This is a genomic window from Pelosinus sp. sgz500959, assembly GCF_042610375.1.
GTDB lineage: Bacteria > Bacillota > Negativicutes > DSM-13327 > DSM-13327 > CTSoil-075.
This window is the reverse complement of sequence record NZ_JBGJZL010000004.1, coordinates 57,672-115,342: the sequence shown is the minus strand read 5'-3', so window position 1 is coordinate 115,342 and position 57,671 is coordinate 57,672. Positions and strand designations below refer to the sequence as shown.

At 38.5% G+C, this 57,671-nt stretch carries 56 protein-coding genes and 2 tRNA genes (2 of these 58 cut by a window edge); 6 read left to right on the top strand and 52 right to left on the bottom strand.

The genetic code is table 11. The annotated features are described in order from the left end of the window. The 6 genes from ACAN52_RS07585 to ACAN52_RS07560 form a co-directional block, all read right to left on the bottom strand. Positions 1-283: the 5' portion of a methylaspartate mutase subunit E gene (locus ACAN52_RS07585; protein ID WP_378953987.1), read on the bottom strand. 1,169 nt of this gene lie to the left of the window's left edge; 283 of the gene's 1,452 nt are visible here — the first part of the coding sequence; the start codon lies at positions 281-283; its stop codon lies beyond the left edge, outside the window. 5 nt (positions 284-288) lie between these two features. Next, positions 289-1,671 (bottom strand): methylaspartate mutase accessory protein GlmL, encoded by a 1,383-nt coding sequence (gene glmL, locus ACAN52_RS07580; protein ID WP_378953986.1) that lies wholly within the window; start codon positions 1,669-1,671, stop codon positions 289-291. 15 nt (positions 1,672-1,686) lie between these two features. Next, positions 1,687-2,109: a methylaspartate mutase subunit S gene (gene glmS, locus ACAN52_RS07575; RefSeq protein WP_378953984.1), complete on the bottom strand. Its 423-nt coding sequence runs from the start codon at positions 2,107-2,109 to the stop codon at positions 1,687-1,689. 53 nt (positions 2,110-2,162) lie between these two features. Continuing rightward, entirely contained in the window at positions 2,163-3,119 is a 957-nt protein-coding gene (locus ACAN52_RS07570) for a GntR family transcriptional regulator (protein ID WP_378953983.1), read from the bottom strand. Between the two features lie 368 nt (positions 3,120-3,487). Continuing rightward, positions 3,488-4,348: a response regulator gene (locus tag ACAN52_RS07565; RefSeq protein WP_378953982.1), complete on the bottom strand. Its 861-nt coding sequence runs from the start codon at positions 4,346-4,348 to the stop codon at positions 3,488-3,490. Positions 4,349-4,404: 56 nt separating this feature from the next. After that, the gene (locus ACAN52_RS07560; RefSeq protein ID WP_378953981.1) at positions 4,405-5,772 is read right to left on the bottom strand and encodes an ATP-binding protein; all 1,368 of its coding nucleotides are present in this window, start codon (positions 5,770-5,772) and stop codon (positions 4,405-4,407) included. A 273-nt stretch (positions 5,773-6,045) separates the two neighbouring features. Here ACAN52_RS07560 and ACAN52_RS07555 point away from each other — a divergent pair, with 273 nt between their 5' ends. Beyond that, positions 6,046-7,308, top strand: coding sequence for a dicarboxylate/amino acid:cation symporter (locus tag ACAN52_RS07555; RefSeq protein ID WP_378953980.1), 1,263 nt, complete (start codon positions 6,046-6,048; stop codon positions 7,306-7,308). A gap of 111 nt (positions 7,309-7,419) precedes the next feature. On the opposite strand, the gene ACAN52_RS07550 is transcribed toward ACAN52_RS07555, so the two are convergent. The 15 genes from ACAN52_RS07550 to ACAN52_RS07480 all read right to left on the bottom strand — a co-directional run bounded on the left by ACAN52_RS07550 (position 7,420) and on the right by ACAN52_RS07480 (position 22,763). Beyond that, positions 7,420-7,884, bottom strand: coding sequence for a YfcE family phosphodiesterase (locus ACAN52_RS07550; RefSeq protein WP_378953977.1), 465 nt, complete (start codon positions 7,882-7,884; stop codon positions 7,420-7,422). Continuing rightward, positions 7,881-8,477 (bottom strand): XTP/dITP diphosphatase, encoded by a 597-nt coding sequence (locus ACAN52_RS07545; RefSeq protein ID WP_378953975.1) that lies wholly within the window; start codon positions 8,475-8,477, stop codon positions 7,881-7,883. The genes ACAN52_RS07550 and ACAN52_RS07545 overlap by 4 nt, the downstream gene beginning before the upstream one ends. Beyond that, entirely contained in the window at positions 8,474-9,214 is a 741-nt protein-coding gene (gene rph, locus ACAN52_RS07540; RefSeq protein WP_378953974.1) for a ribonuclease PH, read from the bottom strand. Before rph ends, ACAN52_RS07545 begins: the two co-directional genes overlap by 4 nt. Before the next feature lie 37 nt (positions 9,215-9,251). Further along, positions 9,252-10,574 carry a histone deacetylase gene (locus tag ACAN52_RS07535; protein WP_378953973.1) on the bottom strand — a complete coding sequence of 441 codons (1,323 nt, stop codon included), beginning with the start codon at positions 10,572-10,574 and terminating at the stop codon, positions 9,252-9,254. Further along, a complete protein-coding gene (locus tag ACAN52_RS07530; RefSeq protein WP_378953972.1) occupies positions 10,571-12,229 on the bottom strand; it encodes a hydantoinase/oxoprolinase family protein in 1,659 nt (552 codons plus the stop codon). Before ACAN52_RS07530 ends, ACAN52_RS07535 begins: the two co-directional genes overlap by 4 nt. Positions 12,230-12,404: 175 nt before the next feature. Next, positions 12,405-13,070 (bottom strand): coenzyme F420-0:L-glutamate ligase, encoded by a 666-nt coding sequence (locus ACAN52_RS07525; protein ID WP_378953970.1) that lies wholly within the window; start codon positions 13,068-13,070, stop codon positions 12,405-12,407. Positions 13,071-13,081: 11 nt separating this feature from the next. Then, positions 13,082-13,630 carry a hypothetical protein gene (locus tag ACAN52_RS07520; protein ID WP_378953969.1) on the bottom strand — a complete coding sequence of 183 codons (549 nt, stop codon included), beginning with the start codon at positions 13,628-13,630 and terminating at the stop codon, positions 13,082-13,084. A 75-nt stretch (positions 13,631-13,705) separates the two neighbouring features. After that, positions 13,706-14,506: a glutamate racemase gene (murI, locus tag ACAN52_RS07515; protein WP_378953968.1), complete on the bottom strand. Its 801-nt coding sequence runs from the start codon at positions 14,504-14,506 to the stop codon at positions 13,706-13,708. A gap of 105 nt (positions 14,507-14,611) precedes the next feature. After that, entirely contained in the window at positions 14,612-15,022 is a 411-nt protein-coding gene (locus ACAN52_RS07510; RefSeq protein ID WP_378953966.1) for an acyl-CoA thioesterase, read from the bottom strand. 222 nt (positions 15,023-15,244) lie between these two features. Further along, complete coding sequence (locus tag ACAN52_RS07505; protein ID WP_378953964.1) at positions 15,245-16,192, bottom strand: AEC family transporter; 948 nt, start codon at positions 16,190-16,192, stop codon at positions 15,245-15,247. 224 nt (positions 16,193-16,416) lie between these two features. Further along, on the bottom strand, positions 16,417-17,034 hold the full coding sequence (locus ACAN52_RS07500) for a molecular chaperone (RefSeq protein ID WP_378953963.1): 618 nt from the start codon (positions 17,032-17,034) through the stop codon (positions 16,417-16,419). A gap of 39 nt (positions 17,035-17,073) precedes the next feature. Next, a complete protein-coding gene (gene nrfD / locus ACAN52_RS07495; protein ID WP_378953961.1) occupies positions 17,074-17,997 on the bottom strand; it encodes an NrfD/PsrC family molybdoenzyme membrane anchor subunit in 924 nt (307 codons plus the stop codon). An 11-nt stretch (positions 17,998-18,008) separates the two neighbouring features. Beyond that, positions 18,009-18,548 carry a 4Fe-4S dicluster domain-containing protein gene (locus tag ACAN52_RS07490; RefSeq protein ID WP_378953960.1) on the bottom strand — a complete coding sequence of 180 codons (540 nt, stop codon included), beginning with the start codon at positions 18,546-18,548 and terminating at the stop codon, positions 18,009-18,011. Continuing rightward, positions 18,541-20,742, bottom strand: coding sequence for a molybdopterin-dependent oxidoreductase (locus ACAN52_RS07485; protein WP_378953959.1), 2,202 nt, complete (start codon positions 20,740-20,742; stop codon positions 18,541-18,543). Before ACAN52_RS07485 ends, ACAN52_RS07490 begins: the two co-directional genes overlap by 8 nt. A gap of 332 nt (positions 20,743-21,074) precedes the next feature. Continuing rightward, positions 21,075-22,763, bottom strand: coding sequence for a methyl-accepting chemotaxis protein (locus tag ACAN52_RS07480; protein ID WP_378953958.1), 1,689 nt, complete (start codon positions 22,761-22,763; stop codon positions 21,075-21,077). Between the two features lie 235 nt (positions 22,764-22,998). On the opposite strand from ACAN52_RS07480, the gene ACAN52_RS07475 reads away from it, so the two are divergent. From ACAN52_RS07475 to ACAN52_RS07460, 4 genes are all read left to right on the top strand, one after another. After that, positions 22,999-23,943, top strand: a complete 945-nt coding sequence (locus ACAN52_RS07475; RefSeq protein WP_378953957.1) for a substrate-binding domain-containing protein — start codon at positions 22,999-23,001, stop codon at positions 23,941-23,943. Between the two features lie 341 nt (positions 23,944-24,284). Beyond that, positions 24,285-25,085 (top strand): molybdate ABC transporter substrate-binding protein, encoded by an 801-nt coding sequence (gene modA / locus ACAN52_RS07470; RefSeq protein ID WP_378953955.1) that lies wholly within the window; start codon positions 24,285-24,287, stop codon positions 25,083-25,085. A 33-nt stretch (positions 25,086-25,118) separates the two neighbouring features. Further along, complete coding sequence (modB, locus tag ACAN52_RS07465) at positions 25,119-25,784, top strand: molybdate ABC transporter permease subunit (RefSeq protein ID WP_378953953.1); 666 nt, start codon at positions 25,119-25,121, stop codon at positions 25,782-25,784. A 25-nt stretch (positions 25,785-25,809) separates the two neighbouring features. Continuing rightward, a complete protein-coding gene (locus ACAN52_RS07460) occupies positions 25,810-26,511 on the top strand; it encodes an ATP-binding cassette domain-containing protein (protein WP_378953952.1) in 702 nt (233 codons plus the stop codon). Positions 26,512-26,797: 286 nt separating this feature from the next. Here ACAN52_RS07460 and ACAN52_RS07455 read toward each other — a convergent pair whose 3' ends face one another. From ACAN52_RS07455 to ACAN52_RS07365, 19 genes are all read right to left on the bottom strand, one after another. Next, entirely contained in the window at positions 26,798-27,001 is a 204-nt protein-coding gene (locus ACAN52_RS07455; protein WP_378953951.1) for a molybdopterin-binding protein, read from the bottom strand. A gap of 80 nt (positions 27,002-27,081) precedes the next feature. After that, a complete protein-coding gene (locus ACAN52_RS07450) occupies positions 27,082-28,095 on the bottom strand; it encodes an ATP-binding cassette domain-containing protein (protein WP_378953950.1) in 1,014 nt (337 codons plus the stop codon). A gap of 50 nt (positions 28,096-28,145) precedes the next feature. Further along, entirely contained in the window at positions 28,146-28,832 is a 687-nt protein-coding gene (locus ACAN52_RS07445) for a GTP-binding protein (protein WP_378953949.1), read from the bottom strand. Next, the gene (locus tag ACAN52_RS07440) at positions 28,823-30,061 is read right to left on the bottom strand and encodes an ABC transporter substrate-binding protein (RefSeq protein WP_378953947.1); all 1,239 of its coding nucleotides are present in this window, start codon (positions 30,059-30,061) and stop codon (positions 28,823-28,825) included. Before ACAN52_RS07440 ends, ACAN52_RS07445 begins: the two co-directional genes overlap by 10 nt. A 251-nt stretch (positions 30,062-30,312) precedes the next feature. Then, the gene (locus ACAN52_RS07435) at positions 30,313-30,846 is read right to left on the bottom strand and encodes a pyridoxamine 5'-phosphate oxidase family protein (protein WP_378953946.1); all 534 of its coding nucleotides are present in this window, start codon (positions 30,844-30,846) and stop codon (positions 30,313-30,315) included. After that, a complete protein-coding gene (locus ACAN52_RS07430; RefSeq protein WP_378953945.1) occupies positions 30,846-31,559 on the bottom strand; it encodes a type 1 glutamine amidotransferase in 714 nt (237 codons plus the stop codon). Before ACAN52_RS07430 ends, ACAN52_RS07435 begins: the two co-directional genes overlap by 1 nt. Positions 31,560-31,601: 42 nt before the next feature. Then, positions 31,602-32,150: a gamma-glutamylcyclotransferase family protein gene (locus tag ACAN52_RS07425; RefSeq protein WP_378953944.1), complete on the bottom strand. Its 549-nt coding sequence runs from the start codon at positions 32,148-32,150 to the stop codon at positions 31,602-31,604. Positions 32,151-32,183: 33 nt separating this feature from the next. Next, positions 32,184-33,038, bottom strand: a complete 855-nt coding sequence (locus tag ACAN52_RS07420) for a homocitrate synthase (protein WP_378953942.1) — start codon at positions 33,036-33,038, stop codon at positions 32,184-32,186. Positions 33,039-33,062: 24 nt separating this feature from the next. Further along, complete coding sequence (locus ACAN52_RS07415; RefSeq protein WP_378954364.1) at positions 33,063-34,154, bottom strand: pyruvate carboxyltransferase; 1,092 nt, start codon at positions 34,152-34,154, stop codon at positions 33,063-33,065. A gap of 24 nt (positions 34,155-34,178) precedes the next feature. Continuing rightward, positions 34,179-35,135 (bottom strand): nitrogenase cofactor biosynthesis protein NifB, encoded by a 957-nt coding sequence (gene nifB / locus ACAN52_RS07410; RefSeq protein WP_378953941.1) that lies wholly within the window; start codon positions 35,133-35,135, stop codon positions 34,179-34,181. A 118-nt stretch (positions 35,136-35,253) separates the two neighbouring features. Next, entirely contained in the window at positions 35,254-36,642 is a 1,389-nt protein-coding gene (anfK, locus tag ACAN52_RS07405; protein WP_378953940.1) for a Fe-only nitrogenase subunit beta, read from the bottom strand. Between the two features lie 61 nt (positions 36,643-36,703). Continuing rightward, positions 36,704-37,054, bottom strand: coding sequence for a Fe-only nitrogenase subunit delta (gene anfG / locus ACAN52_RS07400; RefSeq protein WP_378953939.1), 351 nt, complete (start codon positions 37,052-37,054; stop codon positions 36,704-36,706). A gap of 13 nt (positions 37,055-37,067) precedes the next feature. Next, a complete protein-coding gene (gene anfD / locus ACAN52_RS07395; RefSeq protein ID WP_378953938.1) occupies positions 37,068-38,630 on the bottom strand; it encodes a nitrogenase iron-iron protein, alpha chain in 1,563 nt (520 codons plus the stop codon). 219 nt (positions 38,631-38,849) lie between these two features. Next, positions 38,850-39,257: a P-II family nitrogen regulator gene (locus ACAN52_RS07390; RefSeq protein WP_378954363.1), complete on the bottom strand. Its 408-nt coding sequence runs from the start codon at positions 39,255-39,257 to the stop codon at positions 38,850-38,852. Positions 39,258-39,270: 13 nt separating this feature from the next. Next, on the bottom strand, positions 39,271-39,597 hold the full coding sequence (locus ACAN52_RS07385) for a P-II family nitrogen regulator (RefSeq protein WP_378953936.1): 327 nt from the start codon (positions 39,595-39,597) through the stop codon (positions 39,271-39,273). Positions 39,598-39,633: 36 nt separating this feature from the next. Beyond that, positions 39,634-40,461: a nitrogenase iron protein gene (nifH, locus tag ACAN52_RS07380; protein WP_378953935.1), complete on the bottom strand. Its 828-nt coding sequence runs from the start codon at positions 40,459-40,461 to the stop codon at positions 39,634-39,636. A gap of 441 nt (positions 40,462-40,902) precedes the next feature. Further along, a complete protein-coding gene (locus ACAN52_RS07375) occupies positions 40,903-41,913 on the bottom strand; it encodes a hypothetical protein (protein WP_378953934.1) in 1,011 nt (336 codons plus the stop codon). 380 nt (positions 41,914-42,293) lie between these two features. After that, positions 42,294-42,368 (bottom strand) — tRNA-Arg (locus ACAN52_RS07370). A 73-nt stretch (positions 42,369-42,441) separates the two neighbouring features. Further along, the gene (locus tag ACAN52_RS07365) at positions 42,442-42,762 is read right to left on the bottom strand and encodes a hypothetical protein (protein ID WP_378953933.1); all 321 of its coding nucleotides are present in this window, start codon (positions 42,760-42,762) and stop codon (positions 42,442-42,444) included. A gap of 259 nt (positions 42,763-43,021) precedes the next feature. Between ACAN52_RS07365 and upp the strand changes: the two genes are divergently transcribed. Next, a complete protein-coding gene (upp, locus tag ACAN52_RS07360) occupies positions 43,022-43,648 on the top strand; it encodes a uracil phosphoribosyltransferase (RefSeq protein ID WP_378953932.1) in 627 nt (208 codons plus the stop codon). A gap of 271 nt (positions 43,649-43,919) precedes the next feature. Here upp and ACAN52_RS07355 read toward each other — a convergent pair whose 3' ends face one another. The 12 genes from ACAN52_RS07355 to ACAN52_RS07300 form a co-directional block, all read right to left on the bottom strand. After that, on the bottom strand, positions 43,920-44,561 hold the full coding sequence (locus ACAN52_RS07355; RefSeq protein WP_378953930.1) for a hypothetical protein: 642 nt from the start codon (positions 44,559-44,561) through the stop codon (positions 43,920-43,922). Positions 44,562-44,877: 316 nt separating this feature from the next. Then, positions 44,878-45,270, bottom strand: a complete 393-nt coding sequence (locus ACAN52_RS07350) for a hypothetical protein (RefSeq protein WP_378953929.1) — start codon at positions 45,268-45,270, stop codon at positions 44,878-44,880. A gap of 564 nt (positions 45,271-45,834) precedes the next feature. Beyond that, a complete protein-coding gene (locus tag ACAN52_RS07345; protein ID WP_378953928.1) occupies positions 45,835-46,041 on the bottom strand; it encodes a hypothetical protein in 207 nt (68 codons plus the stop codon). Positions 46,042-46,141: 100 nt separating this feature from the next. After that, positions 46,142-46,217 (bottom strand) — tRNA-Thr (locus ACAN52_RS07340). A gap of 154 nt (positions 46,218-46,371) precedes the next feature. Next, entirely contained in the window at positions 46,372-47,868 is a 1,497-nt protein-coding gene (locus ACAN52_RS07335) for a deoxyguanosinetriphosphate triphosphohydrolase family protein (protein ID WP_378953927.1), read from the bottom strand. A 198-nt stretch (positions 47,869-48,066) separates the two neighbouring features. Next, positions 48,067-49,386: an MFS transporter gene (locus ACAN52_RS07330; protein WP_378953926.1), complete on the bottom strand. Its 1,320-nt coding sequence runs from the start codon at positions 49,384-49,386 to the stop codon at positions 48,067-48,069. Between the two features lie 302 nt (positions 49,387-49,688). Continuing rightward, entirely contained in the window at positions 49,689-51,530 is a 1,842-nt protein-coding gene (locus ACAN52_RS07325; RefSeq protein WP_378953925.1) for a carbon starvation protein A, read from the bottom strand. Positions 51,531-51,714: 184 nt separating this feature from the next. Further along, positions 51,715-52,497, bottom strand: a complete 783-nt coding sequence (locus tag ACAN52_RS07320) for a FadR/GntR family transcriptional regulator (protein ID WP_378953924.1) — start codon at positions 52,495-52,497, stop codon at positions 51,715-51,717. A gap of 249 nt (positions 52,498-52,746) precedes the next feature. Further along, the gene (locus tag ACAN52_RS07315) at positions 52,747-54,375 is read right to left on the bottom strand and encodes an L-lactate permease (protein ID WP_378953923.1); all 1,629 of its coding nucleotides are present in this window, start codon (positions 54,373-54,375) and stop codon (positions 52,747-52,749) included. Positions 54,376-54,699: 324 nt separating this feature from the next. After that, positions 54,700-55,215, bottom strand: a complete 516-nt coding sequence (locus ACAN52_RS07310) for a transcription repressor NadR (protein WP_378953921.1) — start codon at positions 55,213-55,215, stop codon at positions 54,700-54,702. Continuing rightward, positions 55,215-56,225 (bottom strand): potassium channel family protein, encoded by a 1,011-nt coding sequence (locus ACAN52_RS07305; RefSeq protein WP_378953920.1) that lies wholly within the window; start codon positions 56,223-56,225, stop codon positions 55,215-55,217. Before ACAN52_RS07305 ends, ACAN52_RS07310 begins: the two co-directional genes overlap by 1 nt. Positions 56,226-56,282: 57 nt before the next feature. Then, positions 56,283-57,671: the 3' portion of an ATP-binding protein gene (locus ACAN52_RS07300; RefSeq protein WP_378953919.1), read on the bottom strand. It continues 339 nt past the right edge of the window; the window shows 1,389 of its 1,728 coding nt (coding positions 340-1,728); the start codon falls outside the window, past its right edge; its stop codon occupies positions 56,283-56,285.

Below are 57,671 nucleotides of genomic sequence, written 5' to 3'. Positions count from 1 at the left end.
TCGTACTTGGCAGAAGATCAGCTTCACCTTCTGAGTGAAGATAATTCAAAAGATTAATATGTTCATCAAGAAGCGCTACACCAGCACGAGGTTGTGTTAATGTCTCACCATTTTTCTTAGCTTTCACCAAACGTTTAGCAAAGTTCTTTTTCGTAGGAATGGTTTCATGATATTTGATAGCTTCTTCAAAATCTACTTCGGCACCTGTAGGCCATTGGGTTAGTATGTCTTTACGAATCGCATAAAACTCATCATGCGTCCACTTTTTATTTTTCAATTCCATTATTATTACCTCCGTACAATATATTTTTTCATCATTCGTATTGCTACATCAGGATATTCTTCACCTAATAAACCCATGGATGCCATGATATACTTTTCATCAATCCAAAATTCCGGTGATTCAGGTTTGAGCATCTGAGGTGTACTTTCATCATAAACAGTGCCTTTAAGAATTCCAGCTGGCTGCTGATGATTTACAATCACTCCGCCAGTACCAATTACTTTTTTAACCGCTGTTAAATCTTTGCCCTTTTGCACAAAAACTGTACCATTTAGAGTAAACACCGTTTCAAGTTGACCAACATGACGTTCTGTCGCTAAACGAGTACAAGCTCTGCCCATGGCAATTTCCACTTGGCTTTCAATCGTTGACTGAGGCAAATACTCAATATTTTCTTCAACTTTCTTCATATATGCTTCAACATCAGTTTCAGCAACCCCAGCATAATCAGCAATCATCTTAGCGCCAGCTGCTTTAAATAAAGCAGTTGCACTATATCGCATGCCAAGATCACCTTCCACAGTACGTTTGCCAAAAGGTTCAGGTAAACCTTTTAAGGCTACATTACTTTTACTCGGATCCCCTTTAGCAATCGAATATACATCTGTCGTGGCACCGCCAATATCGATGACCATCAAATCACCGAAACCTTTTTCATGATCAGTACCTTTTCCTAATAATTCCGCAGCTTTTAGCACTGCTGCTGGAGTTGGCATAACCATACGATCAACAAATTGGTTCGCTCGATTTAAACCTTTGGCTTCTACAATACGTCGTAAAAACACACCACGGATCGTCTCTCTAGCTGGCTCAATATTGAGTTCATTCAATCTCGGCATCACATTTTCAGTATGCACCACTTCGGTCATGGTTTCAGATAAGATCCTAACAACTTGGGGTGCTGCTGATTTATTACCAGCAACAATTACAGGTATATCTCGCCCTAGAGTCGTAAGCATTTTGGCATTGTGAAGGATTACTTCTTTATTACCACCATCCGTACCACCAGCAAGCAAGATAATTTCCGGATTAAGTGCGGCGATTTCTTCAATCTCATATTCACTTAATTCATTACCGTATACACCCATAATTTTCGCACCAGCACCCAGTGCAGCGCGTTTAGCCGCTTCTACCGTAAGTTCAAGTACAAGGCCGATTGCAACCATTTTCAGGCCCCCTGCCGCACTCGAACATCCAAGAACTTTAGTAAATTCCAACTTTCCAGTCGTAGCAAATAGTTCACTTAGAGCTTGATTCAGACCATCCATAATGTCAGTTTCTACGGTCGTAATGCCATGGGCAGTACCAAGTACTACTTCTGTTTCAACATCAACCGCCGTAATTTTGGTATAAGTACTACCAAAATCAATCAGTAAAACATTATTCATGTACAAGACTCCCTTTTATCCTTCAACACCCAAATCATTTTTCAAATCAATAATTACTTGGTCAGGCAAGATACCTGGCTCATAGACTCGATCATAACCCATTGCCAAAAATTTATTACGAACCTCTGTAAAATCAGTTTTACCAACAACTAAATTTCCACCGACATAGAGTAATATATCACCAAGTCCTACTTCACGGCAACGATCTTTTAAACCACGGCAGTCAATTTCTCCATGACCATAGAGTGATGCGACCAAAATAGCTTTTGCACCTGTTTCAATCGCTGCATTAATAAATTCTTCCTGTGGAACTAATACTCCCAAATTAATAACCTCAAAACCTGCCGATAGAAGTGCATAATTTAGAATTTTGTTACCAACTGCATGACAATCCGCACCAATAACCCCTAAGACTACTTTTACTTTATCTTTTTCCATCTGAATGACTCCTTTACATTTTAAATCTATATTTAGTAATTCATGATCAATTTTCACATCGCTTGGCTAACTAATTTCATCATGACTTGATTCAAGGAACCACGGTCAATCTCATAATAAAAAGTAATGACTTCTTTCTGAGCTGCAACTAATTGAGTCACTAATACTTCACGTTCTTCACTGACAACAAACACATCATAATCAGCAATCAATGAACTAATTTCTTTACGGTCATCAGACTGTATGAGCACAAAATTAAGATGGTTAATGGCAGCTTTTTCGAGTAAAATTTCAAGAGTTTCCTTAAATTCCTTGCTTCGAGCCACAATTGCCACTTTAGTATCTACTGGTAATCGCGCCAGCTTAATCACAGCTTCAAGATAAGGCACTGCAGCCACCGTGATAATTTTATTCCCACTTCCCATTAAATTGGTTACCACTGCTTGATGCTCAAATGTAGTAACAACAACATCACAAGCTTGCAATAATTCAATCTGAACCTTCCCAAAGACAAGATCTGATAAAATCACAGACTCAAAATGTACATTGGCAACTTGTCCGATTTGGCTAATAAAACGTTGAATATACTCTGCTGTACAATCAACAACAGCGACTCGCAATTCTTTAACAGCTTGCGCTTTTTCCTGAGCTCTTATACTTGCGATTGCGGCGAACTGATCCACTGTAAAACCAAGTTCCAACACTTTAGCCATGGCATCATCAATAATTTTCATTAATCGACCTCGCCGGCTGCCACCAATTTCACCCCCTATATCATCAGAAACAACTTTTACAAAAGTCCCCCGTCCCTGACGCGCCTCAAGCACATCTTCCAACAAAAGTTCTTTATAAGCTGCACTAACAGTATTGCGGCTAATGCCAAGTTCTGCGGATAATTCTCGCTCCGTGGGAATTTTCCCACCAGGTCGAAATGCTCCAGATTTTATTTTTTCCAAAATAAAATCTTTGACTTGCAAATAAATAGGAATACCAACACGCTGTACAATCATTTTCCATCTTCCTTAATTGGCTTAATCCATTAGTCCAATGTTTCTTATACGTATTATTATGTCATATCTTTTTATAAAATGCAACTGCTTTTTGTATACATTATTTAAACAAGATATAACTATTTTATTTTTCTCTTTTTTTAATAATTGATACTAAGCCTTGATTTTACTATGATTGACCCTTCTTCTAACCCCTCCTTAAATCCTTTATAAAGCTTTCAACATACGCAAAAAATTAGAACTATTCAAAAAACTACAAATTTTTCTCTTCGACAAATACCGTCAAAAAAAAGAATGTCTGCAGCTTCATCAGTTGCAGACATTCTTAGATAGAAAAGATAATTTGTCCATTTCTCACACTGTTATAGTTAATGCTCAGCGATAAATAAAAGTCCTTCAATAAACTTCTTCACATTAATTTTTCCTCGATATTGGCTTTTGCCTTGCATGTAATTCATTTCATGACGTACCTCTTTAAAATCAAATAAGGAGGTGCTATAAGACTGAAAAATTTCATTGTAATAATCTTCCAATCCCAAGTTGGCAAGATTCTGTAATCCTTTCGTGGTAGCACGCCGTACTCGTTGTTCAATTGCTTTCGCATCTTGCTCAAGACCTTCTGACATTTGTTGGTAAATATGGGATAATTGATAGGATTTCCCTTCAGATCCTTGTTTTAGAATCAATTGTACCATTCGATAGATATCTTTGACTCCAGCTTCTCCAATAATACCAAGGTCAGAAAAAGCTTTATAAATGCGCGTTTTTTGTATATTCTTCGGTCCTTCATCTACAACAGGGCGTACGTGAGAATATTGAGAGATTGTTTCATGCATGAGAGACATGATTTGTTTTAATCGCCGGCTTTCTTGCACTTTATTGATGACTGAAACAGTCTCTAAAATATTAATGGGCTTATGTATAAAAAACTCTATACCAGCTTCATAAGCTTTGGTAATCAGTTGTTCACTTGTAGCTTGTGAAACCATGATAAAAGAAGTATTCATCGCCGAAGCCGATACTTTTTCAATCAATTCCACACCATCTTGCCCTGGTAATAATAAGTCAACCAATGCAATATCAGGCTGGTATTCACGAATGATCATTTCTCCTTTTAGCCCATCGTCGCATTCATCAACGACCATCCCTAGGTTATTTTGTTCAATAATTTTTTGAAGAATTCTACGGATACCAGCATCATCATCGACGATCACAAAACGTGACGACATTCAACCACCTACTTTCTTATCTAAAATATGCTTTATCAACCTACCACGTCCAATTATCAATTGTCAATATTTTCACTCAACGCGTTCATATTCACCGGTGCGAGTATTATACCCGATTTGGGGAAAGTAATAAAAAACTTAGTACAAACCCCAGGCAAGGATTCAACCCTGATTGTGCCGCCTAACAACTCAATATAGATTCGAACATGGGCTAATCCTAACCCCGTCGAAATTTTACCAGTACGTGGCGAAAATTTAGTTGAATAACCTGGATTAAAAATTAGCTCAAATTCATTCTCATCAATACCTATCCCATTATCTTCAACACAAAAAAACACTTCCTCACTTGAACTTGTCTGGATTAAGCGAATGATTCCGTGATCCCCAATGGCTTCAATGGAATTCATAATTAAGTTATCTAAGATCGATACCAAGGTATAGTGTTTATCTGTCACAAAATCATCAGCTTGCTTATAACTAATGCTAATTTTTTTATCCATAACACTGAGGTAACGCATGGTATTTTGTTCAATAATAAACAATATCTCTGACAACTTTGTTTCTTGCGGTCGACTTGAAGGCCTTAGAATATTCTCCATTCCCGCGACCACTCTCGAATAATCTTTTTTAATTTCATGAATTTCTCTTGCAATCGCAAGCGCCTCATCTGCAGGCAGAGGAGACTCCGCAGGAACACTTCTTTCCTGAGAGTTCAATTGTTTATAAAGCCAATAGGCTTTTTCCATGACATTTTCAATATCTTGAGATGATTTTTCCAAGTAAAAAAGTTCACATTTTAATTTGGCTACCATAACTGTTTGTTCTATATAACGCTCCGCATGATCATTTGCCAAAATAAACGATTGATGTTGCTTTAAAGCATAATATCCAATCACCGACAAAATCGCTCGCACAATCGCTACAGCTACAATACTCGGAAAAATGAAGGCAAATTTAGCCGACAGCAACTCCGAACGGCAAAAAAGTTCAATTATATTACTTATAATATCCGTGACACTCAATAACAAAATTAAAGCCAATATATTATTTGTATTTTTTCGAATGGATAAAAGGGAAAATAATATACCAAAAGATATATAGTATGCTAATGAAGGCACATTAGACATTACCGTCGCAACATAATCATGACCATCAATAATAAAGTCTGTTAAAGTACGAAAAATTAAAATGAACACTCCGGTTATAATTGTACCTGTAAGAATCGGCAACCGTTCAAAATACAATAGAAAGATCGTCAGCAATACAATGGCTAATGTAAAACGAAAATAACTGCCAAATGGATAAACATATACAATACTAGTCAATGATACAAGCAGCACTGTATTAATCAGCGACTTATTTTCACTAAAGATTCTTTCCATATACCCAAGCCTGTGATTGGAAATACCTTTGAAGTAAGCCATCAAAACACCCCCTGCAGCACTTCACTCTACTCTACTATTTCGACACCGAATCGGAAAATCCCTACTTTCCTTACTTTGCAGATGGTTAACTCAAAAGCATGTCAGATTCAAGTCTATTAATTTTATATTCTGAAATCTAGAATAATGTTTAGTCGTTTTCTGTAGTTAGCTGTGATATGCAAACTATACTAATACCAAGCTGACAAAGCAAATGCTTTGATCAATATAGTATTTTCCCAAGTCACGCAAAAAAAATTAAAGGAGGATTCATTAATGGACAAAAAACAAAATGGTAAAAAAGGTATTGGTCTTTCAAGTCAAATTTTTATCGCTCTTATTCTAGGTGTTGTTTTCGGTTATATTTTCCCAACTTACGGACAAGCATTAAAACCTGTCGGCGATGCATTTATCCGTATGATCAAAATGATTGTTGTACCTCTAATTTTCAGTTCTTTAATTATGGGTATCGCTGGTACAGGTGACTTTAAAAAATTAGGTCGCTTAGGCGCAAAAGCGATTCTCTGGTTTGAAGTTGCAACTACACTCGCATTATTCGTCGGTTTGGCTGTTGCAAATACATTCCAACCTGGCGTAGGTGTAGCAATGGCAACAGGTACAGACACAGCTAGTGTTGCAGCAGCTGCAAAGAAAACGATTGATATGACTCAAATGATGGTCAATATTATCCCAACGAACGTTGTTGATGCAATGGGTCGCGGCGATATGTTACAAATCATCTTGTTCTCAACCTTCTTCGGAGTGGCAGCCGCTCACATGGGAGAAAAAGGTAAACCAGTTGTTACTCTTGCGATCAGCGTTGCTGAAATCATGTTCCAATTTACAAATTACGTAATGAAATTAGCACCGATTGGTGTATTTGCTCTGATTGCTTTCACTGTTGGTAAATTTGGTCTTGGCATGCTTATTCCATTAGCTAAGCTGATTGGTTCCCTATACTTTGCATTGGTCATTTTCATCATCCTACTATTAGGATGCGCTTCATTGATTATTCGTATGAACTTCTTCCATCTCTTAAGAGCTCTTAAAGAACCAGTTTTAATCGCTTTCTCAACTGCATCAAGCGAAGCAGCATTGCCAATTGCAATGGAAAAATTAGAACAATTTGGTGTTCCTAAGCACATTGTCACTTTTGTATTACCAACAGGTTATACTTTCAATCTTGATGGTTCCACATTATATAGTGCATTAGCGGTTATCTTTATTGCTCAAGTTTATAATATCGACTTCCCAATTTCAACTCAATTAGTTATGCTTGTAACACTCATGATGTCAACGAAGGGTATTGCAGCAGTACCTGGTGCTTCCCTTATCGTTATTGCTGGTACAGCTGCAGCTTTTGGTCTACCAGTCGAAGGTATTGGTATCATCTTAGGTGTTGACCGTATTCTCGATATGGCTCGTACAGCTTGTAACTTAATCGGTAACTGTGTAGCTGCTGTTGTTGTTGCTCGTTGGGAAAATGAATTACCTGATGAAGTTCTTGCAGTTGCTTACGCAAAAAATTACGATGATTAATTTATCCAACTAAGTTTTTTAAAATATGGGGCTTGATCTATGCAATGCGTAGATCAGGCCCCACATTTTTATGCCTATAACAACGGGTATACAAGTAAAGATCAATCCTAATTAAACACATTTAATCATCTGCGCCGTAACTTGGTTATCATGAATCTCTAACACTCCACAAGCAGCACGGTTACCATAACTACTACCTGGATTAAATAGCAATACATCTTCACACCAGCGGTTATCTACAATATGAGTATGTCCATAAATGACAATATCGACTGCATGATGTTTAGCCCATCGTACCAACTCGCGCGTACCTTGTTTAACACCATAACGATGACCATGGGTTAACCAAATTTTTAGTTTATCGACTTCTATAAATTCATCAATCTTAGCAGTCGTGTGACCATCACAATTACCGCGCGCTGCGTAAACTGGCACCTTGACCAAACTTCTTAAATAATCTGCATCCTGACTGCAATCGCCAGCATGCATCCACATATCAACATCTTTCACCTGATCTATGATTTGCCGAATCGTTACGAGATCACCATGAGTATCACTGATGACCCCTATTCTCATTTTAAATAACCTCCAAGTTGAATTGCCATATTTTCCAGAGCTCGTCCACGGTGACTGATGGCATTCTTTTCAGTTTTAGAGAGTTCTGCCATTGTTTTTTTGAGTTCAGGAACATAAAAGAGGCAATCATAACCAAATCCACCTAATCCTTGAGCTTCTGTAGTAATCATACCTGAACAAACACCATCCGTTGTTAAAACAGTCTCATCATGATCTACAAATGCTAACACACAACGAAACCTTGCTGTACGCCCCTTAGTCTCAACATCAAGCAGTTCAGCTAAAAGTTTTCGATTATTATCATCGTCACTTGCCGTTTCACCAGCAAAACGTGCTGAATAAATTCCAGGTGCTCCCTGCAAAGCATCAACTTCAAGACCAGAATCATCTGCCAAGCAAGCTTTACCTGTATATTGGGAATAATGACGAGCTTTCAATAAGGCATTTTCTAAAAAACTTGTTCCATCTTCCACAGCCTCAGGAATCGGGCCAAAATCACTCAATGACAATACTTTAATTGGTAGTTTTGAAAGGGCTAAAGCAATTTCAGCGACCTTCCCTTTATTTTGGGTCGCAATTACAATTTCTTTCATTCACGCCCCACCTTCCATGACAAAGGACCTAAAATATCCTTTTGATAATCAATGAGTTCACCAACAGCCTTTTCAGCAACTGCTAGCATTTGATTTAATTCATCACGGCTAAAAGGACGTTTTTCACCTGTACCTTGAACTTCTACGAACTGTCCGCTCCCCGTCATGACTACATTCATATCCACAATAGCGGCAGAATCTTCCTCATAACATAAATCTGCAATGACCCCATCTTTAATCACGCCAATACTCACGGCGGCTAAAAATTCTTTTACTGGGAAAGGTTTTTCAAGATTAGTATAAATACTATTTACAGCATCAACCAAGGCCACAAAAGAACCAGTAATGGCGGCTGTCCGCGTACCACCATCAGCTTGTATTACATCACAGTCAATCCAAATTGTTCGTTCCCCTAGTGCTTTTAAATCGACAACACTTCGTAAAGCGCGACCAATCAAACGTTGAATTTCATGGGTTCGTCCTGTTACTTTCCCTCTTGCTGACTCCCGAACATTACGAACTTGAGTGGAACGAGGCAATAGTGAATATTCAGCATTAATCCACCCAGAGCCTGATCCTTTCATAAAGTGAGGCACTTTTTCTTCAACTGTCGCAGCACAGATTACTTTGGTATTACCGACCTCAATCAGCACTGAACCTTCAGGATACTTCAAATAATTACGAGTAATCTTTACCGTACGCATCTCATCGGCCTGGCGACCATCTGTTCTTTTCATGTATATATCCTCCATCATTAGAGTCTCTTAATTTTTTTTACATACGCTCTAATACATCTTCATTTTTATTTTGTACAAGATAATATTGGTATTTACCTTGTTTTTTAGCTTTATAAACAGCATCAACTGCCATATTTCGACAATGAGAACAAGCTCCGCGAGAAATGACAGCTGCAAAAGCGGATTTATAACCAAAATTACCGCCATGCGCTTCAGTTCCAATCGTCAAATAACCAGCGCACTTAGGACACAATCGTACTTTTTCGATTTGCCGTTCATCAATCCCATGAGCATCATAATAAATATTACGCGTACGTTTCCAGAATTCACCAGCATTTGCTACTGCCTCGCGCCGCAGTTTCTCCCGCATGGACCACCGTTCTTGTCCTTCTGCAATGATTTTTTTTATTGCTTGTGTCACAGACGAAGGTTCTGATGGACATTGATCAATGTCTGGTTCGATCACCTTACGATAGTCTAGCCCAGCCATGGCTAAAATAATTCCGACATTCACATAAGGCAAAGCTCTCTCAATGGAATACCCACCTTCTAGTACGGCAATATCAGCTTTTAGCTTATCTGCTAATCGAGCATAACCTTGCGCTGTAATCGCCATGTTCGCTAAAGGATCACTATAATGATTATCCTGCCCCGCAGAATTAATAATAATTTCTGGCTTAAAATCTGCGAGTATCGGCATAATCAAATGATCAAGGACTTCATGAAGACCATGATCCGTCGTCCCTGGCGGTAAAGGAATATTAATCGTAGTCCCATGAGCCATGGGACTACCCATTTCATTGACAAAACCAGTACCTGGATACAAGGTCCGTCCATCTTGGTGGAAAGAAATAAATAAAGTATCAGCATCATGGTAAAAAATATCTTGCGTACCATCGCCATGATGAACATCGGTATCAACAATCGCTACTTTGCGTATCCCATAGGTTTTGCGTAAATATTCTACCATAATGGCTTCAATATTAATCGTACAAAACCCTCGCGTCCCATGAACAACCCGCATGGCATGATGTCCCGGAGGACGCACTAATGCAAAAGCTCTCGCAACTTCCCTCTTCATGACAGCATCGGCAGCAGCCATTGCCCCACCTGCTGATACCAAATGAGCCTCTGTAATCAAAGATCTCAGATCGGGCACACCAATATGCACTCGTTCTAGATCTTGGTACGTAGCGATTTTAGGTTTGTACTCTCGTATACTCGGCATATCGAATAAACCTTCTTCAATAATTTGGTCACGAGTATAAAGTAATCGCTCTTCCCGCTCAGGATGGGTCTTACTGATGGCCCAATCAAAAGCTGGAAAAAACACTAATCCTAACTTTTGAATGTCCATCATGATCCCTCCTTATTATTCACAATCACACCAGGTTTTATCTGCAAACGACAAGATAGGATTTTTCCCATTGTAGAAAACCCTTCAATCACATTAAATTCTTCAGAATAGATCATCTCGATTACACCAAGAGAAATACCTCTCAGCATAGCTAATTCCTCAAGATGCTTTTCCCCTAGCGCCTGAGCATCAACTAATGTAAAATTTCCTTTTGGCAGCTTACTTTTTATTCCTAGCTCAATCACTGTATAATACCCTGCGACTGTATCAGCTCGCAAATTAATCTCTACAGTCGACCTGGCTAATGCTGCCCCAATTGCATTGGCAACCATTCCTTGTTTAGGAAGTTTATAAGGTAGTCCCATTCGCTTTGCAACCAACGGTACAAGCCCAGCGGCCGCTCCCCCCACACCAACAATCTTTTCTGCGACGATGGAAGTCCCTTTGATCATATCTTCGACGCGATATACAGGTTGGCTAGCCTGCTGCGTAAACATATCCTCAATTCCCTGGCAAATTTGATCTACAACCCCACTTAATACTCGATCAGCCGTTTGCTGCAGAGTCTCTTCACTAGCTGCGACCAGCCTCATAGCCTGAGTCGCAAATTCATAATGACCAAAATCAATCAAACCAGCTACTACCATAGCATCTGTCACTGTAGGATAGTCTCCGCCAACTGCCATGGCTGAACCGCGGCGCATAGGTCCAATTTTTAAAACCCCTTCTTCTTGCCTTACGAAGCTATCGCCGCCAATTCCCACTGAATTCAGTCGAAAAGAGCGTAGTGCAGTCGCAAAACCAGCAACACATGCACCACCTTCTGCAAAGAGGGGTACCCCATTCTGCCACAAGGCAATGTCTGTAGTCGTACCACCAATGTCAAGAGATAAGGCTGGAACAGAAACAGGATTCATTGCCATAATCCCAAGTACGCTAGCGGCTGGTCCTGTAAAAATCGCCTCAACAGGATTATTTTTAGCAATCTCCAATGGCAAAGTACCACCATCTGCTTTTAAAATATAGATAGGCGCATGTATTTCCCTTGCCTTAAATGCCTGTTCCACCGCAGTGGCAAAGGCATTAAAATGTCGCCATACAGCAGCATTATAATAGGCCGAATTGGTGCGCCTGAGAAAATTTAGTGTGCCTGCAACCCCTGAACCGATTGTAATATGATCAGGATTCATCTCTTCTTTTACCCATTGCCTAGCAAGCTGCTCACAATCAGGATTACGTACAGAAAACTTTCCTGAAATCGCAAAGACTTTACACTCGTCAAACTGACGACATGCATTTACAACCTCATCGCGACGTGGCTTGGACACAATCCGCCCACGATGATCAACATATCCAGACAATACATACGGCTCAATTGGCAGTACGGATTGAATGTCCATTCCTGGTCCTGGCATAATAAATAGGCCGACAGGATCAACCTTCCCCTCAACCAATGCATTTGTAACAATGGTTGTTGATAAGGTAATCCGTGTAAACTGCCGATTCCCTACTTCTTTCACAATCTGATCGACTGCAACTAAAATCCCTTCTAGTAAGTTTCCATGAGTCGTCGGGGTCTTCACTGTATTGATCACTTTACCTGCTAGAACCGCCACACCGTCCGTAAAAGTTCCTCCTACATCAAGTCCCAATAACACATTATCCCCTCTTTTCTCAAAAATGAATCAGCACCGCCTTTTGCACCATTAAGCTGAGGATAGTCACCTACATGACAATATATTTTGCTAAAAATGTAAACAAAGAGGATAGCATTTTAGCCTATCCCCTTTAACAACGCATGACTCCATAAATAGGTAGTTTCTATATCATTAATTACGCTTCTTTGGCCACTCTTTCGGCTTTTGCATAATTTTTAATAATAACAATCGGCGTACGTTGAGAAGCATTCCCAAAAGGATTATCAATTAAAATACGAGCCAACTGCTTCGGATCAAGTCCTTCAGAAACACCAAGCACCGCTGCTCGTTTAAGATCATTCACATCTGCGACTGCTGCCCCATAACAACCTAACCGTTTTTTGATCTCTTCTGCTACGGCTTTAGGATCATGGGGGCCATAAACTAAACATTTATCAAAAGGTGGCATCGTACCGGTTACATCATCAACTAAGGCAGCCTGCGTTCCAGCCAATTTATAAAACACTCCACTTTTACCAATCACTTTGGCAAACATTCCAATGATCAAGGCAAATAAAACTCGCCACTTTCCTTCAGCATCCATAGCCGATTGCATACCATATACACTGGATAAACTACCTTCTTGAGGAATAAAACGACATAAGATCCTTGCCAAAAAACAAACTTTTAAGTCTTCTGGTCTTGTAATGCGTCCTTGGGTAATGGCAACTACACTTTCAGCCACAGATACCACATCATCAGGACCAACATCCTGCTTTGCATATTTCTCGATCATATCCACAATATTATCTTTATCTGTTAAAATACGCGTACGTACTGGTCTTAATTCAAGTTCTACCATGATCTTTCCTCCTATTCTGCAGTACCTTTTGCCTGAAGGGCTTCCCTTATTTCATCACATGTCATAACAAGCCGTTTTTTATGGATATACCAAGGAGTACGCGCAACGATTTGATACACAATATCAATGGCCATATCAACCGTGAGTTCAATCATTTCGCCAAGAGCTTGCTCAATACTTCCTTCTTTCGCCATAAATTGGACAGTAATGACAACGGTACCACCAGTCCCTGGGGTAAAAATAATAGCTTCAAAATAATTATCAGTACGTGGAGCTGTCGTCAGTTCCAACCTTGAACTCACTGCGACGCCTGCATACTGCTCATCTGGCAATAAATGTCGAGGATAAGCATCCATAATCGTCCCGCCTTGTGACCCTTTATTAATAAAAGGTACTTTACACGAAAATGTAGCTGTTTTATCCGTTAACTCTTCAAGGATAAAAGGCGTTCGCTCACCAACCAAAAAATCAAATTCAGCATCTCCTTGCCGAGCAATAAATAACCACACGGCGATGACCACTATAATAACTAAGAATACTAACATCATTAAGAAATCCACACCAAGGCCTCCATCTCTAAGAAAATTACTTTTTTTATTAGTATACCAAATTTTTCCCAATAGATCTACATAACTTTATTTTTGTAAGTTAACTAGCTCAAAATCCACTTGCCTTGTATCAAGCATATAACCAGCCATTTTTTTCGCCTGTTCCACATCTGCAGAAAAACATAATCGTACTTTCCCTTGTCCCTTAGTCGATAAACAATTTTGCTCCTGCAAAATACGATAGGCATCCATAGCAGTCTCTCGGGCGGGATTCACTAGAACAATATCTCTTCCCACGATTTTTTCAATCACTGAACTGACAAATGGATAATGAGTACAACCTAAAATAATAGACTCAACGCCAGCTTGCTTCATAGGCAATAAATACTCTGCAACTGCACTTTCGATTTGACTTCCTTCAATTTGTTCATTCTCAATGAGTGGTACAAGCTTGGGGCAAGCCTGTGAATAAACACTGACTTCTTTATCTTTCTCTAAAGCTACTTTTGCATGTTTCCCACTAGCGATCGTCGCCTGTGTCGCAATAACGCCGAAATTCTTTCCTGGGCTCACACTTAACGCCAAATCAACACCAGCATTCACACCAACCAATGGAAAAGGATAATGCTGCCTTGCCATGTCAATCCCCAGCGCCGTCATCGTATTACAAGCAACAACTGCCATCTTCACTTGTTTCTCAGCAAAAAATTGTAAAATTTGATGCATAAATTCAAGAATTTGCTCAGCAGGTCTTGGACCATAAGGCATTCGGGCTGTATCACCAAAATAAATATACTCTTCTCCAGGCATGAGTTCGATCAATTCCTTTACAACTGTCAAACCACCAATTCCCGAATCAAAAACACCAATCGGTGCATTATTACTCATTTCTTGCACCTCCTAAAATATACTGAATCTATCTAAGCTCAATTAAATACTCTAACTAGCAATGATCTAAAATAATATCTGTACTATTATTTATTATCTACATTTCTATTTTTTTCTTTCATAGCTCGCCTTTAGTTTATCATAATATTTTTCTGACAAACGGATGATCTTACCATTTTCACCTGTAAAAACATTCTGAGTTGAACCAGTAGCCAAGAGCACTTCATCTTCTTTGCGAATCACTCGATATGTAAAGACCATTTTAACAGGCGATACTTCGTCTAACGTTGTTTCAATCAAAATAATATCATCAAATTTGGCTGACGCGCGGTACTGACAATCAACATGAGTAATGGGAAAAACAATTCCTTCTGCCATGAGCTCAGTCAAAAGAATACCTGCCTGGCGCAAATACTCAACACGCGCCATTTCAAACCAACGAAAATAATTAGAATGATGTACAACACCCATCATATCAGTCTCAACAAAGCGAACTTTTTCTTGTACTGTAATCATACGACTAGCCTCACTTATCAATAAATTGCCATTAAACGTTCTTCACCCTTGGAAAGACAAAGGCAAACGCCCACCGACAGGTCACTCTGTCGTAGGGCGCCAAAAAAACATTCATTTATAAAAACTCTTTATTTATTGTACTTTTCTTTAAGGCTTTTGTCAAAAAATTGTTTCAAAAAAAATACATCGACTCAACTGCGAACTGATTGAATCAATCTGCTGTTAACTCCCTAGACCAATAAACAATATAGGATATACAACGAGTAAAAACACGATCGTTGTTAAGATAAATGCTGCTACAGATATGTGTATATTAAGACTATAAATTCGTGACGTAATCACAGCATTAACGGCCGTCGGCATACACGATAAAACCAAAATCGTATTGAGCATTCTCTGATCATGAATCACAAGCCGAGCTCCTCCATAAATCAGTAACGGTGTTAAAATAAATTTAACAACAGTAAGATCCTTTATATCACGATAATGCTCTTTTAATTTTCCAAAATCAATAGAATAGCCCACTGGTATCAACGCCGTCCACGCTCCAAAGTGGATCAATACCTGAGTCAAACCGTCAAGACTTTGGGGCCGTGGTACTCCCATCTGCTTTAGTACTACACCAAAAAGAATACCAATGATCGCCAATTGATTACGGCTAAAAAGAATGGACCTAACAGATACATCTTTGATTTTTTCGCCCTTTTGTGACCGATTATAGTAATATTGAGCTAAAGGATAACAAAACATAAACATCAAAATGTATTGAAATAAGACGACAAGTTGCTGATAAGCATAACCTGTTTCACCATATAACAGAAACACACAAAGGCCGCCGATGGTTCCTAAATTTGATAAAATTGCCGACATTACGTAACTTCCTCGATCAAGATCACTTGTATATTTATACTCTGCCACGAAATAAGCAATCAAGCCAGGAATCACCCCCATAGCCAGTCCCATCACCGGCAGCCAAATTAAATGATAGTCAAGGGGTAATACCCAAAAACTTAAAAAGGACAGGGCTGGATAAATGACAAGAATATTATTCAAAATCATTTTGTTAAAAACTGGCTCTTTGACTATATTCTGAAAGCGGCATAAATAACCGACCATTAGTGGGGCTAATAAATCAACTGCAAATAATAGAAGTTTTAATTTCATATCCATACTTTAAGAACAATTCACCCTCTCGACAATTATCGATTTTTTATTATAAAATAGCCATTCTCCATGTAAATGGTTTTTCCTTTTTTATAAACATATAACTTTTAACAACTACCAGATACGTAGGTTTTTAAATAAAGTAAAAAGTGAATCAGGAAGAGCTAGTCGCCATTCGGCTACTAGTCTCTTCCTGATTCACTACAATCGATGAATTGATAAGTATTTTTTTATGATCTTAAATTTTTATCCAATTCATATTTCAAAAATTCCGCAGTAACCTGGATTACTTGGCGATAAAACAGGGGAATATCTTGTTTAACCGCATCCTGATATAATTCATCCACCCAATTGAGATGCTCATTCATAAAAACTTTCTGTAACTCTATACTTTCATTCTCTAACAAAAATGCGAAAAACTCCAATTCTAAACATAGATGGTCAGGCATACTGCTATATTCTTGGGGAATACTCAATTGATACTGATCATACAGAGCTTGCATATGCAGAGCAAAATCACTCATTAAATGGCCCTTTTCCTTAGCGAAAGGTACTTCTGCAGTCTCATCCAATGTCCATTGGCGATAGATTGACTCGATGGGCAATACTCTTTTTACTGCTGGATAGAGAAAACTAAGACGATAGTCATTTCTAAGTCCGTTAATATCCTTAGCTAAATTGGGCCATAGTTGATAATTCTCACTATCAATCGGATACTGTAATGCTTCAAATGCGCTTTGGAGAAAATCTACGATGTCTTGCTGTTCTTCTCCAAACTCCTCTTGGGGTTCTTTTAGAGCCTCAGATAATATCTGATAGATATTGATCCGATAATCTTGTGTATTCAATTCAAAACCTCCTTCAAAAGAGTTTTGCTACTAGAGTCATTATAACAACTTCACATATACGCCAGCTGCTAAGATGAGATAACGCAAAATAAAACCACCTGTCAGTACAAAAGTTTCAGCAGCGACTAACATCCTAATTCCACTATACTGACCTTCTGTGGATGCACAGCCACTACCACTAGACGCTAGTGCCATGGAAGCAGCCATTTTATTTGTATACACTAGCTCATATATCTCAATAGCAATAGGTAGCCCTAATCCAAGTCCCATCAATCCTAACCAAAACATCGGCGCTAGTGAGCCGTTCATCAACTTAGCGACAGACTGTGCACCTGCAAGTTCTATTTTTCCAGCAGTATTTAAAAGTACAAAAATAAGGATAACTTCCATCATCAGTAAACCTAGATGTACCTTTTTGATACTTTCCAACTTTTCTACTTGGGTTTTTTCTATATAAATCCCAAGCAGCACGGCAGCAGCACAACCTGTAGACATACCAGAAACAGTAAAAAGCAACGGTAATATCGGGCTATTCCAAAAAGGGATTGCCTTTGACACGCCCAGTAATAAACCAGTATATACAGTAAGGGCAATAGCAAATAGTGAACCGATCACGCGCAACCACCCTGGTTGTGGCTTATTTTTCCAAGCTTTCCACCCTGCTAAAAGAGTAATCACCTGAAAACTAGTGATAATTAAGGTACCAACTGACATCATTGAATGTGGAAAATTCGCAACAACATAAAACAATCTAAGAGGATTATGTAATCCTGCCTCAGCATCAAGTACCAAGAAAACAGAACTAATCGCCACGAGTGGAACACAGAGCATAAGTCCATAACGCCGAATAATCTCCAGTCCCCGGTTGTTCCAAAAAGTCTCAATACAGGTTGCTGTCAAATAAGCACCACCAGCAATACCTGCCAGAAATAAGTAAATAGCGACAAGTGTACCCCATACCATATCATTTCACCTCACAGCACATAATAAATTTTTGGCTTCGTTTCCAGATCAGGTCGTAGCGATACTGCTTTACGCTTGATAATTTCCAGGGAAATCATACTTTTGGGATTATCAAGGTCACCAAAAATCCGCGCGTTAGTCAGGCAAGTCCCTACACAGGCTGGTTTACCGCCATTCTCAACTAATTCAATACAAAACCGACATTTTTCAACGATTCCTTTTTTCCCATCCACAGTATTGGCTTGATAAGGACAAACAGCAATACAATACTTACAACCAATACACTTCTTTTCTTCTACCAATACGACACCATCAGCTCTTGTAGAGCGTGCCTTAGTCGGACATACGGTCGCGCAAGGAGCATTTTCACAATGCTGGCATTGTATCGGCACCATCTTCCAGTTTACATCGGGATAAGTACCTTCTTCCTGTTCTTCATAACGAATAAAAGTATTTTCTGGTGCCAGCCCATTTTGCATTTGACAAGCTACTGTACAAGCATAACAACCAACACATTTTTTTGTATCAATCAACATTCCATACCTAGGCATTTTTACCCTCCTTGCGAACCCGCACGACAGCTTCTGCCATCATACAATGTCCAGAAATTGGCTCCAGACGAAAAGGAGCAAAATCATTCATACTCAGACCAAAACCGACTGAAGTTTTGAGGCCTTTTGCAATATTACCAAAACCCATTGGTATAAATACAGCTTCTGGGTGTATCCGTTCTGTTACTTTCACGTCCACTGTACCTTTATATAGTTCTGATTCCACAACGACTTGATCACCATCTTTAATTCCTAGCGCCTTTGCTTTGCTAGCATTCATCCATAAACGTTCCAAATGATACTGTTTGGCAATTTGCATTTGATAGGGATTATTGGCAGTAGCCGAGTGAGAAATAATAGCTTGTTTACCATGAATCAAATAAAATTGATCTTTTGTTGGCTGCACCAGTGGCGGTTGCCATGTTGGAGCTCCAGGAAACCCAGCCGCAGTAAATTCTTTTGAATAAAACTCAACTTTTTTCGAACCTGTCTTTAATGGAGTAAACCCTTCTTTCCATTCTTCGTTTAACATAACAATATTCTTTTCTTTTAACTGATTCCAGCTGAGCCCAAGGGGAGATAACATGGCATCATTTAACTCTTCTAATGTAAAATTAAAATATTGACCCACACCAGCGTGTTGGGCAATACGAGTTACCATCTCATTGAAGGGTCTTGTTTCAGAGTGTATTATATCAATCGTTTTGGAACGTACCGCAATGCAAGGTTTTTTACCACTTAATGAACCTACTACTTCATCTCGCTCCAGAAAACTAGTTTCAGGTAATACATAGTCAGCAATTTCTGCCGTTTCTGACATCTGAATGTCTACAACCACAAGCATTTCTAATTTACTTAACCCCTCACTCATAAACTTAGGATCGGGGAAATTGCGCACCATATTATGTCTATATACAATACCAGCTTTCATTAACCCTTCATGGGCTCTTTGCGCCATTAACTGAGGAATACCATCTTTCGGCAATGATAATGGAAATTTTCCTTTAACTCCCGAACCATCAGCACGCTCAACTTTCGGTTTGGGTGGATTGGGATATTTTAGAGGATCGAAATTTCCAAATTTAGCATTCACTCCAAAATATAAGCCACCAGCCTTACCTAAATTACCTAACAAACCATTAATACACGCTGCAGCTCTAGCCGTTTGGCTACTATTTTGATAGCTACAGCCATATGCACCTTTCCACGAAGGTTCAAGTAAAGATTGAGGTTTGGCAGCTGCGAGTTCCCTCGCTAATCTTTCAATCGTCGACGCAGATATACCTGTGATTTCTTCTGCCCACGCTGGCGTGTTATTTTCAATTGCTAATTTAAATTCTTCAAAGCCTACACTGTGATTTGTTACAAAATCAACATCATATAAACTTTCTTTAATTAGTACATGCCCTATTGCTAATAACATAGCCAAATCTGTGCCAGGTCTAATGGGTACCCACTCACTGGCTAATGGCATTGTCTGATTGTGACGAGGATCGATCATGACAATCTTTGCCTTTTTGCTTGCGATGGACGCTAAGGACCCTAAGGATGAAGGACGAATACCTTCCGCATAATTTCTTCCTAAAAATACAACATATTTGGCATTACCAATATCTGCACTTGGTACGCCACCCATGGTATAGGTATAACCTACATCTCGTCCAGAACGACAGGACGTCCCATGTGTCATCACATTTGGCGATCCCAAGGCATGCATTAACCGAGCCCCATAAAACTCACTCGTCGGACGAGGATTGTGTGCGAAAAAAATGTTTCCTGGTCCTGATATATCAGCAATCTTTCGTAATTTGGTACCAATTTCATCATATGCCTGATCCCAACTAATTGCCTCAAACTGACCATCCTTTATTTTCTTCAATGGGCGGGTTAAACGATCAGGACTATAGGGCCAAGCAATGCTAGCATGTCCGCGACCACATAGTTTTCCTTTGTTATAGGCATGATCAGGATGCCCCTCTACTTTCCATACGCGACCATTTTTTAAATATACAAACATCCCACATTCATTCGAGCAGGAACCACACAAGTTAGTTTTCACAATAATTGGTGATGATTCCGCAGCTTGTAGCCAATTGGAAAACCCAAAAAGTTCCCATCCTGATACCGTTGCTCCAGCGACTGCTACTGTTTTTAAAAATGTCCTTCTAGAGAACTTAGTCTCCCAACTCATCATGTCACTCCCATTCATTTACTTTAATCATTTAAAAATTACTAGTGCCAATAAAAATATACACTGATTGATTATACCTACATCTGTTGGTGTGCACAACTGCATCTTATGATAAACTCCTCCCTCCATATAGTAAGATCATCTTATTCTCATAAAGAAAACTTGACTTTAGTCAAGCCCCAGCGCAGATCAAAGTCTTAGTTCTCCTTACTTGTAATCAAGAAAGGGCTATACTTTCTGATTACGTAAAGAAAGAGTTTGCGTCTGCAAACTCTCTTACTTCATTATACGAAGGTTAATTTTAATTGTGGACGTCTCTCCTATCCATTGATATCTTACAAATGAAATTTTGATATAACAACCTGCAAATCGCTAGCCATATGAGACAATGCTTGACTCGATGAAGCAATCTCTTCCATAGAAGCTGATTGTTCTTCAGCAGCTGCCGAAATAGTTTGCGTATCAGCGGCAGTTTCAGAAGCCACGGTCTTGACACCATTCACTGAACGAACGACCTCATCACTCGATGCAGAAAGTTCCTCAGCAGCCGTACTGATTTCTTGAATCTCACGATTTAATTCTTGTACCATCGTCACGATGAAATTAAAACGTTCACCAGTAGCAGCGATCACTTCCGTACCATGAGCGACTTCCGCAGTACCCTGATTCATAGTTGCGACTGCAATATTGGTTTCTGATTGAATATCACGAATAATTGTACTAATCTTTTGGGCTGCTTCATGGGACTGTTCTGCGAGTTTTCGCACCTCATCTGCAACTACTGCAAAGCCCCGTCCTTGTTCACCAGCTCGCGCCGCCTCGATGGCAGCGTTGAGTGCCAGCAAGTTAGTTTGACCAGCAATACCACTAATTACATCTACGATTTGACCGATTTGTTGTGATCTTTCCCCCAGTTTTTCAACGACTTGCGCTGATTGAGTCACCGAATTTTGGATAGCTTGCATTTGATTTGTCGCTTGCACTACAGCTTCACTGCCTCCAGCAGCAGCACGAGCCGTTTCACCGGATTTTTCAGAAACTTTATTAGAATTAGCAGCAATGTGGTTGATTGACATTGTCATTTCCTGAACAATTGATACCGTCTGCTCTACGGCATCCACTTGATGAGATGTACCAGTTGCCACGTTAGTCACGCTTTCAGCGACTTGACCTGCGGCTTGTGCTGATTGTTCAGAACTAGCCGTTAATTCTTCACTGGCCGCAGCTACTTGTTCAGAAGATTTGGCGACTTGGGATACTAGATTTCTCAAGTTTTCAGTCATTATGCTAAATGCTTGCACAAGATCCCCAATTTCATCTTTCCCTTGGTAGTCAATGGTATCTACTGTTAGATCTCCATAGGCGATATTTTTTGCAGAATTGGCAACTGCACTAAGAGGTCGTGAGATCCGGCGTGCCAAGTAAAAAGAAGCTACACAAGCCACAATAAAAATTATGATATCCCAAATCCCAAGAGAATTTTGCATATTATCGGTAGCATCAACATTTTCTTTAATGCGTAAATCCATGCGTTCACTCAAAAATTTTACAGTATCATTCATATTTTTTTCAGCAGCTTGGATTTTACCTCCTGCTGCAGCTACTGATTTCAAGGCTTCTTGTTCTCCGTGAGTATTGCGGGAGGCAATTCCTTGATCAGACACCTTATGATACTCACTCAAAGAAGCCTTAAGATCAGCTACTTGTTGCTTACCTTCTGGCGTAGTCAATTTCTTTTCTAAACTATCCATTGTTTTACTCATCTTTTGCCGAGAGGCATCATAAGCCTGAGTGTATTTAGGATCAGCTGTTAAAATATAACCACGGACTAGAGCTGCTTGGTTATTCAACTCAATATTAACATCCTTTACTTCTATGACTAAGGGTACACTACGCTTAATCACGCCATCATAACCAGCTTGAATGTTATCAATTTGATAGTATGTATATACATTAAGTCCTGTAAAAGCAATAACCACCATCATACATATCAATAGAATCTGTTTCCCGATTGTTACACGCATTTTTCTTACCACCTTATATCTTTCATTAATTTATCAGGAAACAATTTTCATTTTCCGTTCCCCGTATATTCCACATTTTTTGATAAACTTCCTGCCACTTTATAACGACTACAAAAATATAACTATTTTAAAAATTGCATATAATAACGATATAAACACTGATTGTCCGTTGTGATTTTTTTTAAAATAAGATATGCTGTAAGCAATACTATGAAGTAACTATGAGGTGAAACACTTGTCTGATACTGTATCGTATACCCCAGAAGAAGTAGCTCGAATACTAAAAATTTCACGTTTCACAGTGTATGAATTTATCAAACGCGGCGAATTAACCGCCTATCACATCGGACGAAAATTGCGCATTGAGGCAACTGATTTAGAGATTTTTATGAAAAATGCAAAAGGAGCTAACCAAATACCCCCTCAACCAACCCAACACATTGAACAACTGATGAGTCCATCTCTTCCCAGTCAAGATGGCTTGATCATTTACGGACAAGATGCTACTCTTGATGTATTAACACGACATTTAGAAAAAAAAATGCCTCATGTTCGATTTCTCCGTTCCTATAATGGCAGCATGGATGGTTTGATTGCTTTATACCGTGGTACAGCCAATTTGATTACAACTCACCTTTGGGACGGAGACACTGGAGAATATAACACCCCTTATGTCCGCCACCTCCTGCCAGGTCAGAGGGCACTCATTATCAATCTAGTCTACCGCCAAGAAGGATTTTATGTTGCTCCTGGTAATCCAAAGAATATAAAAGATTGGCCCGATTTACTTCGATCTGATATTCGCTTCATCAATAGAGAGCGTGGTTCTGGTGCTAGGGTACTTCTCGATGAAAAGTTTCGTAAGCTTAATCTTGATCCTCGCGGCATTCCAAACTACAATCAGGAAGAAACCAGTCACCTCGCTATCGCCAGTTCAGTTGCTCGCGGCGAGGCCGATGTAGGACTCGGTATTGAAAAGGCAGCGATGCAAGTACAAAATATAGAATTTATTCCTCTACAAAAAGAACGCTATGATTTAGTCATGTTACGACATGATCTGGAAAAACCTCACTTTCAAGCCTTATTATCCATACTTCGTTCTCCTGCATTTCGCAATGAAATAGCAGGCATGGGCGGTTATGATGTATCGCGAATGGGTGATATTATGGCAGAGCTCTAATCTTAGATTGATACTGAAAAACATTGTCGATAAAACAAACTTATTTAAACTGAACAAAAACGAACTCGCTTTCTCCTTTGCTGTTGATTTAATTCTTATTTTCTTACTGAATTAAGTTTTTATATTGACTCTAGTTTAGTTTTGTAGTATTTTTAGTATAGTAGGAATACTTAATTTCGCAAAAAAAGCTTTCAATGTATTTTTAAAATGAAACCATGATACAAAGGCGTGTCAACTAATCTAGTTCTATCGAGCTACGTTTAGTTGATTTTTTTTCGAAAGTGGTACTTTTTCTATTCCTATGAAGAAACGAAAATCAAACACTAGGGGGAAAACAATATATGAAAACACGTTTATTATCTCTTTTGATGGCAGTTTTTTTAATCACCTCACTTCTCGCCGGGTGTAGCAGTGAAAAGCAAACTGCTCCAGCTGCACCAGTACAAAAAATTGAAATGAATATCTCAGCGGCTGTCAGTCTCAAGGATGCACTAGAAGAAATTCAAAAAAATTATGAGGCTAAAAATCCTACTATAAAATTAATCTATAATCTCGGCGCCTCAGGTGCTCTCCAAAAACAAATTGAACAAGGTGCTCCTGCTGATATTTTTATGTCGGCCGCTCCAAAACAAATGAATGATTTAGAAGCCAAAAATCTTGTCAATAAGGCAACTCGTAAAAACTTAGTTGAAAATAAGCTGGTTATTATTGTACCCAAGTCATCGACTATTGCTCTTACAAAATATGAAGATTTAACTAAAGATGAAGTACAAAAAATAAGCATTGGCGAAACAGCCTCCGTACCAGCAGGGCAATATGCGCAGGAAGTTCTAAAGAAATTGGAAATCTGGGATAAAGTCAAGGATAAAGCAGTTCTGGCAAAAGATGTCCGCACTGTATTAACCTATGTCGAAACAGGTAATGTGGAAGCTGGTATTGTTTATAAAACGGATGCTGCGTCTAGTGATAAAGTAAAAATTACAGCGACTGCACCAGAAGGTTCTCACCAACCAATTGTCTATCCAGTTGCAGTCTTGTCAGGAACCAAACAACAAAAAGCTGCCGAAGATTTTCTTGCCTATCTCAGTACTCCTGAATGTAAAGTCATCTTTGAAAAATATGGCTTTACTATGAGCAAATAATAGAATGATAATAAGATGGTGCAGGTGAAACTTATGGTCGAATGGCAACCCGTTATTCTCTCAATTAAGGTTGCGTCTATTTCAGTAGTATTTGTATTTATTCTTGGGATACTATCGGCCTATGTCATGAGAACGATTGATATTCCAGGAAAAGCAGCCCTCGAATCCTTCTTTACTCTGCCTTTAGTTCTACCACCTGTCGTCATCGGGTTTTTACTGTTAGTTTTAATTGGTAAACAAGGCCCTGTCGGCATCTTACTACAAAAATATTTTGACATGCAAATTATTTTTACTCAATCAGCTGCTGTGCTGGCTGGTACTGTTGTCTCCTTTCCTCTCATGTATCAAAGTACCAAAGCAGCTTTCGAAAGCATTGATAAAACATTGGAAGATGCCGCTCGCACTCTTGGTGCTAGCGAATGGCGAGTCTTCTGGACAGTGACGATCCCCTTATCCTGGCCAGGTCTCGTCTCCGGTTTAGTATTATCCTTTGCCAGGACCTTAGGGGAGTTTGGCGCTACCATTATGATTGCCGGTAACATCCCTGGCAAGACACAAACGATTCCATTAGCAATTTATTTTGCAACAGAGTCAAACGACTTAGTAACAGCAGGTATGTATGTCATCATTATCAGTGTCATTACCTTTTCCATTATTTTCGGCCTGAATCATTGGAAAGGAACAAAAACAATCTTTTAAGTTACAACGGAGAAGGAGCAGGATCATGTTAACAGTTGATATTAAGAAAAAGCTCTCTGACTTTACCCTAAATATCTCATTTACTGCTCCAAATAAAACTCTCGTATTATTCGGGCCTTCGGGATGTGGTAAATCAACGATATTGCGTTGTATTGCCGGGTTGCTAAAACCCGATGAAGGCAGCATTACATCCAATGATACCACTTTCTATTCCTCAACATCTGGAATTCATCTGCCACCTAAGGGGAGAAATGTAAGTTATATGTTTCAAGATTTTGCACTTTTTCCTCATATGAACGTAAAACATAATATTTGGTATGGAGTTAAAACTCATAATCAACAAACAAATGAATTATACGAAAAACTCATTACCTTATTAAAAATTGAACACTTACCTCACCGCACGATCAATCAATTGTCTGGCGGGGAAAAGCAACGGGTAGCCATGGCCCGCGCTCTTATGGCCGAACCCCAGATCCTTCTCTTAGATGAACCTTTATCAGCTCTCGATGCCCAAAGTCGCTATGAATTACAAGATGAGCTTAAAAGGTTGCAAGAAATCTGGAACATTCCATTTATCCTAGTGACTCATTCACCAGAAGAAGCCCAAGCCCTCGGCAGTGAAGTATTATTTCTTCATCAAGGACAGCAAGTGTCTGAACCACCACCATCGTGGAATATGAATCCTAACGGAACGACAAGAAGTTCTTTTCAATATTTTTATTAATCTATAATAAAAAGCAGGCATGATCGAAAATCGCTTGCTTTTTATTATAGGCAAAAGAGATTTTCAAAGCTGCTATGATTTGAAAATCTCTTTTGCGAAAACCAAGGAGTACAGGGACTAGGTTTCACACATGAAACCTAGTCCCCGTACTCCTTGGTTTTCGCAAAAGAGATTTTCAAATCACAGCAGCTTTGAAAATCTCTTTTGCGAAAACCAAGGAGTACAGGGACTAGGTTTCATGTGTGAAACCTAGTCCCTGTACTCCTGTTTTGGTATGTAATCTTAATTATTTTATAATCATAACTTCTGTAGACTTGATGAGTGCAGTCACTTCATCGCCTACTTTTAATCCCAAATCATCAATGGAATCCACAGTAATGGTAGCGACAATTTCTTCACCTTTATAGTCAACTACAACTTTGGCCATTACACTACCTTTAACAACTTCTTTGACAATACCTTGCAATTTGTTTCTACCGCTGATTTTCATAATAATATCCCCCTTTTACTATAATTTTATATAAAAGAGCTAAGCTCTCTTATAACAACTAATAACCACTTCAATCAAATTTATTCTTCAAAATCCATGGAAATCTGATCAATAGATCCACCACTGCGTAGTACTTCCCGAATTGCCAGCATTTTTTGATCAATTTTAGTCAATGTAGCGAGATTACTTCGTTCTTTTTCTGTGGTTACAATCACTTTACTGATACCCCCATTTTTAATTACAATTCGTTTATCCCCCATTAATGCCAAGATGGGGTCATGAGTTGCCATCAGTACTATTTTTTCTTTATCAATCAATAACCGCAGTGCCTTTTGGCGATCAATCCCCGCATTCTCAATTTCATCAATCAATACAATCGGTGACGAACTTAGATAAGCTGTATCAGCAATCATCAAAGCCCGTGACTGACCTCCACTTAAGGATGTGACAGGCGTATCCGGAGCGAATTCTTCTCCTGCCAATTCATTCGCTTTTACAATAATATGGCTGGTCACTTCTTCTATATTCTCCAGCATCCGACTTTCCGCATGCATACTCACAAACTCTTCTACGGTTAAATCCATAATAAAATTCATGTTTTGGGAAAGCTGGGCCACTAGTTTATGTTCAACAGAAAATCGACATTTTAGATCAGGTAACTGTCCATTGATCAGTATTTTACGATTGGTCGGTGTATCTTTTTGGGCTACCCATTCAATATCGGCCAATAGTCTACTTTTCCCCGAACCAGTAGGTCCTACGATGCAGACAATTTCTCCTGCATGTATGGTCAATTCTATGTCTTCTGACTTTCCATACTTGTCATTGCCACCGATGATCGTAATGGAGTCTACTTTCATTTTATCTTCTTTTAATTTCTCCATTTGGATCATAAAGGAAAGAAATTGATCAAGAAAGTCTTGGCGCCCTATCCCTAAATCCTGTAAAGTATCTTCTTCTAAAGTAGCAAAATACTCTGCAATCGGATATTCTTCACGCTGCTGAAGATTTGGTAGTGAAGAAAAAAAATCAAGGGCATACGGATAAGATTTAAATAATTGTTTTAGCGTCATTACAGATAGACTATCCCACATGGAATTCACCTTCTTATTCACATATAATTCTTTTTCCAACGCCCTGCAATTTAGCTAAGATCCATTTTACGCACATTTCCCATTTGAAAATTCTGCCCAATACGAGTTTGTCCTAAACAATAAGAACAAGTAGCAGCTGGCATGGAAAACCGCAAATGATAATCTGCAATTCCCTCTAAATTCTGGGCATTTTTAAATAATTGACCAACTTCTCTCGCACCTTGACCAGTAATACCATTGACATGAACAATGATGGCACTTGGATTTGCTTGCTTGACCCGAAATGCAAATACCTCCCGCTCAGCCTGAGAAACGATATCACCTTTGGTGATAATGACAATATCGGCAAGTCTCAGCATGGGCCCTACTTTACGTGGCGTATTCACCCCGCTTAAATTATCAATCACACACACTGCCATAATATCACGAATGTGAGGCGAACAGCGATTACACAAACCTGCACTCTCACTAATTAACAAGTCAAACTCTTTTCTGCGCGCCCATGCCAGACAATCTTGAACATTATTGACAAAAAAATGATCTGGACAAAGATTCCCCGATAAACCAGTCTTTGCTTCAATGCCTTTTTTTTCATAGAGAACCTGATCCTGAGTGGACAAGCAATCAAACTTTACCACACCGACCCTCAGTCCCTCATCTTGAAGAGCTTCAATAATTTTTACTAGGACGGATGTTTTACCCACAGAGGGTGGTCCAGCAACAGTAATTAGCTGCATATTTCTTTTCCTCCAGCACGATAGACATTCATAAATGTAGTATTCATCGTATTCACTAACTGCTCGATATCATTATGTTTGATAAAATCCCAACCTAACCATTTTAATTTCACATGCTCAGGAAGATTGACTTTCACATCGGCATGAACGGCTGGAAAATAAGCCTCTGCACAAATATGAGCGATTTGAAAGCCAGTCAGATAATCGGATAACTCTTGCATTTCTTGCATTTTATCAGCTTTAATCAACACTGAAATCGGATAAGCTAAGATCCCCTCTTCTGGCCATACAACTTTTATATGATCAGACTCCCTCATTGTTTTGTAAAAAAAGTAAGGCATAATATGAACGGGCGCTACATCTTTACGGTTACTCATCAGTTCTTTAACCATTTGCGCCGGGTGGAGTCCACACTTTACAGATCGTCCTAATTGCTCTACACCTTCTATGCCATAATCTTTATAATAATTAAGATGGACAACATCACAAAAAACGTCGCCATGCCCACGCATCACAACCTTATTTTCAAACTCAGGTTTTAATAAATCGCCCCACGACTTAGGCACAGGAATATCTCCCAATCGTTTTTCATCTACGACCATTACAAGAACATTTGCCCCAATCACTGTAAAATGCCCATCGGGATCAATCAGACCAGCCTCAGCTAAACGAGGATGTACAGGACGATTGATTACATCAGCAAAAACGCCTTTATTTACAAACCGCTCCATAAAATTTTTGTAAAAGAAACTGTATCCAGCGGTCATAATGATATCAGGGATTTCATTTGCTTCTTCAAAATGTTCTAGGTAATCTTCATAATCAAGGTGATCATTAAAGAAAGATTCAATGCAATAATTAAGTGGCAGATTTTTTTCTTCTCGCAGATAATCCAAGAAGAGTTTTAATTCACTTTGCATGGGAACCTTTAAGGGGCAAGGCAATAGGGACAACATATTTAGATGTTCGGAATGATTGTCAAAGACCGTTGATTCCAGATTTTTATATTTTTGTTTTTCCGCAAGTTTCTCTTCTAATAATGATATAAATGCTGCAGGATTGATACCTTTACTCTTTAAAGCAGTTTTTAGTTTTAAAACCACTCCCAGCTGCTTTATAACCGTATCATCAGCAAAAATGGGAAAGCCATTATGAATAAAGACCTCGCGTGTTTCAGGGTAATTCTTAATAATTTCATCAATTGTCATTGTTAATTGTATCTGTTCCACGCCTTTTCCCCCTTTTGTACATTATGATTTATCATTCTGTCCATTTTTCCGTTTTTAAATTACGATCAATTAGATTCTACTTTTACCTAAAATTAAAACCGGTTTGAGGCGTAAAAACACTTCAAACCGGCACATCATTGTACACAAAAACAATTAAGCTTGTGATCATTATACCTATATATGCTATTTTTTTCAATATATTTATAGAAAAAATCCTCAAAACACTTTTTTCATGTAAATACAGCATATCACTACGGCATTTTCATTGTAAATAGTTCCTTAGGTTCCACTGCATTTTCTTTGGCCGTCATTTCCTCTGGTTTTATCCGATAAATAGAAACTTGATTGCCATCCATTCCAGAGCGATATTTTTCAATCAAAGTGCTGGTTAAAGGCTGACTATAATACTTTGGCATAAATTTATCCAGAAATTTTTGGAAAACCTCAGCAGCCTCTTTAAAATCCCTTACCTTTTCAGCTTGACCGAAAAGCATGACACTCATGTATGACGTATCGGCATGGCAGGGAACGGGATCAATTACAGTACCATGTTCTTTATAAACTGTGAAACAAACAGGAGGATTTTGTGAAAGGATCTTTTCTTTTTTTCCCGAACCCATACCATGAAAATAAATAGAACCTTTGTACCAGAGATAGTTCACTGGAAGAGTATAAGGCAAAACCCCATCGACCATTCCAAGTACACCAGTCCTTTCACCTAAAAGAAAGGTTTCAATTTTTTCCTGATCGGTGCAATTTCTTTTTGTATAACTAACCTGATTCATCAAAGCTCCCCCTTTCGATCCATTTCTTCTAACTGGGTAAGAAACAACTTCATCCACTGATTATTTTGTTCAATATAGCCAGGGTGAGCAAGCAGTTCTTCTGCCGTCTGCACATAAACGTCATGAACCATTTCTTCCCTGCAATTTTCAACAAGACCTTTGATGATCATTGGTGTATTCTCCATATGATACTGAAAACCAAAAACCCTTTTTTTATAAATAAAAGCTTGATGCTTGCAGGCATCACTTTCCCCTATACATGTTGCCTCTGCTGGCAGCACACTAAAGGTATCTCCATGCCACTGAAATACGATTGGCTCTGCAGGAAAGAAAGAAAATAAAGGCGATAACCGCGCCTCCTCACTTAACCTGATTGGAAACCAGCCAATTTCTTTATAAGGGTTTGTGGTCACCTTGCCACCGATTACATCAGCAATCAATTGACCTCCCAAACATAGGCCGATTACGACTTTACCAGATGCAATCGCTTCTTTGATCAATACTTTTTCATCCACTAGCCAGGGATAAGATTCTTCTTCATAGATATTCATAGGCCCCCCCATGATCACGAGCCAATCAAAATCATGTTGCATTGGGAGAGTCTCATCTTTATATAATTGAGTATTTGTTATGAGATGGCCGTTTTCCTGTGCCCATGTCAGTATGCTCCCTGGATTTTCAAATGGAACATGCTGCAAATAATGAAGTCTCATATTATGATCCCCTCCTTTCATCACGCATTTAAAATTAACTACTTATCCACCACAATCACCACAATTTACGTTCATATAACTATATTTTGATTTCCTGACCATAGGCACAGCATAAGAAGCTGGTTTTGTCATCCGATTCTGTAATACTTCGATATATCCTTCAGGTAAACCTTGTTCATAGGCACCTTGTATAATGAAATTTAAATAGTCCGTACTCGGAGGCATCTCTTCGCCCAATTTATCTTTTTTATAAATACGGGCATCAAAGATTCTCTCTTCAGTATTAATTACATCCACAGGATAGTGAAAATAAGGTCCCGTCCCATCAAAACGAACATCTTGATACATATCTAGTTGTTCACAATCAAAAAAACTTAATTCGTATAATACGCCCCACACTTCTGTATCACGGTCAGGAACAACAGTTTCTTGGGCTCCATCCCAAATGGCAGAATCTCCATAAAAGTCAACCCGATACCCAGGCAATCGAGCAATTCCAAGCACTGTTGGACTAGAACATCGTTCCTGCATTTGCCTTAAATTCATATTAGAGCCATAGGCGAAGTAATAGTGGGATATTTTATTCATCATGCTTCTCCTCTTTTTTACCATTTATTATGGTGATTAAAGATGATACGATCCTACTACAGGCCGATAAGGAAATAAGGGCCTGCCGCTTGCTTTGGTCACTAAATCAGCTAAGGAACTCAAATGAGCTGAGTCCACACCACAATGATAACCATAAAACTTTTCCAAAGAAGCAACGACTTCTTCTAAAGAAGCATTACCAGCTCTTTCACCAATCCCTGACAATGTCACACTGGCAAAAGAAACTCCTGCGTGAAAAGCAGCTAAGGTATTGGCTGTCGCCAAACCAAAATCGTTATGTCCATGAAATTCAATGGGCAAGGAAGAACGCCCAACCAAATTTTCCAAACGACTAAACGTCATGAAAGGATCTAAACAGCCTACTGTATCAGCAAAGCGAATTCTCATAGCCCCATTCTCCGCAGCAACATCTGCAAATTTTAGAAAAAATTCCGGATCAGCACGTGAAGTATCTTCCGCCCCTACAGTAATAGTGCAACCATAACTTTTCAAGAATTGCAAGGCACCTTTTAACCGCCTAAGAACCCATTCTCGATCTTTTTTCAACTTATGAGTAATGTGTAAGTCCGATATCGGCAAGGAAATGTGAATGCACGAAAATCCACACGCTAGAGATGCACGAATATCTTGTAGATCGGCTCGATTCCAAGCAATCAAGGTTGCTCCTAAAGGTAATGCTAGTAGTGTCCGTAAGGTTTCTTGCTCTTCAGTACCCATTGCCGGTGTACCTGCTTCGATCCATGAAACTCCAGCTCGATCAAGAGCAATCGCCATATTTATTTTTTCGTCTGTCGAAAAAACAACTCCTGCAGACTGCTCACCATCACGAAAGGTTGTATCAACAATTTGAAACCCAGTCTTATGAGCCATGATCAATTCCCCCCTTTTTTCTACCTATGAACCGACTTGTCTTTGTGCCATATCATGTCTCGTCCAATAGAGCTGATGCAACTGTAAATCCGATAATGGACTTTTTTGAAGTGATGCAATTCTTCTTACTTTTTCTAACATCTGTAAGGCTTGGGCCTGATCAAGTTCCAAATTCCATTGAGAAAATTTAATCTTCAAAGAAGCAGTCCCAGAATGCTTACCAATGATTAATTGTCTAGTTTGCCCCACTTCTTCAGGTCGAATGACTTCATAGAGAGAAGGGTTTTTGGTAATGCCATCAACATGTATTCCTGACTCATGAGCAAATACATCCCGCCCAATCAAAGCTTTATCAACGGGTAAACTAATTCCCATGGCAGCTAAAATCTGCATACAATCTTTGGCTAGAGAACCTCCTGATGGGACTTGATCTTGTTTCCACAAATGTTTTACTGCCATCAAAACCTCTTCCATAGGAGCATGATTAGGGAGTCCAATTCCACTCACTGCTGTTGCCACATATCGAATCCCTGATCTTAAGGCCGCTAAACTATTCGCTGTCGCAAGCCCATAGGCATTATGCCCATGAAATTCTACGGGACAAGGTATTACCCGCTGTAATAGATCCATCTTTTCACAAGCAATAAAAGGATCTATGGCACTCCCCTGATCTTGATAAATAAATCGTTTCACTTGATAGCGAGGGATAAGTGGCCAATAGCAAGCTAGATCAGAAACAGAAAACTCAGAGGCATTTTCAATGCATAGATAAATTTCTTTAGCAAATCGTTGTATAGCAATCAACGCATTTGTTAGCTGATCTAATAAAAGATTTCCAGGTTGATGAAGCCAGTTAATCACGATTTTGGAAAATCCCATTTGTCGAACCTGATCTATTTCTGCAAAGGAAGGGTTTATTTTACACCGTAACAAAGGTAATAAAAGGGTCTGTTCTAGACTCACCCCATATCTTTTCAAATGACTCAGGGATACATCAGCGTTTTCAATTGAATATTTTTTCAAAAAAGGTCCCATTAACTTAAGGGTAGCAATTGACGCACCTAGACGTAACGCTTCATCCACCGTCTGATCAACCACCATCACCATCTGTTTCATTTTTGCCACTTCCCTTCCCCTTTTTTATGCTAGCTGTCGTCGGATGAATCCGAGTCCCTGGGTGGAGGAATCACAATATTCTCCTTGTGATTCCTTGTCCCTGAATTCTTGGGAACGATCTTCTCCTAGTAGTCCAATGGCATCAGCGCGACATTGCTTACAGTGACGCATTTGCATGACATCCAGTTCGCACAAATTCCTCATATCATTGACATCTTCCATCCTGGTTTGAGGGAAATTTTCAAAAACACTACCTGGAGCTGGAATGAGGGGCATAATATTAGTAATGAAAACACCAAATTCTTTCATCTTCTTTACAACTTCTGGAATGTGTTGATCATTGATCCCTTTCAGCATAACAATATTGATTTTTACGATGATGCCTTGACTTGTCAGTAGAGCAATACCAGCCAATTGATTTTCAATTAGAATTTTCGCACCTGCTTCCCCCGTATAATGCTGTCCTTTAAAATTTATATGTTTGTAGATCTTCGCCCCAATCGCGCTATCTAAGCAATTCACTGTTACCGTCACATGAGTTACGCCAAGATTTATGATTTGCTGAGCATATTCTGGTAATAATAGACCATTTGTTGAAAGACAAAAAACAACTTGAGGATTTTCCGCACGAATCAGCCTGATGCTCTCCCGCGTATTTTCCCAATCAGCTAAGGCATCTCCAGGTCCTGCAATTCCTACTACACTAAGCTGCGCAACCTGCTCACGTACCCGATCAAACTTCTTTTTAGCGGCCTGTGGCGTAAGAATTTCACTGGTTACACCTGGACGACTCTCATTAACACAATCAAATTTACGATTACAATAATTACAACTAATATTACAGTAAGGCGCAACAGGTAGATGCATCCGAGCAAATTTTTGATGAGCATCAAAAGAATAACAGGGATGCTTTTGGGTCTTCTCTAACATAGTAGTAGCCTTTTCCACTTTGGTATCTGATGTTGAACCCGGGCACTCCATGTTTTCCACCTCAACCTTCTTTATCATAATCACCTAATGATATCCTCTTCTTAGTGATTCTGCCAGAACCTGATAACAATCATGTTCTGGCAGAATCTAATAGAACCCTAATTACGTCTTACCATACATTCAATATCCATTCCTTGTTCTTCTTGTATTCCATGTCAGTAAATAAGGTGTTCGCTATTTCTTCAGCGAGCCATATAGCGCCTGCATAACCGACGACTGGATGACGGAATAATCCTGCACGATCGTATGTGGGGAAACCGACTCGTACCATAGGAATATTATTATCAATAGATACAAACCGCCCTTTTGAATGACCCAAAATGAGGTCCAGTTCTAATCCTTTGTTCTTAATCCGGTCTTCCAGTTCCCACAAATCTGAATTGCAGATGATCTCCATATCGAAATCGGTTTTTTCCTGGAACGCCTTGATACGAGGATCTTCTACATATGTCTTATTGTCATCGCCAAGTAATAGAAGTACAGGTTTCATCTCTAAATCGATACAAAATTCTGCCAGCCCGATGACCAGATCAGGATGCCCATAGATAGCAACTTTCTTATCTGCCAAAAACATGTGGACAAGATCAGTTAGTGCATCAATGGCAATTCCCCGTTCGCGAACTAAAGCCTGAGGGATTGGTTTACCTGTCATCTTTTTCAAATTCTGCAAAAAGATATCAGTATTGCGAATACCAATAGGGCTTGGTCCTATAATAGCTGGAACGCCAAATTCGCTTTCAAGATACTCAGCGGCTTTTCCACCTTCGTATTTATTTAACGCAATCGTTCCTATGGCATCAGCTGTTCCAATCAAGTCCTCAACCGTCGTACTGCCGTGAGATACAGAATTAGCGTCTGGCATGAGGGGGGAGTCAAAGCTTTCAATTTCAAAAAGTACAGTTGCCTCTACCTCCATTACAGACAGAAGGTGTTTGAGAGCTGTTACATCCCCTGGATTGGTCCAACCAGTCATCAAGTTAATTTTTCCGTTTGGCTTATCTTTTTTTGCCAAAGTTTGTACAAAAGCCTCCAAAGCGACATCGTATCCTGTCACTTGACTTCCCTTAAAGCTAGGGCAATGAACTGGAATCAAACGAACGTCTCGATCAGCATATTTTTCTTTTAGTAAGCCTTCATTGAGCTTTCGAATTACACCATCTACATCATCACCGATAACTTCTGTTGAGCATGTTGTAATGACTGGTATGACTCTTACATGAGGATACCGCATTAGCACTACGTCGACTGCTTCCTCTACGCGGTGGACAGCACCAAATACGGCAGCATCCTCATGCAAGGATGAAGATGCAATATCAAAGTTTTCCTTCAAATGCTGTGCGATGAGTAGGCGTACAAACATAACGCACCCTTGCCCTCCGTGAACTATGGCAATACAATCCTCAATTCCGATACTAGCATATTGGGCTCCTGCAGGTTGGCATGTAAATATTGGGTTAATAACGCCGGCACGTTCCTTTTCTTTCATCTCACAAGACATAGCATGACTCCCTTTACTATTTATTTTTTAAACGTCGGCCGTGACGGCACAATTCTTATCTCTAATACTTAGGATCAGTCAGTTCTTCATTAAGAGACCCTGTAATCGTTAAGTAGTCTAAACGATCTTTGAGTGCCTGCATGAGGATTTTTATGTCCCCTTTCTCCATCGCCGAAATCCACGGATAGGTGGCTTTGAATTCTTTAGCTAATACCACAGCATCTACCCAATAACATTTGTCCGCTGGAGTTCCCAATTCGACAGGTTCTTCACACAATATCTGAGTAGTTTTGGTAAGGATTCCCTCGTTTTGTTTTTCTCTATCCCATGCCCGAGAGTGAAACTGCCACAAGCACCATTTCATAATATAATCTACAAGTTCTTCGACCCTATCTTTCATTACAACTTCCATTATGTCCCCTCCCTTATACCACGTCGACAAGCTGACCTGGTGCATTTGGATATGTCTTGCCACGCAATTTTGTAACGCTGTCGTAATCACCGGTATATGGTCTTTCTTCAATTGGAGTTGCTTCATCCTTACTGATATTTACATCAGAAATCATCTGTCGTGTGGAAAATCCTATATCGGTAGCGATCTCATCTTTACTGATATCGAGTCCTGAAAGCTGATGAATTGGTGAATAGACAGCATTATAAATATCCCGAGCGAATCTTACCCAACCTTCAAAACCTTTATAAGGACCATTGTGATAGGCATGAGCGTTAAGGTACTGAACACGAAGTTTCTTGGCAACTTCACCTGGGCGAACGCCAGTGAAGATGACATCAGGTTTTAGTGTCTTCATCGCTTCAATTCCCTCTAATTCATTAGGATCATCAATAGCGAGAGCACCTTCTTGGCAACGGGCAACGCCTTTTTCCATATCACCTTGATGACCAAACTTCGTATATACAGAGACAACATCAAGTCCCATCTCTTCATGAATGACATGAGCCCAGTGCCAAAGTTTAGAGCCCCCCGGCCACAAACATACTTTTATCCCTTTCAGACGTTTTGCATACCAATCAAGCTCTGGTTTCCATCTGGCAGTTTCTTCGTCAATGATCGCTTGCGCTTCCTTTTCCAGTCCAAAGAACATACCAACCTTCATGAGGGATTCGCCTAAGGGTTTAAAACCAAATCCTTCAATATCAAGGCGCGGAATACCATATCTTACTTTGAGTTCATTGCAGATGTATTCAGCAGACCGAGCACATTCTAGTACATTAAGGTGGGCTAAGTGCATACCTCTGAGATCATCATAGGAACCATTACCCGTAAAGGTGGATAGAACCTGAATACCCATTCTCTTGAAATAGTCTGCCATGACTTCTGAATCCCCTTGAATGTTATAGTCACCAACATAATTGATGACATATTTACTAGTGATTTTCGGTTCAAATGTTCCAACTTTCTGATCGAGCCACGCAAGATTAATTTTATGATGTCCGCCCGACTGACTAGGTCCAGCAAACCCAGGTGAATTGCAGACGAAGATATCAACCTCAGGCATTTCGTCCATCACTTCTTGGGCAATAGCATTAATATCGTCCCCAATGAGCGCTGTCGCACAAGTTTGGTACAGACTCATTCTTTTGATATTAGGGAAGGCCTTAAACGCCTCAATAATATTTTGTTTGAGCATTTTTTCCGCTCCGAATACGATATGCTTTTCCTTTACATCTGTAGCATAGGTATATTTGAGCTGAAAGTTGTCGTTATCACTGATATAACGTTTGGTTTGCCAGGTATCATAGGTACATCCGACTGGTCCATGACTCATATGGATAACATCCTTCATAGGAGCACCAATAACATGTTTAGCACCGCAGTACGCACACCCGCGTTCTGAAATTGTACCAGGAATTGTATTTTTATATCCGAGAGGAAGACACGATGTCAAATCTTCACCTGGACCTTTGACAACAGCATGCTTTTCCCTTTCAGGAATACATTCACTACATTTAAACTTGTGATATGGCATAATTTCTTCCCCCTTTATTTAATAATAAACACTTACTACCACCATTGCAGGCGGTTGACTTAAATTTAGCGGATTGCATCCACAGCCGTCATCTACATGACAGACCATGACGGATAGACCTCATTGTCTAACTGTCCAATTGATTGTCCATCTAGTCCAATTACTGGAATTGCAGCGATGCCCGAAGAAGCAATCCTATTTTACACCCACCACAATTGGCTAGATGGCTGCATCTCCAGATTCCTTAGTTCTTACTCGGACTGCATCAAGTACTGGCAATACAAAAATTTTGCCATCACCAACATTATACTGGGTTTTATTGGCAGAAATGATTGCTTGAACAATTCCCGGTACATCTTCATCATGAGCCAGAACAGTAAACATCCTGCGCGGAAACAAACGAGTTCCATCCAAAAATTCAGTAATCCGTTTTTCTGTCTCATGATCATTTTTTTGGGCTAGGGCTAGTAAGGTCTCTCGTCGTTCCGCAATGACAGATTTATCTTCTACCAGCCTGCCACGTCCCATAACCTTAAGTGCTGTAAAGCCAGCAGCCCCCACCTTAATGAGTGCTTTTTTAGTAGCACTGACTTTATTCATCCTGACGACAGCTATAATTTCTTTCATCATGCCATCTCCTTTAAAGCCCAGCCACGCCGCTGGAAACAGTATACACTTCATCTGCTGAGCTGATAAATATTTTCCCGTCGCCAAAAGCTCCTTCTGCCCCAGTCTTGGCATAACGAAGAATGATATCAAGTACATCCTCTTTATCTGCATCATTAATCACTAACATAATAAGGCTTTTAGGGATTTCATCATATACAACATCACCAAACTTAATACCCTTTTGTTTACCCCGCCCAACAACATCAACTACAGTAGCAGCATGAAACCCCGCACTAGATAGTTCATCAAGAACCACTTCTTTTTTATCCGGTCTAACAATCGCTCTCACCATAATCATAATCGATAATCTCTCCTTTATTTTTTTACTTATCTTTTAATCAACCATGCCATATTTAACAACCATGGCCTCTAATTCATCCATAGTGAGAGGTTTCGGAATAACAAAATTCTTATTTTCGATAATTTTGCGTGCTAGTTCCCCATATTCATGAGCTTGTTGGCACTCAGCATCAAATTCCACAACTGTTTTTTTGTTAAATTCGGCTTTTTGCACGATATTATCGCGAGGTATTACGTGAATCAACTGCGTGCCAATTGCTTTGGCGAATTCTTCCATAAATTCCACTTCCCGATCCACTTTACGACTATTGCAAATAATCCCGCCTAGACGAACACCACTTTGTTTTGCATATTTTAGAAGACCCTTAGAAATATTGTTGGCAGCATATACAGCCATCATCTCTCCTGAAGCAACGATATAAACTTCCTCGGCTTTACCTTCACGGATTGGCATGGCAAATCCACCGCATACAACGTCACCAAGTACATCAAAGAACACAAAGTCCAAATCCGATGAATAGGCTCCATTTTTCTCCATAAGATCAATGGCTGTGATTACACCACGACCTGCACATCCTACACCAGGTTCCGGACCACCTGATTCCACGCAACGAATTCCGCCGAAACCTGTTTTTACAACTCGATCAACAGTAATTTTCTCTTCTCCTTCATCACGAAGGACATCCATTAATGTTTTTTGATTCATTCCACCCAGAATAAGGCGGGTTGAATCTGCTTTAGGATCACAGCCATGAATGAATATATTCTTATCATAAAAATGCACCATAGCCCCTGCAGTATTTTGTTGTGTAGTTGATTTACCAATTCCGCCTTTTCCATATATAGCTATTTTTCTTGTCATTTTAAAAAACCGCCTTTACTTTATTTTTTTACTTTACTAGTGGGCATTCTTTGTCTAGATTCTTCAATTCCCTACTATGGGTATCTATAAATATTAAATATTCAAATTTTTTCATCATCCTGTTGAAAAAATAAATGTAAAGTGTTATAATCCATAATAGGTAAACTGAACGAACCTAGTGCTACTGGGATTAGAAAATTTACCTCGCTTCATGGGTACCACGAATACTCATGAAGCATTTTCTTGTCCTGTTCTATAAAACCACCCCCTTTCAAATCATGATAAAACTTGTGAATTATAAAAAAAGGGTACACAAAATAAACCTAGCGCTACTGGATGAATTTTTTATTTAGCTTCACGAGTACCACGAATGCTTGTGAAGTTTTTCATTTTACGTTATAAGTACCACGAATACTTATAATGTAATTTTTTTATTCCTTTTTAATTACATCTAGACTCTAAGTCTCTCATTGTCATTTCAGAAAACTCCTCTACATACCCAAAAAGATTACGACGTCGATGAAAAGGAGAAGTTCCATTATATTTAATAATCCATCGATTCAAAGCTGGCTGAATCATTGCTAGTGATATATCGAGGGCTTCGGCATCACTGAAAAAATCCTCTAAGAAATCTCGTTGAAAACGTTGTATGATACCAAATTCATGCCGAGGCTCTAGCCATTCAATCCCCATCGCTAAAACACTTTCTCGAATCATTGATTCTTCCTCCTCACAATGTTCGCGCGTTGCTTTGATCGAATGCACAAGCTTATGAATTGTATAGCCTCGACTGCGATAAAAGGGAACTATTTTTTCTTGCAATAACCTTAATCCGATTTCCCCTGAACAACGACGGCTCATTTTGCCAAAAGCATATCCATTAAATAGATCAAGTACCAAATGAAGATAGAACATCTTATTTAACCGTCTAAAAAACACACATTCATATACAAGCACATCACCTGGTCCACTTGCTAGGAAATTTCGGTCACGAAAAATTGGATTTAACCGTTCGATAAACTGCACTTGCCTTTTGTCTAATTCAATTTCATCATTGAAATGAAGTCGCATTAACTCACGGCAAACATCTTCTTTACTTTTAATGCCACACTCTGCACGAAGATTTAATAATTCTTCCATCGTTATTTCAATGCCACGTTTGTTAAAAAAATCCAAAATACGAAAGTTATTCCAAAAAGGATACTTTAAACAAATTGTCACTAATAACTGACCCAATTTGGTATGAAAGCCTTCCTCACTGATTACAGAAGGGATAGTTTCTGTAATCAGATGAAATTTTTTGTATTGATTGGGGTATGAAAGTTCAGCAAGTTCAATCGGTTCATCTATCCATGGCTCACTCACTTCAACATCACTCAATATCATGACCTGTATTCCCGTCAAAACTTGTTCTTTTTCTGCTGATAAAATTAATGTGCTATGACCCGACACCGCACTCACCCCTTTTAAAAATAATAGCCGACCGAAACGCATACGCGTATTCGACCGGCACTCCATTGTACTCGAAACGAAAACTAACTAAAACATCATTAACTTAACTTGACTAGATTATACATCATGTTTTTATTCATTGCAATACATTTATGTTAGTTTTATTTTTTCCGTACTACAATTTTATTATTTAAGATTAAACTGCTTTTAATCGTTTTATTGTTGCATTAATCAGATTTTTTTCACTACATACAATTTAGTCAAAGATAATCCATACTTAAATTAAAATGTTGATACGCCTTGCATAAGTTGTTACCAAACTGTGTCCCAAGTAAACATAAAAGCCTCTGAGGTAAACCCTCAAAGGCTTGAATTTCTTATGGTGCGCCCGGCAGGAATCGAACCTACGCACATGGCTTCGGAGGCCAATGCTCTATCCCCTGAGCTACGGGCGCAATTTATCTCTTACAGTCACGAATAATATTATACCATAAATATAATAACATGTCTAATTTAAAAACGATATTTTTATTTATGATTGAGTGGAGCTTGACAATAAGGGCACACCACAAAATCCTCTTTAACAGGACTACCACATTTAAAGCAGGTCTGTGAAATTTCTTCTACGACTGTTGCTTCAACATCAATAACATCATGATAACCTGCTGCTTTAGGTTGCTTCTCATTGGTTTTCCCAAGGATTAAATACAAAGGCACGAGTACGATCGGCATGGCTGCACTACCAATTGCCCACAAAAAAGCAATGACAGTACTATGCCCCCTATTCTTAGCATGATTATATATACAAAATGCAACTAAAAGCCCAATAAGCATACCGAACATTCCCATAAAAAAACCACCTTAAATCAATGTATTTATAAATTATAACATTACAGAAGTAAACTCGTCCATCTAAAGCTAAAATCTAACTATCCTTATCCCATCAATTTAAACAAATTATAATTCTAAATGTCCTTTACACAAGGATTGATACTAAATGAAATTGTATATTATTGCATCATCTGTTAGAATAGATAAATGAGGAAAACATTGATGTCCCGAACCCTCGAAGTAATTGAATAGATTGAGAAAGGTTGTTGACCAAAAAATGAACGTTAAAGTTATTGACCATCCATTAATTCAGCATAAATTATCTATTATGCGCAATGTAAATACAGGAACGAAAGAGTTCCGCGAATTATTAGATGAAATTTCCATGCTTATGGCATTTGAAATTACTCGCGATCTCCCTCTTGAAGAAGTGGAAATCGAAACCCCAGTTGCAAAATGTACCTGCAAAATGTTATCTGGTAAAAAATTAGGCATCATCCCAGTCTTGCGTGCTGGTCTAGGCATGACAAACGGAGTGGTGAAGTTAATTCCTGCTGTTAAAGTTGGACACATCGGTCTATACCGTGATCCTAAAACCTTACTGCCAGTCGAATATTACTCAAAATTACCGAGCGATGTAGCCGAAAGAGACTTTATCATTATTGATCCTATGCTAGCAACAGGTAATTCTCTAATCGCTTCCATCGATATTCTTAAAGGCAAAGGTGCCAAGAACATTAAATTAATGTGCCTAGTTGCTGCACCAGAAGGCATCAAGCTCATTAATGACGCTCACCCTGATGTTGATATCTATGTCGCTTCAGTCGATGAAAGATTAGATGATCATAGTTATATCGTCCCTGGTTTAGGTGATGCAGGCGATCGACTCTTCGGAACAAAATAATACCCCTGTAAAAAATAGGCACACATTATTCTTACAATAATGTGTGCCTATTTTTCATTAATCAACATTTGAATGATGATAGAGCATATCAATCATAACCAATTGCAGAACCTTCTAAGTCATAGCGTCTGAACGAAATTTAGTCTTATTCGATGAACTAAAGAGTATACAATCTACTCACTTTATATTATGTGACCCTCTTTTTCGTTCTTTTTTCCACTGTATATGAAAAAAAATCTATCCACCTAATGAAAGGTCGACGGATTTTGCCTTAAAACGTAACTCTTAATCCAATTTTAACTTTCTTATTATCAAAGTCATATCCACCAACAATTCCGATATATTTACCATCATTGCTAATTTTACGGCTGACATCCCCTGTAATCTCTCCTATCCCCGTCGGCTTTATACCATTGAAACTTGGATAAACATTGATACCACGTATTACTTTTTTATAAGCAAATACATTATACTGATTCAATGTTACAGGTGTATTTTCTGGCAGTTTAGTAATTTCTTTTATATTAACTTCTTTTTCAGGATCTTTTGAATCTGTGACGATCGCAAAATCAGCTCCCTTAGCTGCAACTTCTTTTACAACTGTTTTTTCCACCTCGTAAGGCACCGTTACGATTACTTTTTCTGGTGGTTTATTCGCCAACTCCGTAATCTGACCGGAAGCATCCTTTAACTGCGACTCTAGCATCTCTATATGAGCTACCTTTGCAGCTAATTCTATACCTTCAGCCGTCTGTGCCTGTATTTGCTTCTCATAAGTGACGACCTCTGCTGTATGGTGTTGCCAAGCATAATATCCAACAATGAAAACAATGATTATAAACAACAACAATAAGAAGAAAAATAAGGTTACTGTTTTAGGGTTAGCAATCATTTTTTCGTATATATGACTCATTTTATAACCACCTCCAATCCATATCTTTATTCTTTTTTAACTCACCATTTTTATTACAATATGCTTTTTCTTCATTAGTTGTACCTCTGTAATTTTTTTACATCTTTATCACAATTAGATTCTTTATTTTCTATTCAATTGCATAAAAAACTACCGATTAAAAAGTCTAGATGACCTATATCACCCAGAACATTCAATCGGTAGTAAACTATTTTTTATTCAAATTATTGTCTATTCTATTTTTATACGTTGAGCTACTACAAAGCCCTATGCCTGCTGTAATCTCGGTACCGTTGGCGCATACTGCTGAGGGTAGTCACGAATGAAATCCAGAATAGCTTGCCGGGTTTGATGCATGGCGTACCTCCGAACAATCATCTGTATGAATGATCCGTTTTCTATGTAAATGAGTTATGCTTGGCCAAGCATTTACTCTGATCACGTCTTTCAATTCATTAGTTTCCCAAAACATTATTTTGATATCCTCAATATCTTCTGAATTGAGCATTATATGAGACGGCAAACTAGCGCTAACACACTCTACAATCTCACCTTTTAAATGCTCCGTAGTTACGATTACCATCAAGTTTCCTAATTTAAAAACTCCATTTTCATCATCAGGAACGTGACCTGTTGGATAGAGAGATTCTTTTTCTCTTTCAGTCCATCTAATAACACCGTCATTTATAATATCATCAAAGTTTCTCATTGCGAATTACTCTCCCATTCACGTTTATCTACTTCATATATTTACCATTATTATAAAACATATGTTCGATTTTGTAAATAGAAAAAAATCACTACCAAGCAATCACGCTCGATAATGGCTTTCTCCCGTACCGTCCCTTGAAAATATTAGCGGGACCGAGTAGTACAAAAGGTATTTTTATAAAGGGTTTGGACTTATGACACTTATATTATAATTTAACAATTGTTATTATTCAATAATTATTTTAATCCAAAACAAATTTTATTAAAGACTGACAGGCTTTAAAATTGGCAATCACTTACCAACTTGATTTATTTTCTTTACGGTTTTATGGACAAGGATCGAGAATTTCACGGAATAATTTATTCTACTCTTGCATCTGGTTGGCATGTTCCGTCATCTTTTAAAATCTCAGTTCCACTCATTTTTACCTTCCCGTATATAAAAAATAGAGCCCTATTGGCTTTTGGTGTTGCATCAAAAGCCAATAGGGCTCTCGCACTAATTTCTTAGTGCGACAACTCCTAAAGTTACATTTTTTCACTTCCATCAGCTATTCGTATTTTATTCAGATGGACTTATTGTATCATTATTTTCGTCTTCCATAGCATCTTCTATACCGCCCTTAAGATGTGTCTCGATATATTTAATGGGATTCTCAACTGAACCAGAACGTTTCAATTCTTGGTATAATTTTTGCCGGTCTTCGTCGGATAGTTTTTTGACGAATTTATTCAACTCTGTCCATTCACCGATATGTTCGTTATTCATATAGTGCCTCCTTATCTAATCCTACATTTAATATACCCAATTCACCATAATATTTTACAATAAAAAAATGACTCACATGTCTGCGAGCCATTAATTTCACTGGAGCCGATATGCAGATTCGAACTGCAGACCTACTCATTACGAATGAGTTGCTCTACCAACTGAGCTATACCGGCAATCTACTCTTATAATTTTATCTCACTAGGTATTATATGTCAATAAAAACGCTTAAAAATCAGATATTTCCCATTCATTTTTTTACAATAAAGTTATTATTCACCATCAATAAACCATTATTTTCCACCTTACTAATGAAGCTATGAACCTATTCTATTCGTAAAGATCTTCATAATCCTTTACAGCATGCGCATCTGTCATGCCTGATATATAATCACAGATAACTCTTGATAGGCGAGCTCGAAAATCGAATTTATGTCTGTCTTGCACTAAGTTATTTCTTAGCTGCCCAACTATGATTGCAATAATTTTGTCATCTTCCATTGTATCATCTCCAGCATTATACCGATTCCATACGCTGTCCACATACTCGAAATCATATATTTTATATAATTGATAAATTACTTCATCAGGTAATTGTTCAGGGTTATCCAAATATGCTTTAAATAATTTTTTTATAATATAACTCCCGTGCCCATCCATTCGTTGTACCCTATAGGAATTCATAACTACATCTTTCAAAAATTCTTGTTGAAAGCTATGGTCTGCTTTAGTAAAATCCTCAGAAAAAGCAATCATTTTTTCTACGTCTTCTAGATTGATATTCTGATAGAGTTTAGGCCATCCCTCGTTATGGATGGCATTTTGTTTTATAAAAACCCTTAGACTATCGAAACTATAACTAAGTAATTGTTGAAGATAAAACGTTACGACAAAACTAGAAAGATGCTTAGGGAAGTCTTTCTTTCCTTTATTCATTTTTAACTTAGCAAAATTATCTCGATCAACCTCATTATCAATCCAATCTCCTAAATATCTTTCAAATTCTTGAATGATTTGTCCATCCGTTATCAAATCAGCGCATAAAGCATCCTCTAGGTCATGATGTCTTTGGGCAATTTCATCACATTGTTTTACGACATAGGCCTCAAATGACCAACTAGGTTTATCACTATTTTCAAGTTTCAGGTATTTGTCGTATTGCTTATAAAAATCAACTTCCAATTGGTTCTTTGGGCAGTTAATCGGAGGAAAACTTCTCAAGCAATTAAAATTCCCCCTATGATCTTTAATTGTTTCTTTATATATACAACTCTTCCACTCCAATTTTGTATGCTGCCGAATCCCCCACAGAGTAAAGTTTGTAAGATCTAAACCTGGATATCGCTTAAAAGGCTGCTCTAAATGTGTTAAAACCCGAACACTTTGCAAATTGTGTTTAAAGCCTCTTTCCCCTTCCCTCAGAATAGGACATTTTTCATCTAAAACATTTAGAATATCACATCCGTTCATGATCAAGTTGAGTGTTCGTTCACCAACATGCCCAAAGGGGGTATGACCTAGATCATGTCCTAAGGCAATAGCTTCAGTCAAATCAACATCAAGATTAAGTATTTTAGCAATCGTTCGAGCAAACTGAGCCACTTCTAAAGTATGGGTGAGTCTCGTTCGTGTAGTATCCCCATAATTAGCTGGAAAAATCTGAGTTTTGCCGCTAGACTTTCTAAAGGCTTGAGAAAAAAGAATACGATCTCGATCTCGCATGAACTTAGTACGGCATCCATATGTCTTCGATTCATTGTTTATTTTTGGGGATAACCGCTTAGCATACTCAAGGGGAGCAGCCAATGAAATCTCAATATTTTTCATTAAATCCTCCAAATTTTTTTCAATTACTTTTTACATCATATGCAATCGCTACTTCTTATGTTATATTTAAAAAAACTTATGATCATTCAACAAATTTTTCTTTCAGCAATAACAAACAAAGGACCCTACAGTCTTGTAGAGTCCTTTGTTACTATATATAACTACTTCCTAGAAATGAAAACCCTTTTAATGATTTATTTACCCACTTATCTCTTGCAAAGATTTACCTTTTGTCTCTTCACCAAATAACCAAACAATCACGGCTACACCGAGCATAACAGCGGCGAACATCATAAAGACATGATTAAATCCATCATTTCCAATGATCATGTATCCTACAATGGTCGGTGCCAAGATACCACCTACACGTCCTATAGCAGCTGCCCAACCTGAAGCAAGAGCTCGTATCCGTGTCGGATATAATTCAGGAGTATATGTGTATACAACGCCCCATGCTCCTAAGTTAAAAAACGACATGAGACTGCCCCATAATAATACCATTTGCGAACTGCCACCCTGACCAAAAAAGTAAGCACAAATCGCACTTGCTGCTAAAAATCCTGATAAAGTCGTCTTACGTCCAATGCGATCAACTAAATAGGCAGCTGCAAAATAACCCGGTAATTGAGCTAACGTCATAATCAATACATATTCAAAGGTTTTGATGACAGTATACCCTTGACCCACCATCAAGGACGGTAACCAGGTAAAAATTCCATAATAAGAATAAACAATCCCAAACCATAAGATCCAAAGCATGATTGTTCGTTTAACGAATTGCGGTGCCCAAATATCCGCAAAAGCAACTTGAGTTTTTTTGCCTGCCTGAGGAGCAATCATTGTTTTTTCCGGAACTAACCCAGCCTTTTTTTCCATCTCTTGAACAATATCATGAGCTTCTTGTATTCGCCCTTTTCCTAGTAAGTAATGTACTGATTCTGGTACAGATTTCCAGATTTTAAATACATATAATGCTGGTAAGGCACCAATTAGAAATGCAATGTTCCAACCATAACGTGGAATAATGAGATAAGCGATAACGGCGGCAATTAGCCATCCGACTCCCCAAAAACTTTCTAGAAGAACAATAAAACGTCCTCGATCTCCAGGTGGTGCATACTCTGTCACAAGTGTAACCGCGACAGGCAATTGCCCTCCTAGACCAAATCCCACTAAGAAACGAAAGAATAACAACGATTCAAAACTCCAAGCTAAACCACAAAATCCAGTTGCCACACTATAAATGACCAGCGTAGCAGCAAACACATTTTTACGCCCAAATCGATCTGCAACCGAGCCAGCAAGTACGGCCCCAAGAGCCATGCCTATTAATCCAACACTACCAATATAACCAACTTGAGCTGTTGTTAATCCCCAAGTTTTGATTAACACTGGTAATACAAAAGCAATAATGCCTGTATCCATGGCATCAAACATCCATCCTAAACCTGTAATCATTAATAATCGATAATGAAATTTCCCTACAGGTATTCTTTCTAAACGAGTAATAATATCCATATTTACATCATGCCCTTTCTTTTAACTTTTATTCCATAACCAGATCCGCTTAACTCTATACAGATGTTCATTAAATAAACGATTGCACACTCTCTTTACACCGATCAACAATTGTATATACATCTGTCTTGTCACAACTATTATAAACTTCTATTCGCTTTATTACAATACTAAAACAGAAAAAGCTACTATTTTCATCGATTCATTACAACGGAAAGAATAAAAAGAGAGGTCAAATTTTACCTAAACTTTTCAATCGTTTAAGTAAAATTTGACCTCATTGTTGTTTATCTTTGTATGAGTTAGCTCGGAATATTCGGTTTCGTCTCCCCAATCACACAGTTAGCATGTTTTTCAATATTCATACCAACAGGCTTATTGGTTTTTAACAACTCGAGCCACTTACGCACGCAATCAATTAAGGTAACCATAACGAGTATCATCAACAGAACACTAACACTCCCATTAATGTTACCAAGTAGATCCCCACGTTTGAAAAACATCATTAAATTCAAAGCTCCAGCATACATAACTGTCACCGACAAAAATGCCAATGGAGCAAATGTAATCCATGCATAGGATTTTTTAGAAGAAATTTTCAAAATAATTGTTGTACCAATAGCTAGCGCTACTACAGCTAATAACTGATTGGCAACACCAAATAGGGGCCAAATACTTGCGACATCACCACTATAAAGGAGATATCCCCAACAAAATGTAACAAGAACACTAGTAAGTAAACTTCCAAATACCCAATTTGTTTCTTTGAAAGGAGCGTATAAATAGGTGCCCATAATATCTTGTAAAATATAACGAGCAACACGAGTACCTGCATCGATTGTTGTCAAAATAAATAAGGCTTCAAACATAATGACAAACTGATACCAATAATTCATCAGATGACCCATACCAGAAATGCCTGAGAAAATACTTGCCATACCAACAGCTAAAGACACAGCACCTCCTGGGCGACCAGCTACATCCATACCCACCAATTCAGATAAATGTTGAATCTCAACTGCCGGCATATTTAATTTAGCAAAAATCGCAGGAGGAGTATTGATAGCAAAATAATCACCAGGAATCAGTACAACTGCGGAAATAAGTGCCATTGTTGCAACAAAGCCTTCTGTCAGCATACCGCCATAGGCAATAGGACGAGCTTGAGATTCAAGTTCAATCATTTTAGGCGTCGTACCTGAACTAATCAAGGAATGAAATCCAGAAATTGCACCACAAGCAATCGTAATGAAGACATAGGGCCATACTGGTCCGGGAATAATAGGTCCTCCGCCATTCACAAAAGTTGTAGTAAAGGGTATATTGACAGTTGGTTGAACAATCAAAATCCCCAATGCTAAAGCACCGATCGTACCAATTTTCATATAAGAACTAAGATAATCACGAGGTGCTAACAGCAACCATACGGGCAGTACTGCAGCAAAGAATCCATAGATAGGCAATGCAATAGCAAGTTGGTTTTTAGTCAACGTAAATAGATCGGCCCATGAAGAATTAGGAATATAATGACCAGTAAACACAGCTGCCATAACGAGTAAAAAACCAGCAATTGAACCTGACCGAATTGCGCCTGGCACAATTTTAAACATATAGAGCCCAATCATAATTGCAATAGGGATGGTCATAAATAAAGTATATACACCCCATGGATTTTTAAATAAAGCATTCACAACTACGATAGCAAGCCCTGCTAAAGCTACAATAATGATAAATAAAATAGCCAACGATGTGGTAATACCCGTAATCGGACCGACTTCTTTACGAGCAATCGTTGCTAAAGATTGTCCACTATGCCGTACAGAAGCAAATAGGATAATAAAATCATGCACACCACCCGCGAAGACTGAGCCGAGTAAAATCCACATAAATCCAGGTCCCCAACCATATTGGGCTGCAAGCACTGGTCCAATTAAAGGACCTGCTCCAGCAATAGCAGCAAAGTGATGTCCAAACAATACCCATTTATTGGTAGGTACAAACTCAGTTCCATCATTACAACGGTAAGCAGGCGTAACAATCGAATCATCTAACATCAATACTTTGGTCGCAATAAACGCCGAATAATAACGATAAGCTAATAAAAAGACACATGCAGCTACAACGAGTAGCATTACTGAATTCATAATCATCCCCCTCTTTTTTTGAAAATTCCGTTTTTTCTTCTCCTTGTTTTACCCATCACATTCCTTTCAGTTAACAGACATTTGTTCGTTTTAAGAATATTTCCCCTTATTAATAGTGTAACATTGTTAACTTCAATTGTCAATAAATAGCAATTTATTCCAGTAAAAAAGCTCTCCAGCTCTTTTAAGATGGAAAGCCACAATCGATTTTTATTTCATTATCCATAGAAACTGAATCAAGCTTAGTTAACTCTGTTACTCCTCCACTTTTCAGTTGAAGCATAATGTTTTCAACCATTGTCAAATGATCATACATTAAACTCCCAGCCTTCTTGGGTTCTTTATTAACAATCGCTTGAAAAATCAAACAATGAGAATCATATAACATGGTCGGCATATTTTCTACCATAAAGATCTTTCGCCGAGAAAAGCGAACGGTATTTGCCATCAATTCCGAAATCGTGTTAATCAAAGTCATTAATATAGGATTATGAGCAGCCTTTACGACAGCAAAATGAAACTCCGCATCGGCAATATCACCAATTTCACCCACATTTACTTCATCAACCATATTATTTAAAGCATGTCGTATCAGTTCAATATCTTCTGGCGTAGCTCTCGTCGCTGCAAGGGTAGCAATTTCCACTTCTAAAATTTTTCTCACTTCGAGAAGTTGCATCACATTATCAATATCAACTTGCAATAAAAAAGATAATGGCTCAAACATTCCTTCATAGGATACTTGACGAACAAAACTTCCTTCGCCAGGTCGAATTGTAAGAATCCCCATCATCTCTAAAGCACTAAATGCTTCACGTATCGAAGCTCGGCTTACACCCAATTTTTCAGCCAATTCACGTTCAGACAGCAGTTTATCACCGGGTTGTAATTTCCCATCGATAATCAACTTTTTTACCTGTTCAATGACTTCTTCATAAATTTTCTTAATTTTAACTGGCTTAAACATGAATTCCTCCGTATTTTCAGTAGTTGCAAAGATCTATATTTTTTCAACTATACATATTGAGTACAGCAACGCAGTCGTTACATTGTTCTATAATAAACTATCTTCCTCAACTAGTCTATATGATACAGACTATATTATGCACTCTCGATATACCGTTCTTTGTCTTTGCCTTTATAAAGATAGAGGGCAGGGATAAAATTCCCCACCCCCGATAACCTTTACAAATTATCAAACTACCTTTATTATTTGTTACGGAATCATCCAAGTCAAATAATAAGCTTGTACATAGGTCATAACCCCAACAATAACAGCTAATACAAGTGAATGCTTAACTGTGAAGTTGAACAAATCTCCTTCTTTACCAACAAGTCCAGAAGCCGCAGTTGCTACAGCAATACTTTGTGGGGAGATCATTTTACCACAAACACCACCTGAAGAGTTAGCTGCAACAGTTAATATAGGATCAACACCAATTTGTTGTCCAGTAACGGATTGTAAATTGCCAAACAAGGCATTGGCAGAAGTATCGGAACCTGTCAAGAATACACCTAACCATCCTAAGAATGGAGAGAAGAATGGGAACAAGGAACCTGTACCTGCAAGGAATAGACCAAGAGTTGCACTCATACCTGAGAAATTCATGATGTATGCTAATCCAAGTACGCATGGAATTGTAATTAATGGTTTAATCAGTTGTTTGAATGTTTTTGAGAAGATACCGATAAATTGGCTAGGACCAACCCCAAGTACCATTGCAGTAACGATACTTGCAATAAACAAGGCAGTACCAGCAGCGCTCATCCAGTTCACTTTATAAAGAGCACCAAGTGCTGTTGGAACTTTTGCAATTGGAGCAACTTGCATAATCATTTTATCAAGTCCTGGAACAAACCATTTAATTGTAACGGCATCAAGTGCTGCTTGCACTGGTTTCAAGCCCCATAAAATAACCATTACAGTTAAGATAATGAATGGAGACCATGCTTTAAAAACTTTACCAAAAGTCAGAGCTGCTCTATTTGCTTTAAGAGTAGGTGCTGGTTCATTTTCAAAACGCCAAATTTTTGCTGGTTTCCAAATTTTTAAGAATACAGTTAAAGAAATAATACATGCAAGAGATGATAAAATATCGGGAAGTTCTGGTCCGATATAGTTTGAAGAAAACCATTGCACACCAGCGAAGGATACACCGGCAACCAAACAAGCAGGCATAACTTCTTTAGTAGCTTTCCAACCTGCCATTAATGTAACTAACCAAATTGGAATAATAACAGATAAGAACGGTAATTGTCTACCAACCATAGCACTAATTTTCATTGTATCTAGACCAGTAACTTGTCCAGCAACAATAATTGGAATACCGATACCACCAAAAGCTACTGGTGCAGTATTCGCAATCAAACATAATCCTGCTGCATAGAGTGGATTAAAACCAAGACCAACTAACATACCTGCGGAAATCGCAACAGGAGTACCAAAACCTGCAGCACCTTCCAAGAATGCGCCAAAACCAAAAGCAATGAGAAGCGCTTGTAAACGACGGTCATCTGTAATTGTAGCAATTGAGTCTTTTACAATTTCAAACTGTCCCGTTTCTACAGTCATATTGTAAATAAAGATAGCAGTGATAACAATCCAAAATATTGGGAATATTCCATATAAAGCACCCATACCTGTTGCTTTAAGAGCTAAATCAACCGGCATATTATATGCAAAGATTGCAACTAGTACAGCTGAAGTAACAGCGACTGCACCAGCAATTTGTCCTGGAGCACGGCGAACAGCTAATAGATAAAAAATGAGGATAATTGGAATCGCCGCCAACAGGGATGATAGGGCTAGATTATTCATCGGGTCATACACTTGAGTCCATGGCATTGGTGAACACCTCTTTCTCTAATTTTTTGGTCAGGTGGTCTGACCACTATTACATTTCAACATATAACCACAAATTCCTGCTTATTTCTCGAAATAATTAAAATATATTTTTTTTTCTAATAATTCAGATTCTAGGATTAGAACAACTTTTCCTAGATTCCTATCACAATCACCTACCTTTCGTTCATTCCCATCATTGATTTTTTTACTGGACAGATGGTCTGACCACTATATACTTCCACGCGCCTACACAAATTCCTGCTTGTTCTGGTAAAGTTTTTAAACTATTTTAACTTTTTCCAACATTTCAATTTATTTAAATGTTTATTTCAACAAAATTCCTTTTATTTTCAATTCATCTTTAATCCTCGACAAGGTCTCATCGTCAGAAACCTCCACAGTATGCATATGCACTCCTGCCGTAATACTTGCTAGCTGTTCAGCCTGACTTTCATCAAGTTTACGTAAAAATTCGCTTAAATCACGTCGCGAGGATAACATCAAGTTCGCTGTTAATTCCCCATATACAGGATGTTCAACAATGACATCTAAAACTTTACCACCATTATCAATGATAATGGCTAATTCATCCTCCATATTTTCTCGTTCATGCTTACATGCTAAAGTAACTTTAATTGTTTTTGGAATTTCAACTTTTGGCAACATATAACCTTGAGGCGTAGCATACACCGCTGTACCAGATGCTCGTAAAATTGCAAAATCGCCAACAATCACTTGCCGACTTACCTTAAGCTCTTTCGCAAGGTATGTGCCCGTTAACGGCACTCCCGCTTCTTTTAACATTCTTACTAATTCAATACGTCGTTCTTTTGCATCCATTATTTTTCACCATCCGTTTTACCTAATGACCAATCATTCAGTTTACTTAACGTCGTTCGTTGACCAAGGACAATCATAATATCCCCTGCACAGATTCTTTCTGTTGCACGCGGATTAGTGATCAAAGTTTCTGCACGTTTGATGCCTACTACAATAGAATCAAACCGACCTTTAATATCACTTTCAATAAAATTTTTACCTACTAAACTAGATTGACCACTTACAGCAATCTCTGCAATATCCATATGTAATTCTTGATTGTAAAAAAGATCTTCAACAAAATCCATAATCACAGGTTTGGTCATAGCAGATACCATCTGCCGACCACCCATAACGGACGGAAAAATAACAGTAGTCGCACCTGCACTACGCAATTTCCCTTCAGCTTCTTTTCGATCTGCCCGCGCGACAATCGTTATATCAGGATTAAGACTTTTGCCTGTCAATGTCACATACACATTATCAGCATCATGAGATAAAGCAGCAATCAGGCCTTTAGCATGTTTCACACCAGCTATCAAAAGTACTTCATCTAACGTAGAATCGCCATGTATGGCTAGGACTTTCTGCTCGCAAAGTCGTTCATATACTATCTGTTCCTTTTCAATAACGACAAACGTCTCCCCTTCATGCTGTAAACGTTCAATTATATTTCCTCCAACTTTACCTGCCCCACATACAATAATATGTTTGTCCAGACTTGCGATACGTCTATCCATACCTTTCCTCCCCAGAAAATCTTTTAAGCGCCCTTCAATCGACATGCTAATAACCAAGCTAAAAGTATAATAGGCCATACCTACACCAATAATAATAAATACACAGGTGAACATACGGCCCCCAGTTGTCTTAGGAACAATATCTCCATAACCAACTGTCGCAATTGTCGCAATAGCCAAATATACAGCATCATAAAATGATAAATCTTCAAGGACAATAAAACCTAAGATACCTAAGCCCAGAATCCCCATAAAAAGAATAAGCGATAATTTCAAGCGATCTAAATGCAAGTTTTTTCACCTCTTGTCTTTAAGTACGCTAAATTATCGTCATATTCCTTTTTTATCCTAATAAGTTTTGCTGCTACTAGCTTTTTTATCATTTTGAGCTAATGTTGGATACATAACACATGGTAGTATCACAAAAAAAGTAGCACCTTTTCCTACTTCACTATTCACTTCAATTCTACCGCCATGACTTTCAATAATATTATAACAAACGGATAATCCTACACCATTTCCACTTTCTTTTGTTGTAAAAAAAGGTGTACCGATATTCGCTAACACATCACCTGACATTCCAATTCCATTATCTTTCACTGTTATCCATGTCATTTTATCACGAATCGATAATGAAATATCAACTGTGCCATTCGAATCAACAGCATCAATCGCATTTTTCAATAAATTAATTAATACTTGTTTTAACTGCGTCAGATCACCCAACACATAGTCTTTTCTATAATGTGTAACTCCATCCATTATATCTACATAATCAGAGATAAAACCATCTTTGTTAGTATGAAATGTTAAGATAATATTCTTACTCGCTGCCTGACCCTTCATTAAAATCATAACATGATTGATCATTTGTTCTACATCAATCTTAATAAAATTAGGAGTCTTCAAAGGAAGAGTCAATAACTGAAATTCACTAAGCAAATGATCAATCCCATCAATTTCATTTAAAATAATCTCCACATGATCAGGATTGGGTGTCTGATCCATTTTACGAGCAATCAACTGCATAAATCCTTTGATCGCAGTCAGAGGATTTCGAACTTCATGGGCTAAACCTGCCGCTAACTGATTTACACTCATTAGACGTTCTATACGCAATCGTTGTATATTTTCCTCAAAGTAGCGAGTCTGTTTTAAATCACGATATAATAATCCAGCACAAAGCAATACCAAACACAATGTCGCAAAATAATAGCCAGAATGCCAAAATGCAGCACTATATAGTTGATTCAGAGGCACAACCATGACAATATGCCAGTTAGACGTCTCTAACTTATCATAAATATAGATTAAATCTTCTTCATCATCTATTGATTTATCAACGATCATCCCACTTGATTTTTGACGAAAATCAATCTGCATATCTCGCATAAATCTTGATTGTACAATTCCTTCGCCAGAGTCTGGATAGTAAACGACCCGATCATTGTTATCTTTAATAAATATATAGTGACCAACTGGTATTTTTTCTATTTCAACCAACTTTTTCAAATCATCGAGCAAAATTCCACCAGCGAGTACTGCTTCTATATGATCATTAGTACTATAAACCGGGACTCGCAAACTTACATAAGGTCTTTGATATTGTTCAGATACAATCACATCAGAAATAATAGGATTACCAACTAAAACCTGATTAAAACTTTCCCAGTCATGCACTTCTACAGAATTAAGGGATCGCCAAGCTTCCGCAATGATTTTTCCATCCCGATCAAA

Bases quoted from the DNA above. Each gene is read 5' to 3' on its own strand.
- glmL (WP_378953986.1), bottom strand. From the start codon at position 1,671: ATGAATAATGTTTTACTGATTGATTTTGGTAGTACTTATACCAAAATT.
- glmS (WP_378953984.1), bottom strand. From the start codon at position 2,109: ATGGAAAAAGATAAAGTAAAAGTAGTCTTAGGGGTTATTGGTGCGGAT.
- ACAN52_RS07570 (WP_378953983.1), bottom strand. From the start codon at position 3,119: ATGATTGTACAGCGTGTTGGTATTCCTATTTATTTGCAAGTCAAAGAT.
- ACAN52_RS07565 (WP_378953982.1), bottom strand. From the start codon at position 4,348: ATGTCGTCACGTTTTGTGATCGTCGATGATGATGCTGGTATCCGTAGA.
- ACAN52_RS07560 (WP_378953981.1), bottom strand. From the start codon at position 5,772: ATGGCTTACTTCAAAGGTATTTCCAATCACAGGCTTGGGTATATGGAA.
- ACAN52_RS07555 (WP_378953980.1), top strand. From the start codon at position 6,046: ATGGACAAAAAACAAAATGGTAAAAAAGGTATTGGTCTTTCAAGTCAA.
- ACAN52_RS07550 (WP_378953977.1), bottom strand. From the start codon at position 7,884: ATGAGAATAGGGGTCATCAGTGATACTCATGGTGATCTCGTAACGATT.
- ACAN52_RS07545 (WP_378953975.1), bottom strand. From the start codon at position 8,477: ATGAAAGAAATTGTAATTGCGACCCAAAATAAAGGGAAGGTCGCTGAA.
- rph (WP_378953974.1), bottom strand. From the start codon at position 9,214: ATGAAAAGAACAGATGGTCGCCAGGCCGATGAGATGCGTACGGTAAAG.
- ACAN52_RS07535 (WP_378953973.1), bottom strand. From the start codon at position 10,574: ATGATGGACATTCAAAAGTTAGGATTAGTGTTTTTTCCAGCTTTTGAT.
- ACAN52_RS07525 (WP_378953970.1), bottom strand. From the start codon at position 13,070: ATGGTAGAACTTGAATTAAGACCAGTACGTACGCGTATTTTAACAGAT.
- murI (WP_378953968.1), bottom strand. From the start codon at position 14,506: ATGAGTAATAATGCACCGATTGGTGTTTTTGATTCGGGAATTGGTGGT.
- ACAN52_RS07510 (WP_378953966.1), bottom strand. From the start codon at position 15,022: ATGATTACAGTACAAGAAAAAGTTCGCTTTGTTGAGACTGATATGATG.
- ACAN52_RS07505 (WP_378953964.1), bottom strand. From the start codon at position 16,192: ATGGATATGAAATTAAAACTTCTATTATTTGCAGTTGATTTATTAGCC.
- nrfD (WP_378953961.1), bottom strand. From the start codon at position 17,997: ATGGTATGGGGTACACTTGTCGCTATTTACTTATTTCTGGCAGGTATT.
- ACAN52_RS07490 (WP_378953960.1), bottom strand. From the start codon at position 18,548: ATGCCTAGGTATGGAATGTTGATTGATACAAAAAAATGTGTTGGTTGT.
- ACAN52_RS07485 (WP_378953959.1), bottom strand. From the start codon at position 20,742: ATGATGAGTTGGGAGACTAAGTTCTCTAGAAGGACATTTTTAAAAACA.
- ACAN52_RS07480 (WP_378953958.1), bottom strand. From the start codon at position 22,763: ATGCGTGTAACAATCGGGAAACAGATTCTATTGATATGTATGATGGTG.
- modA (WP_378953955.1), top strand. From the start codon at position 24,285: ATGAAAACACGTTTATTATCTCTTTTGATGGCAGTTTTTTTAATCACC.
- modB (WP_378953953.1), top strand. From the start codon at position 25,119: ATGGTCGAATGGCAACCCGTTATTCTCTCAATTAAGGTTGCGTCTATT.
- ACAN52_RS07460 (WP_378953952.1), top strand. From the start codon at position 25,810: ATGTTAACAGTTGATATTAAGAAAAAGCTCTCTGACTTTACCCTAAAT.
- ACAN52_RS07455 (WP_378953951.1), bottom strand. From the start codon at position 27,001: ATGAAAATCAGCGGTAGAAACAAATTGCAAGGTATTGTCAAAGAAGTT.
- ACAN52_RS07450 (WP_378953950.1), bottom strand. From the start codon at position 28,095: ATGTGGGATAGTCTATCTGTAATGACGCTAAAACAATTATTTAAATCT.
- ACAN52_RS07445 (WP_378953949.1), bottom strand. From the start codon at position 28,832: ATGCAGCTAATTACTGTTGCTGGACCACCCTCTGTGGGTAAAACATCC.
- ACAN52_RS07435 (WP_378953946.1), bottom strand. From the start codon at position 30,846: ATGAATCAGGTTAGTTATACAAAAAGAAATTGCACCGATCAGGAAAAA.
- ACAN52_RS07430 (WP_378953945.1), bottom strand. From the start codon at position 31,559: ATGAGACTTCATTATTTGCAGCATGTTCCATTTGAAAATCCAGGGAGC.
- ACAN52_RS07425 (WP_378953944.1), bottom strand. From the start codon at position 32,150: ATGATGAATAAAATATCCCACTATTACTTCGCCTATGGCTCTAATATG.
- ACAN52_RS07420 (WP_378953942.1), bottom strand. From the start codon at position 33,038: ATGGCTCATAAGACTGGGTTTCAAATTGTTGATACAACCTTTCGTGAT.
- ACAN52_RS07415 (WP_378954364.1), bottom strand. From the start codon at position 34,154: ATGAAACAGATGGTGATGGTGGTTGATCAGACGGTGGATGAAGCGTTA.
- nifB (WP_378953941.1), bottom strand. From the start codon at position 35,135: ATGGAGTGCCCGGGTTCAACATCAGATACCAAAGTGGAAAAGGCTACT.
- anfK (WP_378953940.1), bottom strand. From the start codon at position 36,642: ATGTCTTGTGAGATGAAAGAAAAGGAACGTGCCGGCGTTATTAACCCA.
- anfG (WP_378953939.1), bottom strand. From the start codon at position 37,054: ATGGAAGTTGTAATGAAAGATAGGGTCGAAGAACTTGTAGATTATATT.
- anfD (WP_378953938.1), bottom strand. From the start codon at position 38,630: ATGCCATATCACAAGTTTAAATGTAGTGAATGTATTCCTGAAAGGGAA.
- ACAN52_RS07390 (WP_378954363.1), bottom strand. From the start codon at position 39,257: ATGAAAGAAATTATAGCTGTCGTCAGGATGAATAAAGTCAGTGCTACT.
- ACAN52_RS07385 (WP_378953936.1), bottom strand. From the start codon at position 39,597: ATGATTATGGTGAGAGCGATTGTTAGACCGGATAAAAAAGAAGTGGTT.
- nifH (WP_378953935.1), bottom strand. From the start codon at position 40,461: ATGACAAGAAAAATAGCTATATATGGAAAAGGCGGAATTGGTAAATCA.
- ACAN52_RS07365 (WP_378953933.1), bottom strand. From the start codon at position 42,762: ATGGGAATGTTCGGTATGCTTATTGGGCTTTTAGTTGCATTTTGTATA.
- upp (WP_378953932.1), top strand. From the start codon at position 43,022: ATGAACGTTAAAGTTATTGACCATCCATTAATTCAGCATAAATTATCT.
- ACAN52_RS07355 (WP_378953930.1), bottom strand. From the start codon at position 44,561: ATGAGTCATATATACGAAAAAATGATTGCTAACCCTAAAACAGTAACC.
- ACAN52_RS07350 (WP_378953929.1), bottom strand. From the start codon at position 45,270: ATGAGAAACTTTGATGATATTATAAATGACGGTGTTATTAGATGGACT.
- ACAN52_RS07345 (WP_378953928.1), bottom strand. From the start codon at position 46,041: ATGAATAACGAACATATCGGTGAATGGACAGAGTTGAATAAATTCGTC.
- ACAN52_RS07335 (WP_378953927.1), bottom strand. From the start codon at position 47,868: ATGAAAAATATTGAGATTTCATTGGCTGCTCCCCTTGAGTATGCTAAG.
- ACAN52_RS07330 (WP_378953926.1), bottom strand. From the start codon at position 49,386: ATGGATATTATTACTCGTTTAGAAAGAATACCTGTAGGGAAATTTCAT.
- ACAN52_RS07325 (WP_378953925.1), bottom strand. From the start codon at position 51,530: ATGAATTCAGTAATGCTACTCGTTGTAGCTGCATGTGTCTTTTTATTA.
- ACAN52_RS07320 (WP_378953924.1), bottom strand. From the start codon at position 52,497: ATGTTTAAGCCAGTTAAAATTAAGAAAATTTATGAAGAAGTCATTGAA.
- ACAN52_RS07315 (WP_378953923.1), bottom strand. From the start codon at position 54,375: ATGCCATGGACTCAAGTGTATGACCCGATGAATAATCTAGCCCTATCA.
- ACAN52_RS07310 (WP_378953921.1), bottom strand. From the start codon at position 55,215: ATGGATGCAAAAGAACGACGTATTGAATTAGTAAGAATGTTAAAAGAA.